Origin of the sequence: Buttiauxella sp. B2 (assembly GCF_006376615.1) — a bacterium.
GTDB lineage: Bacteria > Pseudomonadota > Gammaproteobacteria > Enterobacterales > Enterobacteriaceae > Buttiauxella.
This window is the reverse complement of sequence record NZ_VEXQ01000004.1, coordinates 173,015-230,685: the sequence shown is the minus strand read 5'-3', so window position 1 is coordinate 230,685 and position 57,671 is coordinate 173,015. Positions and strand designations below refer to the sequence as shown.

The window sequence follows — 57,671 nt, the reverse complement described above, 5'->3', positions numbered from 1 at the left end:
TAATCCACGCATCAGGAAATGACTGTCGTTCGTCAAACGCTGCTCAAACTCAAGTCGCTGCTCTTCGGTGACATCGCCATACGGCAGCACAAACATATTGCTACCGGCGGTCAAAACCGACTGGCTCCAGTCCGCGGATTCAATGGCTTTTGCCACATAACCGCGACCATCAGACAACGGAACGCCAAAATGCAGACGCAGCGCATTTTGCACATCAAAATCGATCGCCAGCACTTTGCTGCCAGCACGAGCCAACGCATACGCCAGATTGGCGGTAACCGTGGTTTTCCCAACTCCGCCTTTTGGCGAGCAAACACACACTAACGGCATGATGCAATCATCTCCAGCAACGGTTGCAGCGGCAAGTCTTTGGCGGGATGACTCCGCACCGTATTCCCTTTGGCTGCGAACAGTTTGTCAAAACGCACGGGCTCAGCAGTTACCGGTGCAGGTGCCTGCGGCGCTGCAATTGCAGCAGGTTTCACGACTTCTTTAATGGGTTCTGCCGCCGCAGTTAGCGGTGCAAGTTGCTCAAACAACGTCGCTGCTGTGGATTTATTTTGCTCGGGCTGGAAAACCTCGGTTCTGGCTTGCGGCATTGCGCTGCTAAGGCTATCCAGAATGGAACCTTGTGACACAGCGTTATTAATCGGCTGTGCGACCAGCGGCTTGAAGTGGCTGGTATCAAACTCATCAGCTTTAGCGGCCTGTGGCGCTGGCACTGAAATACTTCCAGCCTGAGAAAACACAGATTCCTCGCCATCAGTATTCATTAACTGTTTGATGATCGCCCAGTTACTCGCATTTGACTGCTGATTTTGCGCCGACATATCCTTGAATTCGATAGCGCCTGTGCGCGTCTTATCCTTGAAGCGCTGCAAATCATCATAGTTTTTCATTACAATACTCATGATTTATAAGACATTTAAATTGAATGCATGAATACACTTAAAACATATACCAATACTATTAGAAAGGTTTAGCTGATCATTATTTTGGATTATTGACATCATGGAACGTTATTAATTGCGATGAGTAATTATCCCGTGTTTTATTATTTTTTTCGGGAAAATGTGCTGGATTTCAAGCCAATATATAGGCACCAGAGGTTCTACCTCCATCTTTTTTTCTTATTTATGCCTATCTAAGCATGAAGACGATTTGGTTTGTGATTAAGCGCTATTTAATACTAATTCATTAAAGGTAGCAGACTTTTTTTGTGATGACACACTCATAATAAGTATTTATTGGCTCTTGATATTTCGCCTGAGAAATTAACAATTAAACCAAGGAGTGAATATCACAATGGACAGTACGGGGAAATAAGTAACGTCGATTTAATAAAGGTATCCTTGATATATATACAGGTATTGTATGTGGGTAATTTAAGTGTGAATTATAGTGACAGGTAGACGTGCGCGAAATGACAAGATAAACATGGATAGCCCTTATCTCCTCCCCTGGAAGAAGATAAGGGCGCTTTGAACTACCGAATTTCTACGTTCTCATCCTGGTCAACAGCGAAACACGCCACCAGTTGACCACCGTACTCTTTCAGCTGCGGTTGCAACTGGGTACATGGCCCGAAACGGCGGCGGCAACGCGCGTTAAACGCACAGCCCGGAGGCGGATTGAGTGGACTTGGCAGTTCGCCTGTCAGCTTAATACGCTCGCGGCGCTCATCCGGGTTCAGACGAGGTGTTGCTGAAAGCAACGCCTGAGTATACGGGTGGCGCGGGTTAGAGAAGATCTGGTCTTTCGTGCCCTTCTCAACACAGCGGCCCAAATACATCACCATCACTTCGTCGGCAATGTGTTCTACCACGGATAAATCATGGGAAATGAACACGTACGATAGCCCCATTTCCTGCTGCAAATCCATCATCAGGTTCAGTACTTGCGCACGTACAGAAACGTCGAGTGCCGAAACCGGCTCATCGGCGATCACCACATCTGGGTCTAGCATCAGACCACGAGCGATAGCAATACGCTGACGCTGGCCGCCAGAAAACATGTGCGGATAGCGGTCATAATGTTCGGTTTTCAGGCCAACTTTCGCCATCATCGCCAGAGATTTTTCACGACGTTCAGCTTTGCTTAGGTTGGTATTGATTTGCAGTGGCTCTTCAAGAATTTGCCCCACTTTCTTACGTGGATTTAAGGAGCCGTACGGGTTCTGGAAGACTATTTGGATTTTCTGGCGACGCAGTTTTTCCGATGTTTCATCAGGCTTGAGCAGATCCTGTCCCTGGTAGTAAAGCTCCCCACCCGTTGGGATTTCGATCATCGTCAGCAAACGGCCCAGTGTGGATTTACCACAACCGGATTCGCCTACCACCGCCAACGTTTTACCGCGCTCAAGGTCAAATGAAACCCCATCCAGTGCTTTCACCAGGCGTTCCTGGCCGAAAAAGCCTTTCTTCACCGGGTAGTGTTTTTTCAGGTCGATGGCCTGCAACAGAGGTTGCGCAGTGGCCTTATCGGTACTCATAGCGTTGGCCTCCCGGCATCATCGAGCGGGAAGTGGCATTTGGACTGACGTCCGTTATCCACCATGTTCAGTTCTGGTTCTTCGCTGCGGCATTTGTCTGTCGCATACGGGCAGCGCGGGTTGAGTAAGCAGCCGGTCGGGCGGTCGTACTTACCCGGCACCACACCAGGCAATGAGGCCAGTCGCGCTTTATCCTGCGCAAACTCAGGCAATGCACGTAGCAGTGCCTGGGTGTATGGGTGGCGCGGAGCACGGAAAATGTCGTGCGAGTTACCCGTTTCTACCACTTGCCCTGCGTACATCACGATGATTTTGTGTGCCGCTTCGGCAACCAATGCAAGGTCATGGGTGATAAGAATCAGCGCCATGTTCTCTTTTTGCTGAAGTTCCAGTAACAGCTCAATGATTTGCGCCTGGATGGTCACATCCAGTGCGGTGGTCGGTTCATCGGCAATCAGTAGCTTAGGACGACAGGCAATCGCCATTGCGATCATCACACGCTGGCTCATACCGCCGGAAAGCTGATGCGGATAAACGTCCAGACGCGAAGCTGCATCGGGAATGCCCACCAGGTTCAGCAGGTCGATTGCACGCTGGACACGAGTTTTCTTGTTGCCGCCCTGATGCACCTTGATGGCTTCCATAATCTGGAAACCCACGGTGTAGCATGGGTTGAGGCTGGTCATCGGGTCCTGGAAGATCATTGCCACTTCAGCACCAACCAGGTTACGACGTTCTTTCTCAGAAATTTTCTGGAGATCCTGGCCGTTAAACTCGAGTTTTTCTGCCATTACGCGGCCTGGGTAATCAATCAGTCCCATTATTGCCAGCGAGCTAACCGATTTACCGGAACCTGATTCCCCTACGATACCAACAACTTCACCTTGATTTACGCTGTAACTAATACGGTCTACGGCACGGAATGATGCCTTTTCGTCGCCGAAATGCACCGATAATTTATCTACATTCAATAACGCCATCTCGTGCCTCTCTACTGCTTGAGTTTAGGATCGAGCGCGTCACGCAGCCCGTCACCCATCAGGTTAAATGCCAGCACCGTCAGCAGGATTGCGACACCCGGGAAGGTGACAACCCACCAGGCACTTTGTGCGAACTGCAACACGTCGGCGAGCATAGTGCCCCACTCTGGTGTTGGCGGTTGCGCACCCATGCCGAGGAAGCCGAGGGCGGCCATATCGAGAATGGCGTTAGAGAAGCCAAGAGAAGCCTGCACGATAAGCGGTGCCAGGCAATTTGGTAAAATGTTGATGAACATCTGGCGCATCGAACTCGCACCCGCAACGCGCGAGGCGGTTACATAGTCGCGGTTCACTTCCACCAGCACCGCACCGCGCGTCAGTCGCACATAATGCGGCAGCGCAACGAAGGTCAAAGCGAGCGAGGCGTTAACTATCGACGGGCCGAATACCGCCACCAGCACTAAAGCCAACAACAGGCTTGGTAGCGCTAGCATGATGTCAACGATTCGCATGATGATATTGTCGATAAGGCCACCGAAGTAGCCCGCGACCAGGCCGAGTACCACGCCCATAATCAGCGACAATACAACTACCAGGCAGCCAACCAGCAGCGACAGGCGCGCACCGTACATCAGGCGAGCCATAATATCGCGGCCTACGTCATCAGTACCGAGCAGGAACTGCCAGCTACCGCCTTCCTGCCAGACCGGTGGGTTCAGCAACGAGTCGCGGAACTGTTCTGCCGGGCCGTGAGGAGCCAGTACGTTGGCAAATATTGCGATAAGAACCATGGCGGTGACATACACCAGGCCAACTACCGCCCCTTTATTACGTTTGAAGTAGTGCCAGAATTCCTGGAACGGCGTCATTGGAACTGGCGCCATCACTACTTTATTTTCAGTTACTTGCGTCATGATAAGCCCTTATTTCTTATGGCGTATACGCGGGTTCACCACGCCGTACAGTAAGTCGACTATCAGGTTAACGAGGATAATCATCGTCGCCACCAACAATACGCCGCCCTGTACTACCGGGTAGTCACGACGTTGCAATGCATCAATCAACCAGCGGCCAAGACCCGGCCAGGAGAAGATAGTTTCTGTCAGGATGGCACCTGCCAGTAAAGTACCGACCTGCAAACCGATAACGGTGACAACCGGCAGCATAGCGTTACGCAAGGCGTGAACCACGATAACGCGCATACGGGTCAGGCCCTTGGCGCGAGCGGTACGGATATAATCTTCACCGAGCACTTCAAGCATTGCTGAGCGGGTCATACGCACGATGACCGCCAACGGAATGGTGCCGAGCACCACGGCTGGCAACACCATATGCGCCACGGCATCAATGAAGTCGCCCGGCTCGCCCCAAATAGCAGTGTCTATCAGCATGAAGCCGGTGAGCGGTAAGGTGTCATCGAGGAATACTGTATCGCTGATGCGCCCCGAAACAGGGGTGAGGTTCCAGTAGACGGAAACCAGCATGATTAGCATCATACCCCACCAGAAAATAGGCATTGAATAGCCTGTCAGCGCGATGCCCACAGCGGTATGGTCAAATATAGAACCGCGTTTAACAGCGGCCAAAACGCCAACCGGAATACCCACGGCAACGGCAAACATCATTGCGCAGACACCGAGTTCCATGGTCGCTTTAAAGCGCGGTACGAACTCGTCCCACACAGGGAGACGGCTTTTTAACGAAATGCCCAGGTCGCCATGCATCACACCCCATACATAATGGACGTATTGCTGCCATAACGGTTTGTCGAGGCCAAGCTCAGCCAACAACTGAGCATGACGTTCAGGAGAGATACCCCGCTCGCCAACCATAATCATCACCGGGTCACCGGGGATCATATGGACGAAAGCGAAGGTAAGAAGGGTAATACCGATAAACGTGGGGATAACTAATCCCAGACGTCGGAGGATGAACTGCAACATAACCCGGATTCTCTGTAGTGACTGAAAGCCTCGCAGCCTTCAGTCTGTATTGCTCACAAATCTTTCACCCTCTCCTCATTGAGGAGAGGGAATAAAGCACGCTACTTTTATTATTCGACAGACACGTTCTCAAAGTGGTGTTTACCCAATGGGTCAACCACGTAACCTTTCACTTCTTTGCGCACTGGCTCATAAACGGTGGAGTGAGCAACGATCAGCGCCGGAGCCTGGTCATGCATCACTACCTGAGCTTGTTTGTACAGTTCGATACGTTTGTTGTGATCGTCTGTAGCGCGCGCAGGTTGGATCAAGTCTTCAAACGGTTTGTAACACCAGCGAGAGTAGTTGGAACCGTCTTTTGCTGCCGCACAACTAAACAGGGTAGCGAAGAAGTTATCCGGGTCCCCATTGTCGCCAGTCCAGCCCATCATCACAGCCTGGTGTTCGCCTGCTTTGGCGCGCTTCAGATACTCGCCCCACTCATAGGTTACGATTTTGGCGGTCACACCGACTTTCGCCCAGTCAGCCTGAATCATCTCAGCCATGCGGCGAGCATTCGGGTTGTACGGACGTTGTACTGGCATTGCCCACAGATCAACGGTGAAGCCGTCTGCGTGGCCTGATTCTTTCAGCAGCGCTTTCGCTTTCTCAGGATCGTAGGTGTAATCCTTCACGTCATCGTTGTAGCCCCACATGGTTGGTGGGATCAGGTTTTTAGCCGCAGTGCCAGCACCCTGATAAACCGCTTTGATGATCGCTTCTTTGTTCACCGCATAAGTCAGCGCCTGACGCACTTTCACGTCATCAAACGGTTTCTTCTCGGTGTTGAAGGACAGGTAACCCACGTTCAGGCCAGCCTGTTCCATCAGGTTGATGCTCTTATCTTGCTTCATACGAGCGATGTCAGCCGGATTTGGATACGGCATAACCTGGCACTCGTTTTTCTGCAATTTGGCGTAACGCACAGAGGCATCAGGCGTGATGGAGAAGACCAGGCGGTCGATCTGTGGCTTGGTGCCCCAGTAGCCCGGGAACGCTTTGTACAGAATGCGTGAGTCTTTCTGGTATTGCAGCAGCTGGAACGGACCGGTACCGATTGGGTTCAGGTCAGTTTTTTCCGGCGTACCGGCTTTCATCATGTTGTCTGCGTATTCTTTCGACAGAATGGAAGCGAAGTCCATCGCAAGGTCAGCAAGGAATGGAGATTCCGGGCGAGCCAACACGAATTGAACGGTGTTGTCGTCCACTTTCTTAATGTCAGTGATCAGATCAGACAAGCCCATTCCTTCAAAGTATTCGTAGCTGCCGCCAGAAACTTTGTGGTACGGGTTATCTTTGTTTTTTTGACGATCGAATGAGAACACTACGTCATCAGCGTTGAGGTCGCGTGTTGGTTTGAAATCTTTATTGTCCTGCCACTTCACACCTGAACGAAGGTGGAAGGTATAGGTTTTACCGTCAGCGCTGACTTCCCACTTCTCAGCCAAACCAGGGATGATTTCAGTGGTACCGGTTTTGAACTCGACAAGGCGGTTATAAATTGGCACTGAGCTGGCGTCGTACGTTGTACCAGAGGTGAACAGCTGAGGGTTAAAACCTTCTGGGGAACCTTCTGAACAATAAACCAAGGTTTTTGCCTGAACGCTCGCTGCTACGGTCAAAGCCACCAGGCTCAGACCAAATTTCAGCATCCCTGACTTCTTCAAGGAAATACTCATTCTTCTGCTCCATTGTGAGATGTGTTGTTTTGTTCCGTTAGACCTTTGTTATATGAATGCGGTCTGTTCGGTATGCCCGGAGGCGATGGTGAGGCCAGGGATTCCATTCGTCAGGCTGGCTGTGTGGTAGTGCGGACTGTCCATAAATTGCCCCTCACGCCCTACAATCTGTCAACAGATGAGTAAAACGTCAATATAGGTAAGGGGGATTTACAACCGAGGTGAGAATCAGTGAACAAAGTGAAAAAAAAGCCTGCCGAGTCATTCCCAGCAGGGAAATTTATGCTATGGCCTTGTTGGTAGAATATTTCACTGCTTAAAAGACAACCTATAGCCGTAATCGGTTGTGCAAATTTTGTAAAATTTATTGCTGAATGATGATTATCTGAACGATAAGTTTTGTGATCTATATCTCTTACAGCGAATCATGCTGGTATGAAACATAAGCAACCGCGCATTAATCCACGATTTTCCATAACAAAATACGATGGAAAATATCACAAAATCGGCAACATAAGGTCGATACAGCGTGCAACGTCCCTGGAGTAAGAGTTTTGATTACCCCACCCAAAATAACTTGTTGTTAATAAATGAGTTAAAATAGAAAAGTTAAATAAAAAACTTATATTACCCATCCACAGAAGATATCGTGGAGTCCAGACGCTAGAAAGCCCGCTAAAAAGCAGGCTTTCTCTAAATTGGTCGGCGAGAGAGGATAACTCGTCACTGCGTGACGTCGCCCTGCGGGTCGTTGCTAAAACAACGCTGTCTCGCTGCGCTCGGCTCGAACCTCCTGCCCCGGAGTTTCTTCATCCTCTACAAACTCTGGACGCAAAAAAGCCCGCTAAAAAGCGGGCTTTCTCTAAATTGGTCGGCGAGAGAGGATTCGAACCTCCGACCCACTGGTCCCAAACCAGTTGCGCTACCAAGCTGCGCTACTCGCCGAATGCGGAGCGCATATTACTGCGCACCGTTTTAGTCGTCAATCCCTGATCCTAAAAATCGCGTTCGTTTGATTCAATTTCAAGCATATGTGGCAAAAAAGTTACTTTCCATCCTGCTGCGGCACGTGGCACCAGTTGTTATTCTGGTTAATACCGCCGTCTGGTGACGTGTAACCCAGGCAACCCATGATGGTGTCATACAGCTCAACATGGCGATGCGGCACCTTCATTTTGGCTTGTTCCTGCATATGCGCGAACTCACGAGCACGATCCGGGTTTTCCAGATACTTGTCTGATGCCCAAACCAGCAATGGCACACGGAACTGCTCTGGCGGAGCCATGTTACGTGGTGTTCCGTGCAAATGCTTTTTCTCGTCGATAGATTCGCCGTGGTCAGAGGCATAGAAAATAATTGCCCGCTTGTCACGCAACTGGGAAATCACATCTTCAAGCACCGTATCGGTATAGAGCACTGAGTTATCAAAGGCGTTTATCAACTGATCTTTACTGCACTCTTTATCAATGCTGACGCACTCTGGTGTCCATTTTGCGAAGCTACGCGGATAACGCTGCACATAGGAGAAGTGCGAACCTTTGGTATGCAGAATAATCAGATGTTTACCCTTCGGATGTTCATCCACAGAACGTTTCATCTCTTCAACCAACAACATATCGTCGACTTGCTTGCCACTGTTACGTGGCTCGGCAGCGATTTGCTCACGATAAGAGAAGTTATCGGCCATGGTATTACCGTAGAACCATACTTCACTTTGCATCGCAAAAAGTTCAGAGCTAAAGCCAAGCTGCTTGAGCACTGCAAAAACGTTCTGCTCTTTTAGAGTACGCTGCGGGTTTTCGGCCGCTCCGCCTTCACGCACAAACATACAGCGTAGCGAAAGCTTGGTGGCGGTATCACAAGACTCCCCACGGAACGCGACCAGGTTTTTCTCTTTGGCAAGCTTTGGTGTGGTATCACGGCCATAGCCCAAAATACCCATGTGATCCCAACGTGTGGTTTCGCCAATCACGAACACCACATAGGTATCATCCAGCTCTTTAGGTGCAATATAAGTAAACTTCTTCGCCGGGTTCATCAGCGAGTTGTTATCGGTGGATTCATCCGCCTGCGCCCAGGCAAAAAGGCCTAACGCCGAAACCCAGTTAGATGGCAGGTAGGAGTTAGCCACCACGCCGCCATAGCTTGGCATATCAATAGTGGAGCGTTTCTCGGTGCGATTTTGCTCTTTATCAAGTAAACGCAACGGCGCCCAAACAATCAGCCCCGCTAACAACACAATCGCCACATTTTTGATGCGTTGGCCAGGCGTTTTCAACTGGTTAAGCAACGTATCGCGGGTGTTGCTTCCCCAGATAAGTACCAGCGGAATTGCGCTGACCAGCACCATCCACATTACGAATTGATAGCCAACAATTTCTTTAGAAAGGTCGATATCGGTAGTCATTACCGAGGCAATAATTCCATAGCCAATCACGACATTGAGCAATGTCATGTAGTAACTTGCACCGACGGAACACAACACAATTAATGTCGCGAGAATTCGCCACGCTGTTCGACCCAAAAGCGACAACAAGCGCAATAAAAAGAAAGTGACCAGCACACAAGCCACAACTTCAACAACCATCGAGATAGCTTTCAGGCCGCTAAAGTCCTGAAGAAATCCTTCAAAACGATGATAAAAAACCGAAAGATTTAAAAACAGGCCGATGTATACCGCTAACAGGAAACAAAGTTTCTGTTGGGTCATCGATTTAACGTAATTCATTCAGGATGTCCGAAAAAATAAAGCAAAAAAGAAATGTCATAAGCATCACTCAGACTCTACAAAACATAGAAAATTCTGGGCAATAAAAAAATTGAGTTTGAATCAGGATGATTCTGAGCCATTTTTTGGCGCGGATTAGTAAAGCATAGGGGCAGTAAAAAGTATCGACAAAAAACATGATCTGGCCTGAGGTTTACATAACTCAGACCAGACCGTAACGCTTACACGATAACGTTAAGCGTCACATCAATATTCCCGCGCGTGGCGTTGGAATACGGACATACAACGTGGGCTTTTTGCACCAGCGCTTCGGCTTCGGCTTTATCCATACCAGGTAGATGGATATCGAGTTGTGCTTCAATGCCAAAGCCTGTCGGCAGCGTGCCAATCCCGACCTGGCCTTCAATAAAAGCATCCTGAGGGATTTTCTTTTTCTCGGTTGAAGCGACGTGTTTGAGCGCGCCGAGGAAGCAGGCAGAATAGCCGGCAGCAAACAGTTGTTCTGGGTTAGTGACTTCACCACCTGCACCGCCCATCTCTTTTGGCACACCCAGTTTTACATCCAGCACACCATCAGAGGAGGTTGCACGACCATCACGGCCACCGGTCGCTTTGGCTTTCGCACGGTACAGCACTTTTTCTAAGGACATTGCATTTTCCTTTTGTTGGGGTAGATAACAAAGGATAGACGCCACGACTTGGTTGTGGGAAATATTGGTGATGCGGAGGAGAAATTATGCAGTCTTTAGAAGAACGCGCGCGCCGATATGCAACAAAAGCCCATGCGGCTTGCGATCAACGCCGCAAATATACCTTTGAGCCTTATATCGTCCATCCTGCGGCAGTCGTCGAGCTAGTCAGAAGCGTCTCCCCTATTGAGGAGCTACTCGCGGCGGCATGGCTGCACGATACGGTAGAAGACACTGGCAGTACCTTAATCGATATCCAGGAGCATTTTGGCTCGGAGGTGGCGACACTTGTGGCAATGGTCACCAACCCCGAACAGCCTCCTGGCACCAATCGCATAAGTCGTAAGCGTGCGCATTTTCTGCATACAGCCAATGCAAGCTGTGAAGCACAAACCATAAAACTGGCTGATATCATTGATAACACGCGTGGAATCTTGCACTACGACCCACATTTTGCTCGCGTTTATCTCATTGAAAAACGCATTCAGCTGACAGGCTTACAACGGGGAAATGAAACGTTAAGGACTCAAGCGGAAGGCATTATAGAACGAGGGATTTCACAACTAATGATGCCGCCGTATAACGTCCCGGCGGCATGGTTTGCGGCATTAATGGCTCATTATCAAGCGTGAGCTTCTTGAAGAACTTCTCGTGCTGGCTGGCGAATGGTGGTGGAAATCGCCAGAGACACTATCAACAGCGCGAAGATGACGCAGAAGGTGACGTAAAAACCGCCGAAGATAGAAGCGATAATCGAACCACAGATGCTACCGATACCGAAGCCCAGATAAATCACACCGTAGTTTTTAGTCAGGTTATTCAGACCAAAGAACTCGCTGACCAGTGATGGATAAACGGTGATGGTGCCGCCGAAGTTAAATGCCACACAAGCAATTGCCGCGAAGAAAGTCGCTTCGTTGAGCGGAGCGAACAACAGTGCTGCCATACCAACTAAAGAAATAACCTGACCGATGGTAATGACGCGGATACGAGAAATTTTATCGGACGCAATGCCCAGCACCAGACGGCCGCTGAGGTTAGCAATAGCGATAACAGTGACTGCGTTAGCTGCAGATTCAGCGGTCAAATGTACCAGACCTTGCGCAATATCTTTTGCAACACCAATAACATACAAACCACTCATGCAGGCAGTCAGGAACATGATAGCCAGCATCCAGTACTGCGGTTGGCGCATAGATTCTGCAAGGGAGTAATCTTTTTCCGCCACGCCGTTAACCGTTTTAACTTCCTGCAATGGCGCATCTTTCATTAGCATGGAACCCAGCAGAATCATCACCATCGCCAGGCCACCCCAAATCATAAAGGTGCTTTCAAGGCCGTAAGTTGCCAGTAAATGTGTATCGATGTATTTGAAACCCAGGCTGCCGAGGCCGTATGAACCGATGGCAAACGCGGAAATCAGGCCTTTACGCTCCGGGAACCACTTCACGCAGTTGGACAGAGTCAGCAAGTAACCCGCGCCATCAGCCAGACCCACCAGCACGCCTGCGCTCAGCCATAGCATCAGCAAGCTATTGGAGTGAGCGGTAAGGAAGAAACCAACACCCAACAGCACACCGGCTGCCATCGTGACTTTACGAACACCGAAACGTTCCTGCAATTTACCCGCAACTGAGGAAGATATCGCAAGACCCAGGCTCAATAAACCAAAGGAGAATGCCACCTGGCTGATTGGCTCATCCAGCTTTTGTGACAGTGCACTATTGAACAGACTCCAGGTATAAACAGAACCCAAGGCAAACTGGGTAATGATGGTGCCGATCAGAGTTAACCAGCGAGTACGGTTGTAGGAAGCAGTATTCATGGCAGAGTGTCCGCAAAATTTAAGAGAAATCTTCTGCCATCAAGAGTAACGAAGTGCATTTTATTCCAGGAGAAAACGGCATGAGTTGCACCCATGCCGGCATGAAATGCATCTGAGAGGGAATGAATGACCTGGACAGTGTTTGAATTAACGTGTTTGTTAGTAGTTACTATCAACACGAAGTGCGTAAATACTGGTTATAAAATGTTAAATATATCCATGCAAAGTTAAGGTAATGATCAGAAATTCGCACTAACCCCAACGTTGTAAATATACGCCTCACCCGTCGTTAACCCTTCGGCCTGCGACATAGAAGCAAACGCCGCCATATTTTTACCAAGTGGCATATCAGCGCCAACGGTCACATCCATCCAGCTTGCATCCTGGCCGTTCGCGATATTCGTTCTCAGTCCCGATTGCGCTTTCCAGACGTTTTCACCGTATTGGTGGTTGTAGCTAACCTGCGCCCAAGGCCGTAGATAGCCAATCGATGAATCCAGTCGCCAGCCCACGGTAGAAACGCTGGCATGCCAAAGTTGATCGGTGAAGTGTGTGGAGACGGCGGAATCGCCGTATTCGTTATAAATCCCGGTAGACGAACTATCCCAACTGTACTTTGCCGTCGGCCCGGTAGTGATATTTCCAGGCAAAGAGATATTCCAACCGATACCCAATTGAGAGCTATCAGCACTAACGCTATCGTTACCAGAAACGAGCATCAGCCCCTCCTGGTTTTGGGAGGTAAACGAAGAATTAATCCTTTCAGCGAGAATATCGTTATAACTTGGTTGGTGATTACTGTCCCAGGTATAACGATTCTGAGCTTCGCCCGGTGTTTCTCCGGCGACATACTCTTGTTGCCAGGCAAATACACTCGTAGCATAGGATAGAAAACACAAAGCCAACACCGTGGAGAGAGTGACACGGTGACCACTGCGTATATTTATAATCATCAAAGCGACTCCAGGAAAGAGCCAAATCCGGCGATATTATTAGTCTTTTTGTCGGGCTTGCGGATAACCCCTAAATAACTCATGGTGTATCAAGATGGCCCTGAATTAACTATTGTCGCTTTATTTCGCACGTCAAGCTGGCACGAGAAATTTCATCAAAGGAGAACTGCATGTTGCGTTGTGGATGGGTATCCCAGGATCCGCTCTATATTGAATATCACGATAAAGAATGGGGCGTTCCGGTGACCGATGGCCAACACCTTTTCGAGATGATCTGCCTTGAAGGACAACAGGCGGGATTGTCGTGGATTACCGTGCTGAAAAAACGCGAAAACTACCGCCGCTGCTTTAAAAATTTCGACCCGCAAGCTGTGGCTTTACTGCAACCGACAGATGTCGATGTGCTAGTGCAAGATGCCGGTATTATCCGCCATCGTGGAAAAATAGAAGCCATTATCAATAACGCAAAAGCGTACCTGGCGATGGAAGCCAACGGCGAGAAATTCCCGGAATTTGTCTGGTCGTTTGTCGATAACCAGTCGCAAGTGACGCAGGCTGCAGCGCTGGCTGAAATCCCGGCAATGACCCCCGCTTCTGACGCGTTATCCAAAGCGCTCAAAAAACGTGGCTTCAAGTTTGTCGGCTCAACTATTTGCTACTCGTTTATGCAGGCTTGTGGATTGGTCAACGACCATGTGACCGGCTGTTTCTGCCACCCTGATAACCAGAAATGATTCGCCGTTTACTGCCAGATGAAATGGATAAGCTGATTGAGATTTGGCTTGCCAGCACGATTCAGGCTCATCCGTTTATCAGCGAAAGCTACTGGCACGAAAGTGAGTCTATCGTGCGCAATGTTTATATCCCGCAATCTGCAACCTGGGTTTATCTGCACCAAGACAAACAGCAGGATGAAATGGTGGGATTTATTAGCGTGCTGGATTCACGATTTATTGGCGCACTGTTTGTTAGCGAACCCTTTATTGGCCAGGGAATTGGGCAGGCGTTGATGGCACACGTCAAAACGCTCTACCCGTCACTGAGCCTTGAGGTTTACCAAAAGAACCATCGGGCAGTGCATTTTTATCATCGCCAGGACTTTCGCATTGAAGAAAGCGCCTGGCAAAACGAAACGCACCACCCGACCTGGATTATGAGTTGGCAGGCGGAGAAAACGCTGTAACAGCGGGTACTGGACCGAGATATTTTTCGGCCCATACCAGCGATGAATTCGCCGCACAGCCGTTTGCCAGCCTTGATGTGGGAATATCCAGCGTCAGCACATTCACAGCACCGTTTTTACACAGCTTCTGGTCATTCAAATCGGGCCACGCCCCTTCATGAATACAAACCACGCCAGGTTTGATACCGTCAGTCACCAACGCGCCAACCAATACCTGCCCACGCGCATTCCAGACGCGCACTAAATCACCATCTGCAATACCACGTTCTGCGGCGTCTTTTGGATGCAGCGTTAATGGCTCGCGCCCGGCAATGGCATATTTGTCGCGTAATGCCGCATAGTTCAGTTGGCTGTGCAGACGGTGTGCAGGATGGGATGAAAGCAACTGAAGCTGACCTGCTTTCGCGTTGCCTTGCCACTCATTCGGTGCAAGCCAGGTCGGATGTGCAGGGCAATCGGCATAACCAAAGCTTGCGATGCGCTCAGAATAAATTTCGATTTTCCCACTTGGTGTTTTCAAGGGATTTCCCTGCGGGCAGCGGCGGAAATCAGCGAAGCGGATAAAATCAGTACTCTTTTCATTTTCCGGCATTTCTATCAGTTGGTTACTTTCCCAGAACTGATTAAAATCGGGCAGCTCAACTTGCAGCGCCACGCCACGCTTACGGGCAATTTCATAGAATTCCTCCAGCCATTGCAGCTCGGTTTTTCCTTCCGTAAAACGTGCTTCGCCACCCTCTTCCCACAACGCGCCGAGCTGCGCAAAAACATCGAAATCATTACGCGCTTCACCCTGCGGTGAAACCACCTGTTTCATCGGCACCAGATGCTGATTGCTGTAGTCACCGGTCATCGTCAAATCATTGCGTTCAAATGACGTGGTAATCGGCAGGACGATATCGGCATGTTTGGCAGCTGCGGTCCAAAAACATTCGGAAATCACCACCAACTCTGGCTTCTGCCAGGCTTTAATCAGGCGATTAGTGTCCTGGTGATGGGTAAAATTACCGCCACCCGCCCACCACAACATGCGAATATCCGGGAAGGTTTTTTCCTGCCCGTTATGCTGATATTCACCACCGGGGTTTTCCAACGCTTCAACAATACGCGCGACCGGGATTTTTTCCACCGCATCAGTACCGTTCGCCACCGAACCCTGCATTGACCCCAATACAGCCGCACGCCGTGTAGGATTGCCACCATTTGCATAGTGATAAGACAGACCAAAGCCGCCGCCAGGCGTGCCAATCTGCCCAAGCATGGCCGCAAGAGTGACCAGCATCCAGTGTTTTTGCTCGCCGTACTGCTGGCGTTGCATCCCCCAACCAGACATCAGCATGGTGCGCTTTTCGCTAAACAACCGTGCCAGATATTCGATAGTTTCTGCGGACACGCCGCAAATCTGCGCAGCCCACTCAGCAGTTTTTGGCAAACCATCTGAATCGCCCATCAGATAAGCGGCAAACTTGTCATAGCCATAAGTGCAGCGCGCCAGGAATTGCGTGTCATGCCAGCCGCTTTTCACCAACGTATGAGCAATACCCAGCATCAGTGCCACGTCGGTACCCATATTTGGCGCTATCCACTGTGCAGCTTCACCAAAGAAACCCACCGTTTCTGATCGCATAGGATCAATAGCGATCACCGTCTTGCCGCTGTTTTTCAGTTGCTCAAAATACTTCACGCCCTGCTCGTCGCTGGCATTCCAGGCAATTTTCAACGTGTTCAGTGGGTTAGCACTCCACAGCACCACCACATCGCTATGCTCCAGCACTAAAGGCCAGCTGGTTTGCTGCTGATAAACTTCATTTGAGCCAACTACATACGGCATGATGACCTGCGCAGCTCCGGTAGAATAATCACCCAGATGCCCGGTATATCCGCCCGCCAGACTCATATAGCGCTGCAATAATGTCGCGGCTTTGTGCAGCACGCCATTAGAGCGCCAACCGTAGGAACCGGCAAAAATAGACGCTGCACCGTAAGCCGAGCGAATGCGTTGATGCTGCAGGTGAATGAGTTGTAACGCTTCATCCCAACTCACTCGCACATACTCATCCTCGCCACGCACACCGACCGGCGCATCTGGCGATTCAAGAAATCCTTTGCGAACCATAGGAAATTGCACACGGGCTTTGCTGTGTACCTGATCCGGAACAGCGCTTTGCAATGAGTTCTCATGCCCGGAATCCAACGCACCCGCTGACGCGAATACACGTACTCCGTCAGTTTCAACTAACATCGGCCCCCAGTGTGCAGCCGTTAAAACTTTCTTACTTGATGAGACTGCATTAGCCAATTCGGGCTCCCCTATTTTTTGCAGGTAGTGGGCAGGTGGCGGTCTGGAGACCGCTCAATATTGTTTACAAATTCAGACGACTCTATAGAAACTTCTGCGCATTCACACGGCATAATCAACCGCCGCTGAATATGCGGTTGAGTTATCAAATTCACAAAGGAAATGAGATGAAAAAACGCGTCATGATGATTGCCGCTATCGTTTGCGGCACGTTAGCAGCTTCTGGTTGTACTACCAACCCTTACACTGGCGAACGTGAAGCAGGAAAATCGGGGATCGGAGCAGGTATTGGCTCTCTGGTAGGTGCTGGCGTTGGCGTGCTCTCCTCTTCGAAAAAAGATCGCGGCAAAGGCGCTCTAATTGGTGCAGCAGCAGGTGCTGCATTAGGTGGTGGTGTTGGTTACTACATGGATGTGCAGGAAGCTAAACTTCGTGAAAAAATGCAGGGAACGGGTGTGAGTGTGACGCGAAATGGCGACAACATCGTGCTTAACATGCCAAATAATGTCACCTTCGACAGCAGCAGCGCGACACTTAAACCTGCTGGCGCGAACACCCTGACCGGTGTGGCGATGGTATTAAAAGAATATCCAAAAACTGCGGTTAACGTCGTGGGTTATACCGACAGCACCGGTAGCAATGAGCTAAACATGAAGCTTTCCCAGCAACGTGCAGACGGCGTGGGCAGCGCACTTATCACCCAGGGCGTGGCAGCAAACCGCGTACGCACCACAGGTATGGGGCCCGCTAATCCAATCGCCAGCAACAGCACTGCTGAAGGTAAAGCGCAGAACCGTCGCGTAGAGATTACGCTGAGTCCGCTGTCTTAAGTTTTTTATTCCCTCTCTTCCTGGAGAGGGAATCTCACCGCCCACTTGGGCACAAAATTTATGTTACTCTCCCGAAAGTTACCCTCGGAGATAATCATGAACAACAAGGCTGCACGCCCAACGATAAGCGACGTCGCGAAAGCGGCAAAAACCGGAAAAACCAGTGTTTCACGCTATCTTAACGGCGAGCAAAACGTGCTGTCGGACTCTCTACGGCTGCGCATCGAAATCGCGATTGCTGAACTCGATTACCGCCCAAGCCAGATGGCTCGCGGCCTTAAACGCGGGCGCACCCGTTTAATTGGCCTAATTATCGCTGATATTACCAATCCCTATTCTGTTGATGTGCTGAGCGGCATTGAAGCAGCATGCCGTGAAAAAGGCTTTACGCCGCTGGTCTGTAACACCAATAACGAAGTGGATCAGGAGCTGCATTATCTGGATTTGCTGCACAGTTATCAGGTGGAAGGCATTGTGGTAAATGCGGTTGGTATGCGCGAGGAAGGTCTTAATCGCCTGCAACAATCCGCGTTACCGATGGTGCTAATTGATCGAAAAATTCCTGATTTTGCCTGTGATGTGGTGGGTCTGGATAACACTCAAGCCGCAACAACCGCAACCGAACACCTTGTCGAACAAGGCTTTGAAGCGATTCTTTTTCTAAGCGAACCGCTCGGCACAGTAAACACGCGCCGGGAACGCCTGAATGCTTTTTACGCCACTCTCGAACGCTATCCTGGAATTGTCGCCGTAAACGCAGAAGTCCCGTTGCACGAAGCCGATTTAATGGATAACACGCTGCGTCAGTTTCACACTCACCACCGTGGAATGCGTAAGGCGGTTATTTCCGCGAACGGCGCACTCACACTTCAAGTTGCGCGATCCTTACGTCGCATCGGCCTGCATTGGGGCAGCGATATTGGCCTGTTGGGATTCGATGAACTCGAGTGGGCAGAGCTTGCCGGTGTGGGGATAACCACCCTCAAACAGCCAACCTGGCAGATTGGTTACGCCGCTCTCCAACAAGTCGTGAAGCGCATCGAAGGCGGTAACGACTCCGTCTGCGAGCAGGTTTTTTCCGGCGAGTTAATCATCCGCGGCTCGACCGCCCGATAATCTTTGTTCGTGATAGCGATCATAAATTAAGCATGCCTGGCTTTTCTTTGGAACCGGTTCCATTTAGCGTAATAGATACGTTATTAAGATGTAACCACTCCGGAGAAGTTAATGCCGAGAACCATTATTGTCGTCACTGCCGCGTATGGCCATGACCGCATCGCCGCATTAGGTGGCCAACAAGCCTTGTTACCGATTATCGCGAATGCTGGCGCTGACGGCGTAGAAATTCGCCGCGAATTATTTAGCCCAGCCCAGCTTGATGCCCTGCCAGACCTGGCGCAGCAAATCGGTAAACATAATCTCAAGGCCTGTTATTCCGCACCAGAGCCACTGTTTGTTGAAGACGGCAATCTCAATCCGCTCATTCCGTCGTTGCTGCTCGAAGCCCACCAGCTCAACGCCATATGGCTGAAACTCTCTCTCGGTAATTTTCGCAGCAGCCAACAGTTTTCCCTTTTGCAGCAGTGGCTTGAAAAAAGCGATGTGCCACTGGTGGTGGAAAATGATCAGACAAACTTCGGCAAGCTTGCGCCCATGCAGCGCTTCCAGGCCGCCTGTAATGTATTAAACCTTCCTGTGACACTAACGTTTGATATGGCGAACTGGCTGTGGGTGGACGAGTCGCCAGAAGCGGCGGCACGTGTTCTTGCGCCTTCAGTCAGCTATATCCACGTCAAAGCGGCTGTCGCGCACCATTACCATTATCGGGCCATTGCGTTGGATGATGCCGAACCACGCTGGCTGGAATTACTGAACAATCTGCCCGCCGATGCACCGCGCGGTATCGAATTTCCGCTGGAAGGCCGCGATCTGACGGCTGTAACCCGTCATTACGTCAACTTATTACGCGAGGAGTAAGCCATGCCAACGCAACTTGATGTCATCACAATTGGCGAAGCGATGGCGATGTTTGTCGCCAGCGAAACGGGATCATTGGCAACTGCTGAGCACTTTGTTAAACGTGTGGCGGGGGCTGAGCTGAATGTTGCCACAGGGCTTGCACGTCTTGGCCTGAAGGTCGGTTGGGTCAGCCGTGTGGGCGACGACTCTTTTGGCCGTTACGTATTACAGCAACTAGCAAAGGAGCATATCGACAGCCGTGGCGTGGCCATCGACAAACGCTACGCCACAGGTTTCCAGCTTAAATCCAGGGCCGAAAATGGAACCGATCCCATTGTGGAATACTTCCGCAAAGGATCGGCTGCAAGCCATCTGTCTAAAGCTGACTTTAATGAAGAGTATTTTTGTTCTGCACGTCATTTGCACCTGAGCGGCGTGGCAGCAGCACTCTCTGAAAGTTCGTTAGAACTGCTCAACCACGCCGCAAGCGTGATGAAACAGAAAGGGAAAACTATCTCCTTTGATCCCAATTTGCGTCCTGTGCTGTGGAAAAGTGAAGCAGAAATGGTGAAGCAGTTGAATAATCTCGCTTTTCAGGCCGATTGGGTGCTGCCAGGCCTGAGTGAAGGCGCTCTGCTTACTGGGCAAAAAACACCAGAGGCGATTGCCGATTTCTATCTCGACCACGGCGTGAAAGCGGTGGTCCTGAAAACTGGCGCTGACGGCGCGTGGTTCAAAAGTGCATCCGGCGAGAAAGGTGCGGTGAGCGCCGTAAAAGTCGACAACGTGGTCGATACCGTTGGTGCGGGCGATGGGTTTGCCGTTGGGGTGATAAGCGCTCTGCTTGAGGGTAAATCCTTACAACATGCCGTTAGCCGCGGTAATAAAATCGGCTCACTGGCGATACAAGTCATCGGCGATAGCGAAGGGTTACCGACCCGAAGCGCGCTTGGCGAATAAACGAAAATCGCATCGGCTGTACCCTACATCCGGCATGATGCGACTCACCTCAACATAGAGGCTAGCCTATGAAAACCAATACAATCGCACCAAAACGTTGGTGGTATATCATGCCTATCGTGTTCATCACGTACAGCCTGGCGTACCTCGATCGTGCCAACTTTAGTTTTGCTTCCGCTGCGGGTATTAACGAAGATCTTGGTATCACCAAAGGGATTTCGTCGTTACTCGGGGCACTGTTTTTCCTCGGTTATTTCTTCTTCCAGATCCCCGGGGCTATGTACGCCGAACGCCGCAGCGTGCGCAAACTTATCTTCGTCTGCCTGATTTTATGGGGCGGCTGTGCATCATTGACCGGTGTCGTCAGCAACATTCCCGCGCTGGCGGCGATTCGCTTCGTACTCGGTATTGTTGAAGCCGCGGTAATGCCCGCGATGTTGATTTACATCAGCAACTGGTTTACCAAGTCCGAGCGCTCACGCGCCAATACCTTCTTGATCCTTGGCAACCCGGTCACCGTACTGTGGATGTCGGTGGTTTCAGGTTACCTGATTCAGGCTCTCGGCTGGCGTGAAATGTTCATCATTGAAGGTATTCCGGCCGTTCTCTGGGCGTTCGCCTGGTGGGTGCTGGTAAAAGACAAACCTTCGCAGGTGGGTTGGCTGTCTGATACGGAAAAAGCCGCATTGCAGGCACAACTGGAGAAAGAACAAGAAGGCATCAAAGCCGTGCGTAACTACAGCGAAGCATTCCGTTCGCGCAATGTCGTGCTGCTGTGTATGCAATATTTTTGCTGGAGTATCGGCGTGTACGGCTTCGTGCTGTGGTTGCCGTCTATTATTCGTGGCGCAGGTGCTACGGGCATGGGAATGGTGGAAGTGGGTTGGCTTTCGTCAGTGCCTTATCTCGCGGCAACAGTTGCGATGATTGTGGTTTCCTGGGCCTCGGACAAAATGCAGAACCGCAAACTGTTTGTCTGGCCACTGCTGCTGATTGGCGCACTGGCATTCCTCGGCTCCTGGCTGGTCGGTGCTAATCACTTCTGGGTTTCCTACACCTTGCTGGTGATTGCTGGTGCCGCGATGTACGCCCCCTACGGCCCATTCTTTGCGATTATCCCAGAAATGCTGCCAAGAAACGTCGCCGGTGGTGCGATGGCATTAATTAACAGCATGGGTGCGCTGGGCTCGTTTGTCGGGTCCTGGTTTGTTGGCTACCTTAACGGTGCAACAGGCAGCCCATCCGCTTCCTACATTTTTATGGGGGTAGCATTGCTCGCTTCAGTGTGGCTAACTCTGATAGTGAAACCTGCGAGAAACCAACAAGTTCCGGTGGCAGCACACCACGCCTAATCCCAAGCCAGGCGGTCGCTATACCGCCTGGTCTGTATTTAACTGTTTAACGGAGAACGTCATGAAGCCGCCCGTCATCCTCTATAAAACGTTACCTGACGACCTGCTTGCCCGCCTTGAAAGTCATTTCACCGTCACTCAACTGAGCGATTTAAGCCCTGAGACAATCAAGCAAAACGCACAGGCTTTTGCCAATACGGAAGGTATTCTGGGTTCCAGCGAAAAAGTAGATAAAACGTTTTTAGAGCACACACCTAAGCTACGCGCCGCCTCAACTGTCTCGGTTGGATACGACAATTTTGATGTGGATGCGCTGAGCGCTCGCCGTATCGCCCTGATGCACACGCCAACGGTACTGACAGAAACCGTGGCCGACACCATGATGACACTGGTACTGGCCACTGCACGCCGTGCGGTGGAAGTGGCTGAACGAGTCAAAGCGGGCGAATGGAAAGGCAGCATCGGCCCTGACTGGTTTGGCATCGATGTACATCACAAAACACTAGGAATTCTGGGCATGGGCCGCATTGGCCTGGCGCTGGCGCAGCGTGCTCACTTCGGTTTCAACATGCCGATTCTGTATAATGCTCGCCGCCACCATCAGGAAGCAGAAGACCGTTTTAACGCTCGCTATTGCGACCTGGATACACTGCTGGCGGAATCAGATTTCGTCTGTATTTCCTTGCCGCTGACGGATGAAACTTATCATCTGATTGGTGCAGAACAACTGGCGAAAATGAAGCCCTCGGCTATTTTGATTAACGCCGGGCGCGGCCCTGTTGTCGATGAGAAAGCGTTAATTCAGGCGCTGGTAGACGGAAAAATTCACGCCGCAGGTCTGGATGTCTTTGAGCAAGAACCGCTGCCTGTTGACTCCCCGCTGCTCAGCTTACCGAATGTCGTGGCTTTGCCGCATATCGGTTCTGCAACACATGAAACGCGCTACAACATGGCGGCTTGCGCGGTGGATAATTTAATTGCAGCCCTGAGCGGCAATGTGAAAGAAAACTGCGTGAACCCGCAGGTATTGAAGTAAACATTGAGGCCAGCGGGGAAACCTGCTGGCTTTATTACACAGCGGCAAGTTTGCGCAAACGAGAAACATCGACCATTTTCTCAGCCTCTGCAAGGCTGTACGCACTTTGTAACTTCAACCATACATCAGCTGAACTTCCGATAACGACCGCTAACTTAATCGCCATTTCAGGTGTAAGCGCTGCTTTTTCAGTTAACAAACGACTTGCTGTTGATGGTGCAATATCCATCGCTTTGGCAAACTCGCGCAAGCTAACGTTAAGTTCATCCAGCGCTTCCTGAATAATCGCCCCTGGGTGTGGGGGATTTTTCATTTTCATTAGTGGTAGTCCTCATAATTCAGAATGTACGCATCACCGTCGATAAACTCAAAAGTGATACGCCAGTTACCTGAAACTGTCACAGACCAAAGCTTTTCTCGATCCCCATTTAGCGCATGCAGTCGATAACCAGGCATATCGATATCAGTTATCTTTTCAGCCGCATCGATGATGGCTAGACGGTTACGCAGACGCGGCACATGTTCCCATGGAAGTCCTTGAGACTGCTTCTTTAGAAACAGGTTTTTAAGTCCTTTGTGTTTAAAACTTCTGATCATCCAAAATCCCTGTTCCCTTAAGCGGAACAATACCATCAATGTTCCGCCATGCGCAACAAAGACTGTTAGAAGATGTTCGGAGAATATCCTGGATGAAAAAGCCACCAAATAAGAAGAAGTGTGTATCTCGAGAAGTGTCGCAAATGATGATGAAAACAGAGATTTTTCCAAAAAAAAAGGGATGAGGCAAACGCCACATCCCTTTATAAAATAAGAGTTTAAATTAAAAATCAGTCTTAGAAAAACCAGTCATTTCTTCGAGATCCATTTCGCGGCCTAAGGCTGTCATTGGATGCACGATAACCAAGCCGCGCACCGCTTTTTTCAGCTTGCCCATGTCTGCCTGTTCTTTCTTAGTAATTGGGCGTTTGTACGGCAGAGCCATCAGTTTCTGTGCTTCTTTGCTCAGTTTCTGGTTACGCACCGCTTGCAGACGCACGATCTCAATTTCCAGCTTCGCTTTCTCTTTTTCCATCTCAGCGTACTTTTCAGCGTCATTGATAAGATGCAACTCAGGCATCTCGTGACGGATTGTGTCGAGACGATCGCTAAGACGTTTGATTTCTGCTTTTTCGATTTCTTTCATTTTTGATTAACCGTGAATAACTTTCATTGCTGGCAAGGATACACCATTCGGCGTAAGAGGGCGAAAAGGGACTTTGTATACCCGTCATCTTTCAAGTTGCAGGGGTGTTGGCTGCACTCACAAACCCCAGTCACTTACCTTAGTAAGCTCCTTGGGATTTGCTCCCTGGCCGCCTACCTGCAACTCGAAATCTAAAGGGTATATGAGATTACTTCTGGAAGGCTTTTTTTAAGCTGATCCGTGAGATCAGCTCAGTCAAAGAGAGCACCATCGTTGAACGGACAATTTGTTGGTAGCGTTGTTTTTGCATGGCAAACAGCTCAGGATCGCTGCCATCAACAAACTTTGGCGCTAGTGGCAGCGCCGAAACACAATGTAATTCACCAAATGGGCCAAGCATTTCATCGTCGGTAAAATTATATTCATTACCGTCGTGATTTAACTCTTCGCGCAGAGCCATCAACAGCTCGCAATCTTCATACTCCACACGGTTGAGCACGCCAAGCCCGTAGATAAGTTTGAGACGCACGGAAAGATCCCCTAACGGGCCATCGCCATCCAGCAACGGTTCAACCGCATATTTCACCGCATAATCGTCTTTACGGAAAACTTGAAGCACCAGGATATTAACCGCTTCGGTGAGAAGCTCGACCGCGGTAATCAGCAGGCTACGTACAGTTTTTCCGGCATTAAGACGCTCAAGCACACGGTTTTCAAAGGCCTGGGTTTCTTCCATCTTTGCCTACATCACTAAAAGTATTTATTGGGTGCAGCGTCCACTGCACCCGTTTTCCGTTACGACCGAGCGTTATACGCGTTAACCGCTTCTGCTACGACTTCGCTGTTAATATCCAGGCCGGAAATTTCTGCAAGCGTGGCTTGTGGGCCTTTTGCTGCCAGAAGTTGTTCCAGTTCCTGCGCCTGCGGATCTTGCTCGCTGCGATAATGCATCGCCGCCGCAATACCTTCGACCAGGTTCACGTGTGGCAAGCCATACTCGATAGTGCCCAACAGCGGCTTAATCAGACGGTCACCCGCACTTAATTTACGCAGCGGCTGGCGGCCTACGCGTTCCACATCATCTTTCAGATACGGATTTTCAAAACGACCAAGGATTTTCTGGATATAGGCCGCGTGCTTGTCTGCATCAAAGCCGTAGCGTTTGATAAGCACCGCGCCACTTTCGTCCATCGCACCTTTCACTACGGCACGGATTTTCTCGTCCAGAATCGCATCGCGAATGGTTTGATGACCGGCCAGTTGACCAAGGTACGCGGTTATAGCATGCCCGGTATTGAGCGTGAAGAGTTTGCGCTCAACAAACGCCATCAGATTGTCAGTAAGTTCCATACCAGGAATGTTCGGCAAGTCACCTTTGAACTGGGTTTTATCAACAATCCACTCGCTGAAGGTTTCAACGGTCACTTCGAGCGGGTCATTGGTTGCGGATTCTGACGGTGGAACGATACGGTCAACGGCGGAATCAACAAAGCCAACGTGCTGCTCAACCCAAGCCTGGTCGTCTCCAGAAAGCGCCTTCATGACGTGGCCTTTAAGCTGGCTGGTGCCACGCACCATATTCTCGCAAGCGATGATGTTCAACGGTTTTTCATTGCCGTTTGCGCGACGCAGAACCAAACCTTTAGCCACTGCTGGTGCAATACGCTCAAGCACCACTGGGCCTACCGCAGTAGTAACCAAGTCTACATCGGCAATCAGGCCGATAACTTCATCACCAATACTGCTGACAGCATTCACATTAGAAACAGTATCGATTTGCTTTTGCTCACCAACGACATGGACCTGGTAACTATGACGTGCATTCAGCGCGTCCAACACGGTCTGGTTCACGTCGGCAAACGTCAGTTGAATACCCGCATCTGCCAGCAGTTTCCCGATAAAGCCACGTCCGATATTACCTGCACCAAAATGTAATGCTTTCATGTCGTTCACCTTCTTAAATTTGAATTACCCGAGAGGGTTCGGGTGAGGAGGCTTATGATGTTGACCACCCTCACCAGAACCCTCTCCCAACGGGAGAGGGAAAAGGAGAGTTACTTCTTACCCGCCAGCAGGTCGAGAACTTCCTGAACACTGGTGGTATTCGCCAGGCGATCGATGACGGAATCATCATCCAGCGCATTGGTCAGGCTGGTGATAACCTGGATGTGTTCGTTATTGCGAGCCGCAATACCGATGACCAGGCGGGCAATATCATCACTTTCTTCACCGAAGTGAACACCGTGTGGATACTGGCAGAACACCACGCCGGTTTTCAGTACACGGTCTTTCGCTTCAACTGTACCGTGTGGAACCGCGATACCTTCACCCAGATATGTTGGGGTCAGTTTTTCACGTTCAAACATCGCATCAACATACTCAGGCTGAACGTAACCGCCATTCACTAACTGCTCACCCGCAAAGCGAATCGCTTCTTCTTTATTAGCTGCAGTCAGGCCGAGGAACACGTTGCCAGCCCCCAGACGGAACAGCGTTTCTTCGTCAGCTACAAAGCTGTCTTCCAGGCTGCTCATCACCTTCACTTCTTTCTCGCTCAGGTTATGGGAAGCCACCAGACGTTCGGTCAGGTTGGAGTACAGGCTGCTATCAAGGAAGTTGGTCAGGGAAATATGCTGTGCCTGTGGAACCTGGCGCATCGCACGCTCGGTCAAGTCACGGTGCGTAATAACCAGGTCTACATCGTCCGGCAAGCTATTGATTGCACAGTTCGTTACAGAGATATTTTTCAGGCCGGCATCGTTCACTTTCTTACGCAGTACGCCTGCCCCCATGGCACTTGAACCCATGCCAGCATCACAAGCTACGATGATTTTGCGTACGTGGCTCAAATCGTTAGACAGACCCGCACCTACCGCCAATGGTGCAGAACCACCTTTGGATTCAGCTTTCATTTCAGCCATACGGCGAGCCGCAGCTTCAATGTCGTCCTCTTCTTTGACTTTGCTGGTTTTCAGCAGGATGGCTGATACCACGAAGGAGACTGCTGTTGCCGCAACGATTGCCGCGATGTTAGCGAAGTAAGCACCTTTTGGCGTCATCGCCAGAACCGCCAGGATGGAACCCGGTGATGCTGGAGAAACCAGGCCGCCATTCAGGATGGTCAGGGTGAACACACCAGTCATACCGCCGAGGATAACGGCCAGAATCAGACGTGGGTTCATCAGCACATATGGGAAGTAAATTTCGTGGATACCGCCCAGGAAGTGGATGATTGCTGCGCCGCCCGCAGACTGCTTAGCATTACCACGACCGAAGAACATGTACGCCATCAGCACGCCCATACCAGGGCCTGGGTTGGCTTCAATCAGGAAGAAGATTGATTTGCCCAGTTCGTGGGACTGCTGAATACCCAGCGGTGAGAAGATACCGTGGTTGATTGCGTTGTTCAGGAACAGGATTTTCGCCGGTTCTACAAAGATAGATGCCAGCGGCAGCATGTCATGGACAACCATGAAGTTAACGCCCGCAGCCAATACTTTGGACAGGACTTCAACCGCAGGGCCGATACCCATGAACGCCAGAATCGCCAGAATCATACCGATGATGCCAGCGGAGAAGTTGTTCACCAGCATTTCGAAGCCGGATTTGATTTTGCCATCAACCCATGCGTCGAAATGTTTAATAGCCCAGCCACCCAGAGGACCTGCAATCATTGCACCGAGGAACATCGGCATATCAGCACCGACGATAACACCCATTGTTGTGATTGCACCGACCACACCACCACGGTCACCACCGATTAAGCGACCACCGGTAAAACCGATAAGCAGCGGCAGCAGGAAGGTGATCATTGGACCGACCAGTTTCGCCAACGTCTCGTTTGGCAACCAACCAGTCGGAATAAATAAGGCCGTGATAATACCCCAGGCGATAAATGCGCCAATGTTTGGCATTACCATGTTACTCAGGAAACGACCAAAGCTTTGCACTCTGATCTTGATATCGGATGACATACGCACACCCCTTATTGTGTTCACGTGCTGAAAAAGCAGCCCGAGGTTTATTGTTAATGTGGTGGCAAGCAGTGCTGCCAGATGCTCTAAGTGAGGCAAATTTGGCACGTGAAAGTTAAGCTGTCCAGCGAGCGGATTTTTATGTGACGCAGATCACCTGCAGAGGGGTGTAGCCAACCTAATTCCAGTGATCCTAATCACATAATTGGTGTGTAAAAAAAACACAGTGATGTATTTTTGTCCTTGATTGACCCTTAAATGTGATTAAAATCACATTTTATCATTATCACTTTGTTATTTTTATGTGATTTAAATCACAAAATATATTGCTCGAATTTTTCCAGATGTGATCTAAGGCAACCCAGCCGGACTACTTCATTTTTTTTTGTTAGAAAATTACAGCGCAGCGGCAGACTAACAATTCAAACGTTGCCGACAATCTGTTCCATACTTAGCTTTTGTCGGTTAAAAATGGACGATGTAATGAAACTTATCGGTAATTACACCAGCCCTTATGTGCGCAAGATATCTGTGATATTGCTGGAAAAGGGCATCACTTTTGAGTTTGTAAACGACAACCCGTGGACATCAGAAAGCACCACACAGCATTACAACCCGCTGGGCAAAGTTCCGGCTTTAATTACCGACGACGGCCAATACTGGTTCGACTCCCCGGTTATTGCGGAATATCTCGAGCTTCTCGATATTGCTCCTGCGCTTATCCCGCGCGACCCGTTAGCCGCTTTGCAAATGCGCCAAATTGAAGCACTGGCCGACGGCATTATGGACGCCGCGCTGGTATCGGTACGTGAACGCTTGCGCCCGATAGAGCAGCAATCCGAAGTGGAATTGCTCCGCCAGCGGGAAAAAATCAGCCGGGGCCTGACAATGCTCGAACAATACGCTGCGGATAAAACACTGAACGCAGAAAACCTAAGTGTCGCGACCATTGCTGTGGCTTGCGCCGTGGGCTATCTCAATTTTCGCCGAGTCTCCCCAGGCTGGTGTGTCGACCGCCCTCACCTGGTGAAATTGATTGAGAAACTTTTCGAACGCGAAAGTTTTGCACGCACCGAACCGCCAACAGCATGATCTCCCGCCATGACAGGGGGATAACTCCCCCTGTAAACTACCGTTAAATTTCACGACTCTGCGGCTTGCCATGACTACCCATCGCACCTTGTACAGCCAACTTCCAGCAATCGACAGACTGCTACGCGACGCCTCATTCAGTGCTTTGCTAAGCAACTTCGGCCACACTCAGGTGGTTAACACGTTACGGGAAATGCTGGAGGCCGCACGAGAATACGTCCGCTTGCAGGATAAGCTCCCGCCGTGGAATGAAGATTGGGCAGCACAGGTGCGGGCAAAACTGGAAGCGAGTAAGCGTTGCACACTCCAGCCGGTGTATAACCTGACTGGCACTGTGCTGCATACCAACCTTGGCCGGGCTTTGCAGGCGGAAGTGGCTATTGAAGCCGTAACGCACACTATGCGTTATCCGGTTACACTGGAATACGATCTGCACGGCGCAGAACGCGGGCATCGTGATCGGGCGTTGGCAGATTTGCTCTGCGAGATTACCGGCGCGGAAGACGCCTGCATCGTCAATAACAATGCAGCGGCGGTGTTGCTGATGCTCGCTGCATGTGCCAGCGGGGCAGCAGTGGTTGTTTCACGCGGCGAACTGGTGGAAATCGGCGGTGCATTTCGTATTCCGGATGTGATGCGTCAGGCAGGTTGCCAGTTGGTGGAAGTCGGCACCACGAACCGCACGCATTTGAAAGACTATCGCCAGGCCGTAAATGAAAACACCGCACTCCTGATGAAAGTCCACACCAGTAATTATCAAGTTGCAGGCTTCACCAAAGCCGTTGATGAAGCTGAACTGGTTGCCCTTGGCAATGAGCTAAATATTCCTGTGGTGACCGATTTGGGTAGCGGATCGCTGGTCGACTTAAGCCAGTGGGGATTACCAGAAGAGCCAATGCCGCAACAACTGATTGCCGCAGGGGTAAGTCTGGTCAGCTTCTCGGGTGATAAACTGCTCGGCGGGCCGCAGGCTGGCATTATCGTCGGCAAAAAAGAGCTTATCGCCCGCATCCAAAGCCATCCGCTCAAACGTGCATTACGCGCTGATAAAATGACTTTGGCAGCACTTGAAGCCACTCTGCGTTTGTATCAACACCCTGAAACGCTGGTCGAAAGATTGCCAACATTGCGCTTATTAACCCGTGATGTCAGTGAAATCACAGAGCTGGCACAACGCCTGTGCCCTGCGCTCCAGGACAAATTTGGCGAGCATTTTATTGTTCTTGTCGAACCGTGTTTATCGCAAATTGGCAGCGGCTCGCTGCCGGTAGACAGATTGCCCAGCACCGCGCTGACGTTCACGCCAAAAGATGGCCGTGGCACCACGCTTAGCACGCTCACACAGAGTTTGCGCGTGCTATCAAAACCTATAATAGGCCGCATCAGCGATGGGCGTTTATGGCTGGATTTACGCTGCCTTGAAGATGAATCTGGATTCATGGAGAACCTGAACCCATGATTATTGCTACCGCCGGGCACGTTGACCACGGCAAAACCACCCTGCTGCAAGCCTTAACGGGCGTGAATGCTGACCGTCTGCCGGAAGAGAAAAAACGCGGCATGACTATCGACCTTGGCTATGCGTACTGGCCGCAACCCGATGGTCGCATTCCTGGTTTTATTGATGTGCCGGGGCATGAAAAATTTCTCGCCAATATGCTGGCTGGCGTCGGTGGCATTGACCACGCGCTGCTTGTGGTCGCCTGTGACGATGGCGTAATGGCGCAAACTCGCGAACACCTCGCCATTTTGCAATTAACCGGAAAACCTTCGCTCACTGTCGCCTTAACCAAAGCCGACCGGGTGAGTGAAGCGCGCATTAATGAAGTCCGGGAAGCGGTGCTCGGTGCACTCAAAGAGTTTGGCTGGCAGGATGCGGTTTTGTTTGTCACCGCAGCGACCAACGGCACAGGCATCGATGAACTACGTGAGCACTTACTCGCACTGTCAGAACGCGCACACCCACGCCAGCATCGTTTCCGCCTCGCCATTGACCGTGCTTTCACAGTGAAAGGCGCGGGCCTGGTCGTGACAGGAACCGCACTGAGCGGTGAAGTGAAAATTGGCGATATGCTTTGGTTAACCGGTGCTGATAAGCCGATGCGCGTGCGTGGTTTGCACGCTCAGGATAGCAAAACAGACACCGCATTTGCCGGGCAGCGCATTGCGCTCAATATCAGCGGTGATGCCGAAAAAATGGATATTAAACGCGGTGACTGGTTACTGGCAGCGCAGCCACTTCAGCCTGTAGAGCGCGTGATTGTTCAGTTACAAAGCCACGCACCGCTGCAACAATGGCAGCCACTGCATATTCACCACGCCGCCAGCCACGTCACCGGGCGTATTTCGCTTCTGGAAGACGACCTCGCCGAACTGGTTTTAGATGTACCGCTGTGGCTTGCAGACAACGACCGTCTGGTACTTCGCGATATCAGCGCTCGCGTTACTCTGGCAGGTGCGCGGGCCATCCTGCTACATGCACCGCGCCGCGGTAAACGTCAGCCAGCATTTCTTGCCTGGTTGCAGCAGCTTAAACTCGCTGAAAACAACCAACAGGCACTCGATATCCATCTGCAGCGCAGCGCCGTTACGTTGAACGACTTCGCGTGGGCGCGGCAGCTCACGGCTCAAGGTTTACAAGAGCTGCTGTCTCATAACGATTATCTTCGCGCTGGCAATAGTTTGCTCAGCGATGAAATGGCCGCACGCTGGAAACAGAAACTGCTCGATATCATGGAACGTTATCATCAACAACATGACGACCAACCAGGTCCTGGGCGTGAGCGCCTGCGTCGCATGGCATTGCCGGGTGAAGATGAGCCTCTGGTTCTGGCGCTTATAGAAAAAATGCGCCAGGAGGGGCTACTGGCAAGCCGTCAGGGCTGGCTGCATTTGCCGGACCACAAACCAGGGTTCTGCGCCGAGCAACTGGCGATATGGCAAAAAATGGATGCATTATTTGGCGATGAGCCATGGTGGGTGCGCGACCTTGCGCGCGAAACGCAGCAAGATGAGCAAGCTATACGCCAGCTGTTGCGCTTTGCCGCACAGCTTGGGTTGGTGACGGCAATCTTAAAAGATCGTTACTATCGAAACGATCGGATTCAAACGTTCGCCAATATGATCCGCGAGCTGGATCAAACCCAGGGCGCCACCAGCGCCGCCGACTTCCGCGACCGTCTGGGCGTGGGCCGTAAACTCGCAGTACAAATTCTCGAGTACTTTGACCGCATTGGTTTTACCCGACGTCGTGGTAACGACCACTTGTTACGCGACAAAGCCCTATTTTTGGCAGAAAAGTAATTTTTAATACATCACTGGCACGAATAACTAAACATCCGGTGATGTATTTATCATTATGATTAATAAACAATAAATAACAAAAAAACCTGTCGATATATTCGTTTTGCGGCATGGATTCCATTTTCTCCAAACCCGCCTTTAATTCTCAATTTATAGGGATATGTTGTCAGCCATCATCATTAACTAAGGATAGTGACTATGGCCGCAACAACGTTTTATATCCCTTCCATCAATATTATGGGTACGAACTGCCTCAACGATGCGCTTAACAACCTCCGCGAATATGGTTTGCAACGGGCGTTAATCGTCACCGATTCCATGCTTGCGAAGCTTGGGATGGCAGCCCAACTGCAAAGTGCATTAGAAAGCCGGGATATCCAAAGTTTCGTGTTTGATGGCACCCATCCGAACCCAACCACCGGCAATGTTCAAGCCGGGCTGGCACTGCTGCGCCAACACAATTGCGACTGCGTGATTTCGCTTGGCGGTGGCTCACCGCATGACTGTGCCAAAGGTATTGCGTTAGTTGCCACTAACGGTGGGAAAATCAATGATTACGAAGGTGTAGATCGCTCAAAACACCCTCAACTGCCGATGATAGCTATTAATACTACGGCTGGTACTGCATCAGAAATGACGCGTTTTTGCATCATTACCGACGAAGAACGCCACATCAAAATGGCCATTGTTGATAAACACGTTACGCCGATCATGTCAGTAAACGACTCTGCACTGATGGCGGGAATGCCGAAATCATTAACCGCGGCCACCGGTATGGACGCTCTGACCCACGCCGTGGAAGCTTATGTTTCTACTGCGGCAACGCCAATCACCGACGCCTGCGCCTTAAAAGCCGTGACTATGATCTGCAAAGCGCTCCCCGTCGCGGTTGAACAGGGTGGCAACGAGCAAGCTCGCGAAGATATGGCCTACGCACAATTCCTCGCCGGGATGGCCTTTAATAACGCCTCGCTCGGATATGTTCATGCAATGGCGCATCAGCTTGGTGGTTTCTATGACCTGCCACACGGCGTCTGCAACGCAGTGTTGCTGCCACATGTACAGAAATTCAATAGTACGGCTGCTGCGGGTCGCTTGCGTGATGTCGCTGAGGCAATGGGCGTGGAAGTTAAAAACATGTCCGAACAGGAAGGAGCTCAAGCTTGCATCAAAGAGATTCAGAAGCTGGCAAGCAAGGTCAACATCCCAACAGGCTTACGCCACTTGAATGTAAAAAAAGAAGATATTCATGAGCTTGCAGCGAACGCGTTAAAAGATGCCTGCGGATTTACCAACCCGATTCAAGCCACTCACGCAGAAATTATGGCGATTTATTTGGCTGCGATGTAACGTCCAGGCAAACTTGTTTCGTAGGTCGGATTAGCGTAAGCGCCATCCGACAATTCTCTCCCTTTTCAGGGAGAGAATTTCCAGCCCCGTCAGAACAACCCTAACGGCTTATCAGAGTAACTCACCAATAGACACTTGGTTTGCTGGTAGTGATCCAGCATCATTTTGTGGGTTTCACGCCCGATACCGGATTGTTTATAGCCCCCAAACGCGGCATGTGCTGGATAAGCATGATAGCAATTGGTCCACACGCGCCCAGCTTGAATGCCTCGGCCCATTTTGTATGCCAGATTGCCGTTGCGGCTCCAGACACCTGCACCCAAGCCGTATTCGGTATCATTCGCCAGTTCCAGCGCTTCTTCTACGGTTTTAAAGGTCGTCACGGCGAGCACCGGTCCGAAGATCTCTTCCTGGAAAACGCGCATATTATTTTTGCCAAACAGGATAGTTGGCTCGAGGTAATAGCCGGCTTTCAAGTCACCTTCCAACGATTTACGACGCCCGCCCGTCAACACATCTGCACCTTCTTTCTTACCGATGTCGATGTAGTTAAGTATGGTTTCCATCTGCCCTTGCGAAACCTGCGCACCCATTTGCGTGTGTAAGTCTAGCGGGTTGCCGCTGCGTATGGATTCCACGCGGCGAATTGCGCGTTCCATAAAGCGTTCGTAGATAGATTCCTGCACCAGTGCGCGACTCGGGCAGGTACAGACTTCGCCCTGATTGAAGGCAAACAGCGCGAAACCTTCCAGTGCTTTGTCGAAGAATGCGTCTTCTTCGTCCATCACGTCGGCAAAGAAGATGTTCGGAGATTTACCGCCCAGCTCCAGCGTAACGGGGATTATATTCTGGGTCGCATACTGCATGATCTGCTGGCCCACTTCAGTGGAGCCCGTGAACGCAACTTTGGCGATACGCTTTGAAGTCGCCAAATATTCGCCGATTTCACCACCCGCACCGTTCACCACGTTGATGACGCCCGGCGGCAATAAATCACCCACCAGCTCCATCAACAACAGAACCGACAACGGCGTAAGACGCGCCGGTTTCAACACTATGCAGTTGCCTGCGGCAAGTGCTGGGGCCATTTTCCAGCTCGCCATCAACAGCGGGAAGTTCCACGGAATAATTTGTGCCACCACGCCAAGCGGTTCGTGGAAGTGATAGGCCACAGTATCGCCATCAACTTCACTGATCCCGCCCTCTTGCGCACGAATACACGAAGCAAAATAACGGAAATGGTCAATGGCCAGCGGCACATCTGCGCCACTGGTTTCACGAATAGGTTTGCCGTTGTCCCAGGTTTCCGCCGCAGCCAGCAGCTCGATATTCTGTTCCATACGGTCAGCAATTTTCAGCAGGATATTGGCGCGTTCCTGAACGGACATTCCGCCCCAACCTGCTTTGGCTTCATGCGCTGCATCCAGCGCTAAATCAATATCGCCTTTGCTGGAACTGGCTATCTCGCACAACGGCTGGCCTGTTACTGGAGTCAGGTTTTCGTAGTATTTGCCGTCGACAGGTGGAACCCATTGGCCACCAATAAAATTGTCGTAACGCGGTTTAAGTTTGAGCGGGAAACCATACTCGCCGGGGATAATTCGGGTATCGGGAGGATTATTTGTCATGTGTGTCTCCTTGTCGTTTGCACTCTCAAGCGTAGTTGGCAGTGGTGGTTTCTTCGCCAATGTTTGAAGGCTTTACGACACAGGTCACGGATTAATAATTGAATGATTCAGAGTAATCAGCCAGCAGGCAGTAGGTTTTGATACATACTTAAAGATTACCTTTTCCCGTTTCGCTACAAGGATTGCTCATGCGCCTGTTTATAAGTTTCGATGTAGGCGGTACCCATGTTAAGCATGGTTTGTTCACTGAAGAGGGGGAGGTGCTGATAGCCGAAGAATATGACACGCATTACGACAGACAGCAGTTTCTGGATGCCTGGCAAAGCGTGGTGGCAGGTTATAGGCAGCATAATGAAATTGCCGGTATTGCTATTAGTTTCCCCGGTTACATTAATCCGCATACCGGAAATGTCCCCAAGGCGGGCGCGCTTACGTTTCTTGATGGCAGCAATTTACTCGAAATTTTTGGCGGCCTGACTGACCTTCCCATTACCGTTGAAAACGATGCCAACTGTGCGGCACTCGGCGAGATGTGGCTGGGTGCTGGCAATGAATATGATTCGCTGGTCTGCGTCACCATTGGGACGGGCATCGGCGGCGGTATTATTGTGAACCGTGAGCTGATGCGCGGTTCACATTTCCGCGCTGGCGAATTTGGTGTGTTGCCGGTGGGTAAATATGGTGAAGATATGCACCAACTGGCCTCTGCCAAAGGGCTGATGGACGCGTGTCGCCGCGAGATGAATATTCCCGCTGAAGAGAAAATTCATGGCAAAGACATTTTCGCTCGCGCCGAAACAGACCTGCATATTCAGGGCGTTATCGACAATTGGGTGAAATATCTGGCGCGTGGGATTTATAGCGTAGTGTCACTGTTTGATCCGCAAGCCATTTTGCTGGGTGGCGGTGTCAGCACGCAGCCGATGCTGTACCCGATGCTCGAGCGCCATCTGGAAGGATTTAAGTTTTGGGATGTGCTGAAAGTGCCGATTCGCCCATGCAAACTGGGGAACAAAGCGGGAATGCTCGGTGCAGTTTGGTTGGCCAGGCAGAAATAGAAAGCATGAACATGGAAATTAAACGATCGTCGGGATCTTAAATCGTACAGATCCCGGCGATCGAAACTTATTCGCCGTTAACCCAAATCCGCATTTCCCCTTCACCACGGTTTGCCCAACTAAACCATGGAATAAAGGTCAATTTCTTCGGTTCGGCTTTCACCGGCGATTTATCGTAGTGGTACAACGCTTGTTGGTCGGCGTTCTCACTTGCCATCCGCAGGCCGTCGGCCTGAATCAGCACTTTATGAGCGAAGATACCTTTGCCTTCAATCAGGCTAAATGCACTCTCTTTTGGTAACCATAAATTATGCAGCTCTGCGCTGTTATCCGCTTCTTCCAGGCAATACACCAGCGGCCCGCGCTGCACCGCGACTTTCCCGGCAATGTGGCGCAATAACGGGTTACCGTACACACGGCGAACCGGCATTGGCAGCGTTAAAGTGATTCGGTCGCCCTCTTGCCATTCACGATTAAGATGCAGATAGCCTTTGCGAATTTCGCCTTTGCAGCTTTCGCCATTGAGCAGCACTTGTGGGTTTTCACACCAGTCTGGCAAGCGTAGTGCGACTGTATGTTTTACCGGCCGCGCAGACGTAACGGCAATTTCGACCTGTTCATGCCACGGATAATCACCGCTAATTTTCAGACGTAATTCTTTATCACCCACCGGTACTTCCATTTCGTTACCGACATACAGATGCACATACAGCGCGTCCGGCTGCGGCGTGTAAATGTAATGGCCGAGTGAAGTCAGCACGCGAGCAATATTGGGTGGGCAGCAGGCGCAGCCAAACCAGCGCTGGCGAACCGGTTTTACATGATCATAAATATGGTTAAACGCCAGGGTTTTCGGATGCACTTCCAGCGGATTAACGTAGAAGAAGTGCTTGCCATCCAGCGCCATTCCGCCAAGAACCGTGTTGTATAACGCTCGCTCCATGACGTCAGCAAAGCGGCTGTCGGCTTCCATTTGCAGCATGCGGCGGGCATACATCATCAAGCCAATGGACGCGCAACTTTCGGCATAAACCGTGTCGTTTGGCAGGTCGTAATCCGAGCTGAACGCTTCACCACTGCTTTGCGAGCCAATACCGCCAGTAATGTACATCTGGCGCTGCACCATGTTGTCCCACAGACGCAGGCAAGTCTGGCGTTTGTCTTCGTCTTTATGCAGACGCGCAAGGTGCGCCACGCCCGCCATCAGATAAACAAAACGCACCGCATGGCCAATCGCGGTTTGCTGCAATGCCAACGGTTCATGCGCCTGGCTATAGGCTTTATCTTTCACCATCCACGCCGGGCCGTGAATGTTCCAGTGCGAGGTACGCCCACGTTTTTCATATTCAATATCGTAGTAATGCGGCGTAGTTCCCCGTTCCTCAACGAAATAATTCACCAGTTCCAAATAGCGGCGGTTGTCTGTCACTTCATATAAACGCATCAGTGCCAGTTCGATTTCCGGGTGTCCTGGGTAGCCATGGAGCTGGTTTTCGCCCCGGCCAAACACGCTGTCGATATGGTCGGCCAGACGGCAAACAACATCCAGCAAGCGACGTTTTCCTGTCGCCTGAAAGAACGCGACACCCGCTTCAATCATGTGTCCGGCACAGTAAAGCTCGTGGCATTCAGCAAGATTCGTCCAACGCTCAGATGGGGCTTTCACGGTGAAATAGGTATTGAGATAACCATCTTCACACTGTGCCGCCTCGACCAGTTCGATTACGTCGTCGGCGGTTTTTTCAAGCTCCGCATCCGGTTTTTGGCACAGTGACCACGCCACCGCTTCCAGCCATTTCGCCACGTCACTGTCCTGGAAAACCATGCCGTAGAACTCGCCTTCTTTGCGTCCTGCTGCTATTTCAAAGTTTTCGATGGCATGGCTCGGGTCGGCCTCGGTAATGCGGTCATTTAAGGCATCCCATTGATAAGGAATCACCACGTCGCGCACCAGTCGTTGATACTGGCCTAAAAACGCATCGGTCACTTTAAGTTTGTGCAGGTCAACTTCCTGTAAAACATCTGGCTGATTCATAACAACTCCTCAGGCGGTCTGGACATGGCGCTGACGTAAGTCAGTAGAGATCTGCGCCATCATTGGATTATTTAAGCGGCAACGGCGAATCGCCAGAGCCAGCAACAAGTGGAATACGGCAGGTAGTAATGTTTCCAGCGCAGTAATGCCGGACAACGACGCAGCCGTTTGATGTTCAGGGCCGGGTTGATACGCCACGAAGATAAATACCAGGCTGATGATCCCGGCACTGGCGGCCCAGGCGAGTTTGATAAAGAACAGGTTAAAGGCGAAGTTCATGCCGGATGAACGCACACCGGTTTTCCACTCGCCGTAGTCATCGGCAAACGCCATGATGGAAAAGTGCAGCGGCAGGGTAAAGCCAAGAATGATGCCGTTAGCCAGAATGACCAGCAGCCACAAAGTCTGGAACGCAGCACCTGTAGGCAGAAGCCACATACCCACTGCCAACGCTGCCAACACCAGGTTGGTGTAGTAGTAGAGTTTTACGGTATCGAAACGCTTAGCCAGTGGGTTCACAATCACCGCGCCAAGAATCGAGGCGAAGGTCACCATGGTAAAGAACAGCGAGGCAAACCCAGTGCTGCCTTGCAACACATAGGTGATGAAATACATGTAGCCGCCGCCGCGCAGGTTAAACACGTTGATCAGTAGGAACGACATCACCAGGCTAAGTAATAACTGGTCATTTTTTCGCAAGCCTGCCAGGTGTTCGCGCAGGGTAAATTTGCCCATCAGCGCCAACGGCACACGTTCGCGAACCCAGAAGAAGCAGCATAAGAACATGACCACCGCTACCGCGCACAGCACGCCGACGCCCATTTGGTAACCTTTTGCTGCGTTACCCTGGCCGATAATGTCCACCAACCATGGCAGGCCAACCGACACCAAAAAACCCGCCACACCGCACAACACAAAACGCCAGGACTGGCAGGAAATCACCTCGTCGTGACGCGTAGTCATGGTGTTAATCAATGCGCAGTACGGCACATTGATGGCGGTATAACTTATAGAAAGTAAAAGGTAAGTGCCAAATGCCCAGAGGATTTTCATGTTGGCGCTAAGGTCGGGTACGGTAAACGTCAGCACACCGATAACGCCAATCGGCACAGCTACCCACAGCTGCCACGGACGAAAACGGCCGAACCGGCTTTGCGTGCGGTCAGCAAGAATACCCATCAGTGGGTCGGAAACGGCATCAAAGACACGCAGAGCGATAAACAGTGTGCCAACTATGGCAGGAGTTAATCCAAATACATCGGTGTAGAAAAAGGTCAGGAAGTTCATGATAAGACAGGTAATTACGGTACCGCCTGCATCACCTAATCCGTAACCTATTTTTTCGCGTACAGAGAGCCTGTCATTTAAAGCCGACGTAACAACATCAGTATTATTTATAGGGGTAGAGGTCATGATTTACGCCTCGCATCATCTTCGGGTTAGACACCTGGAATTGTTATTTTTGTATTTGCAAAGTACCCGAATAATTTTGCACTCAACCTACGTCCTCACAAGGCGAGAGAAAAGTATAAAAAGATGACAATTCCGACCTGAAGATAAAACTGTGAAGGAGATCGCCAAACACGATTAGCAATCCCACCACTCGGTTCACTTTCTCTACACTACAAAGAAGAATTGAATTAAGAGAAAACTTAATTGCTTGATTTAAAAATATCTTTACCGATAACGGTGCAAAATGGTGGCTTATTCATTTCGCGTGGCGTGGGCAGCCATCCGCAGCGAGAACTGGATTCATGGGAATTGATTTTCGTTGAAAAAGGGACACTTACGATCCGTGAAGATGACACGCTATTCAGCGTTAAAGAGGGTGAAAGTTTATTGCTGTGGCCACACCGGAAACACATTGGGGTTGGAACATTCCCGGCGGATTTAAAATTCTATTGGCTACACTTTGAGCTCAATGAACAACGCGAAAAACTATCCGATTATTCTGTTTCGCTAATATCGTTACCACAACACGGAAAGGTCCTTAATCCTCAGTACGTTATTTCTTTATTCCGCCAGTTTTTAAGTGAACAAGAAGCTATTACCCGCAGTAATTCTCTGGAATTAATTTTATTGCTGATCATGCAACAACTTTCAGTCGCGGCGAACGACAGTTCGCAGGCAGATAACAGCGGTATAGCGCTGGCATACAAAGCGCAGCAGTTAATTCGCACGCAATTTCATTTCCCGGTTTCCACCTCAACGCTTGCCAACCAATTGCACTGCAATGCGGATTATCTCGGCCGTGTTTATCGCCAGACATTTCAGCTCACTATTACCGAGGCGATTCACCGCCAGCGCGTATTGAGTGCGGAAAAGATGTTGATCACCGACTCCTGCTCCTTGAGTGAAGTAGCAGAACGTTGCGGATTTCAGGATGTGGGGTATTTCAGGAAGGTATTTCGTAAAGCGATGGGATTAACGCCCGCCGCATGGAAGCGGCGCTATTGTAAGGTGCATATTAATTCGGATTAGGACGGGGATAAGCCAAAAGACTGGAATCATTCCGGCCTTATGGCTTATTGACAGGGCAACTACGTTTACTGCGCGCCTCGCGCATCCGTGAAGTCATACAACGAGTAACGTTTCTGCAGCGGCTGGCCACCGTCGCGCGTCAACGGAACCCAATTGAAACCTGCGTGCGTATTGGTTGGACGGGTGCTCAGCAAATCCAGTGGAATCGAAATATAGAATCCTTTGGTGAAACTGCCTTCGCCGTAATCGTGTGACGAAACGTCAGTCAGCGTGGCATAAGCCCCGGCAGTGATCCCACTTGCGAAACGGCGAGACACATCGAACGTGCCGCCTGTATCACCCGCCAGATAACGGCCAACGCTCACTTTTACCAGGAACTCATCTGCAAACCACGGTTGCCAGTAACCCGTCACATGCCCGGTCGTGACGCTGTAATCCGCCATTTTCATCGGATCATTCCAGTCACGCTGTTTCACCCAGTTAAGATCAGCACCCACAGCCCATTGTTTGTCTAGCGGACGGTACAGTACTTCGCTACCCACACCGGCAAACATCATTTCCAGGTAACCGCCGTAGTTCTGCATATACCAACCCTCAGCCACTGCGCCAATGCGCGTGAGCTGCAAGTTGTTCAGATACAGATCGCTACTATCAACGTAGGAACGAATATGCGTACGCACCTGCGGGATATGGCTGTCTGGTGGTGGTGCGGTGAAATTGAACTTATCGTAGTTGTTGTACAGATTGAGCCATGCCACACCGCCAACAGTCCAGTTATCGGTAAGCTGATAATCAACGCTACCACTCAATGCAAACTGGTACATGTAGAACGATTCTGGCCCGCCAAACGACTGGTTTAACAACGGCGACCAGTTGAAACTCCATGGCGATTTTTTATCAGCAAACTGTGCCTGAACATTCTGCGGCTGTTGTGGCTCTTGCCGAACATCAATGTTTTCTGGCGGCAGGGCACCCACCGGCACACCGCTTAATGCGTAATCCAACGAAGCAACGTCACTGTGATGGCTAACCAGAGGCAGACGGTTGTTATTTTCAGTAACCACAATCTGACGCGTGCCTTCCGGCAGGCTATTCATCATGATGCGATTAGCACGTTCAACCCCTTCGGCACGGTCACGGTAATCCGTTTGTTCACCCGTGATGTAAACCGTATCCCCTGCCCGCTGAATTGCCGGCGAAGAAAAACCAGCGTTATCACGCAATGCGCTGAGCTGTGCACTAGCAACTTGCGGGTCAAGATCAGCAGGCTGAGTAGCAGGATTAAAGACCGGTTTCGATGGTTTTTGTGCCGGGCTACGCATGGATTCAAAGTTGGTGTTTAACGTCACGCCGAAGGTCAGCGTATTGCCGCGCTCATAACCAAGGTTCAGGTCACCCCAGTCACTCAAGCGATACAACATCCCTACGTTAATCGGCGAGTCTTGCGCCAGTCGGCCTGCGCGATCATCACGGTAATTATTGCCGTCGTATTCCACTTTAAAGCGCAATGGCTGCCATGGTGTTTGGTATTCCACACCACCGAAAATTGCCGCAGGGCCGTGGAAGAAACGGTCTGCATCAATCTTGCCACCACTGCCGCTATAGCCTTCATCACGCTGGCAAAAACGGTCACTCGCTTTGCACAATGGGTTGGTGATATTGCCGCTATTGGCAACATAACCCCAGCCCATGCCGAGAGATAAATCAAACGGCCCAACCGCTTTGGTGGCAACCAGATATTCGCTGTCAAACAGCCCGGTACCGCCAATATCTCTGAATCCGAGCGATATATCTGGTGTCCAGCGCGTTTCTTCCCACAGGCGGGCTTTGAGATCAATGGCTTTATCTTTATAGGTTTGGTCGCCACTAAAATCTTCTGCCCCGTAACGGCGAGTACGCACATCGCTGTAACGAATAGTCGTTTCCAGCCAGGGCATTAACTGCAGCGATAACGACCAGAAACGATACTGATCGTTATCGCGATAGTTCACGCTGAAATCCCCAGAAGGTGCCATGCGCGCGGTAGGTGTTTGCAGCAACCCGACACCGCCAAAGTCTGACTGAGAAGGTGTGACATAAGGGGTGTACAACGGTGTGCCCCAGTTGGCGTTGGCAGCAGTACTAAAGCCGCCAAGAGACAGCGCAATCATAGAACCGAGAGTAGTGAGCTTCATGGTGCGACAGTCCGTTGTATAAGCAAGTGGATGATGTCCTGGTTCAGGGTTTGATAACCCTGCGGTAATGCGGAGGTTTGCAGGTTCAACCAAATCTGGCTGCCGGGCTGTGGCTCATGGTAGCGACGATTCCAGTAACCCGTGGCAACCGTCTCCGTTGTGCCGTCTGGCGCGATTACCGTGACGGTATCTGCATCGATACCCGGCTGCTGTTGGTCAACGTCCACATAGGCGGAAGTCTGCTGGCCTGCAACCCAGGCCACCGTAGTGCGCGAACTGTTCCACAAATTCAGATCGCGCTGGGGAACAGTGCTGATGTACAGACGATAATCACCAGCAAGCTTTGGCGAAAACTCAGGCTTTAGACGTACTACGTCCGGGTCCAGCGACAACGGATACGCACCAACTACTTTTAGCCCTGCAATACGCTGGTGTAATACATTAATGCGTTGCGCCTGGAGGTAATCACCCTGCGCGCGCAACTGATCGGCAAGCGTTGCAAGTTTTGCGACCAGCTGCTGCTGACGCTGTTGCTGGTGTGCATCGCTTAACGGTGTGGAAAGCTGTGCTGCGCGCCAGTCGATACCGGCAGGCAGCACTGGGTTAGTGACCAACTCGCTCAAGTCGTTAGCGTTAACGGTTGCTGTGGAACAAGCGGGCTGACAAATAAGGGTGACTTGCCCCTGGCTGTAACTCAACGGGGCGACCGCCAGCAGAGTGGCGGCGAGCAATAGAGGTTTCATCATCAAGACCAGGGTTTGAGTAGAGTGAGTGACCACACCTGGCCGTGAGGATGCAGGGTTTGTTCGCTGTGAACTATCTGGCCGGTTTGTGCATCAACCCAGTAACGCTGGGTATAACTGGCACCGTCTATTTCAGCTGTAACGTGCTCTTCGAGCAGGCGGTAATTGCGGGTGGCGCCAAGCACTGTGAACTCTTCCGTGCCTGCCCAGTGGAAACGTGAAGTGACTGATGCGGCATGGAAGGACTCTTTCTGCCATTGCGTTTGTGATTTCCACTTCAGCCCTTCCTGAATCGTTAACGGGTTTGTTAACGGATCGGGTGAAGCGTTTTCAAGGGTCAGCAAATTATCCGGGAAACCGATGGTTTTAATAATGCGCCCATGACGGGTGGCAACCATTTTAGAATCGGCCGTAAGCCATTTCTGAATATTGTTTTCATTCCACGCCAGTATGATAAATGCCAGTGGGCCGTCATCCACTTTAAGTGACATAGAAGCATAGGGGACGCGAGCGACTTTATTGCTATCGATATCCGCATCCTGCGAAGTTAAAGACTGTGTAATAGTCTGATAAACAAAACCAGGGCGATATTGGCTACAAGCGCTGAGCAAAATAACCGCGCAGGCCAGGCATATTTTTTTATACATATTAGACGCCGTAAGCTGGCAAAAAAATGGGGCTCGAAAAGAACCCCATGTATAAGGAAAGGAATTAGCGCGTGGAGGTAGTAGTGCTGGTGCTGGTGCCACCGTTGCTGCCACCACGGTTATTGCTTACTACTGCAGCAGTAATAGCAATTGCACCAACAGTACCAACACCGATAGCAACACCAGTGCCTGTTGCCATACCAGCGGCAACGGTAGAAGTACCCGCTGCAGTACCAGTTGTGCCTGTAGTTCCCGCTGCTGCAGTTTCAGTCGCAGCCATGGAAGCCATAGGTGCTGCCAGAGCACACAGCATCAGCGCACATAATTTACTCATTTTCATTTAAAGTCCTCGGTTATTGTTTCATTGGTGTATTTCCCTAGTGAAATAAATTCCACGCAGGGAAGGGTATTAAGTACAGATAAATACTAAGTACAAAGAGTGCCATGTGGGTAATACATGATATGGCTACTTAAAAACCGTAAATAGATTGAAAAAGCCACCATATTAAATGGAGGAGGGGTTACAACGGAAAACAAATCAGTATATTACTCATAAATAATATTAGAGGCGAACTATCTTCTAACTACTGCTCGCCAAGCATAAGACGTGAAACAATTCAGAGAGTTAAAAAATGAAAGTTTTTCTATGTTTCTATAAACCTGCCATTGTTTTTTTGATTTTTTAAATTTATTCCTAGATAAAGAGCCAGGAAGAATTCTATACTGCGCAAGGACATCACTTAATAGATAAGCTTTATTATCAGTTTTTAATAATTTTAACCATAAAGCGTAATCTTCGCCAGCAACAATAATAGGCATCAATAAATCCTTGAAGACATTATTTCTAAGCATTACCGTCGAACAGCCCAGGGTTGCTTTCTTTTTAAGCATATCTTCATAAGAGAAACTATAACCGTCACCTTGCAGATCAATAATCTTACCTAATTTTTTATCTTTAGAATCAATTAGTTCAAAAGCAGTAAAGCAAAAATTTATCTTCAAATCTAGATTCATAAAAGCAATCTGCTTTTGTAATTTTTGCGGCATCCATTTATCATCACTATCGATGAAAGCAATAAAATCGCCCTGCACATGCTGAAGTGCATAGTTTCGTGACGCCGCGGCCCCTAGATTTTTTTCATTATAAAAAACTTTAACTCTATCTCGTTCATTTAGGTATATTTCAGTTAGAATTTCTCGAGTAGAATCGGTTGAGAAATCATCAACAATTATCCATTCCCAGTTTTTATGCGTCTGCGCCAAAATAGACTGATAGGTATTTAAAAGGGTTTTTTTGGAGTTAAAACTTGGTGTAATTATACTAACCTTTATTTCTTCATATAAACAAGTGTTATTATCCATTCATCACTCATTCTGAGCTAGAGTTTATTCTCCCATAGAAAATAAACTCTAATTAATATTAAATGAAAATTTAAATTTCCATATCGTATTTTGTATAATTAAAAATGAAATTAATTGTTATTTGGCTTTTTATTAAAAAAAACATAATCCCTAACAATTTTGCTACAATTTCCTTTTGACTTTCCCCAAAAATATTTTTTAATCTCACTAGAGTCTCTATATATGATGTTATTTTCTTGTTTAAGGGCTTCTAAGAGTTGCTCACTATTATAAATTTTCAAACCTGAAGTATACTCATCAAAGTCGAATGCCAAATCTCTCTCATGAGCCTTATAGAATTCAAAATCATATAAGAAAAAAATTACTTTTTTATTATTCATCAAAATAAAATCATAGTATATTGAGGAATAGTCCGTTATTAACACATCACACTTTGGCAGAAAAGGATAAATATCAACCCCTTTATCAAGCAAAATTATATTGCTAAATACTCCAGCATGAATAGCCTTAGAAACAACTGTATTAGGATGCAGCTTTAATAAAAAAATTTGCCCTTTAGCTTTCAAAATGGAATTAACTTCATTTAAATCCAATCCAGACTCTAAAAATATATCCTTCCCAGAGTCTCGCCAAGTAGGCATATATATATATACCTTAGAATATTTACCCAGTTGTTCGAAAGTACTTAAGTGCTCTGGCATAAATAATTTTATATGATCTTTTAAAGAAATCTCATCTTTATCGAAGATCGAACATCTAGGGTAAATGGCATTCATTATCCTTTCTTTATTTATATCAAATGAATCACAAAAATGATTATCCATCATCTCAGATGTAGATAAAAACAAATCAGGTTTAATAAAATTTTGTGGTAGTAAGACTCTAAAAATCCAATTTTTTTTCTCAAAAAATTTAGCACTTCTACCAGTTTTTATAGCATGCTGAATTTTTTTAATTCCAACCCCATGCCATAGATTTATTTTCACACTCCGGCCAGAAGTCCATAAATTAATATCTAGCAAACTATAATCATATACATACACTTTAGATGTTAAGCAAACAAAGACCCCTTTAAAGCTATTTTTCCTTACAACGCAGAGGGATTTGCTCTTCAAAAAATCAAATATTTCACTATCATTTGCAACCCAGTAACACTTAATATCTTTGTATTTAAGAGAGTCTATGTAAAAATATTTTGCATTATCACGAAAGCCATGACTGCTTCCTATTACCCAACTTTTTTTATTTCTAGGAACAAAATGGCTTAAGAAAAAAAGAGGGTAACCTATAAAGAAAATAAATATTACACGAATAAAATTTTTATAATATCTTTTCATTAAAATAGTCTCAAAAATTAACTTAATTTCTCTTCAGCGTCTAACTTATGCAGTTTAAAGATCATCCCTAAGAGCAAATAAAATATAAACCCAGATCGAACCTGATCGGTAACAGCTGATGAAGCATAGGAAAAAGGCAAGCTTAATAAAAACATTTGCAAGGCAATGAAGAAGCAATGAAGATATTTATCATGTGCAAATCTAATGGCTAATTTTTTACATTTCCTAAATGCGATATATAAAAGAGTTAGGTGAATAGCTATCCCGATAATGCCTACTCTGTATAAATACAAAGCATAAAATGATTCAGGCATTAAAAATGCTTTCCCAATACCAGCACCAATAAGAGGTATTACATCCGTGTTTTCCAACACAAATACCATTTGCTCATATCTATGAGATATAGAGGGTGAAGAATAAATGAATGTCTCAAAATGAAAATCTAAAATGTTTGTTATTACCACATTTAATCCAGAATATAAATATTCAAGTTTGTTCTGCATGAAAATTATAATTGCTGGAATGGAAACAATAAATGCAATAGCACAAAATGAAATAAATAATAAATATTTTCGTCTAAAGATAAAATGCGATGTACAAAAAATATATAACGTAAATAAAACCACAGTCGCAATCAATGATAAAAATACTGTCCGACTTTGAGTCAAAAGTAAACCTGTTAAGAAGAATGCGAAAATGCAAATGGATAAAATACTAGCATTGCAGAACAATCTTATAAAATAGATAAATAATGGTATTAAAAGAATTGAAGCAAAAACGTAGGGGCTTATAAAAGAAGCGACGGCTTTATACTGCACACCTTCCCTTAAATCTTTATATAAAAAGTGGCCAATCTCATTTCCTAAGGTTGTCGTACTTTCGAATATTCCAAAAATACATAAGACCCCAAGACCCAAGCAAATTTGCTTGATTAATACATGAACCTCATTACTACCCCATTTAACAGAATATGAAAGGATAAAAAAACCGCCGAGATAAATGGGTTTAGATAATTCAAAAAAATCATTAAAAATTATAGTTGAGAATGAGTTTCTAATTAGTGAAATAGTCAGCAATACTATAAAGATAGATATAATTAAAAAATGAAATATATTTAACCTGATATTAAATGAAATAGTAGAAAATATACAGCATGAGATGAGAAAAAATGTTAACGCCTGTTCAAGTATTAAATCATATCTAAATTGTAGCTGTGGGAATAAAATAGCCAACCAATACATGAAAAAGATCATATATAACGTATTTGTTTGATTGAATGCTCTGCCTTCATTCATGGCTTTCATCTGCTTTAATAATTAAAAAAGAATTTCTTTATTTTTAAAGAAATTTATTTAAACGCTCTCTCAAGGTTTGGATTATGTTTTTTATTAAAAATGATGAATCTTATTAAAAACATTACCCAGTCACATATCAAGTAAGATATAGACATATTTATTGCATCTATCAGATGTCGATTAAAGTAAAAATATACCCATATTAGAATCTGAATTAACCCAGATATATACACACTTATATTTGCAAAGCGTTCTAGATTTAGCGGCATTAATGCGGGGTAGCCAAACAACATACCTAATACGCTGGCAACAATAACAACCATAAAAATATTCAGCACCCCCTTTGCCTCGACATAGTTAGCGCCAAAAATAACTTTTATAATCACATCTCCCCATACAAACCCTATCAATGAACCGGTGGTTACAATAATAAGAAACAGAAGTGTAACTTTCTTGAAAAAGGTGTAATCTTTTGTTCTAACCATATATGGCGTAAGGGCAGTAACTACTGGCATAAATACTTGAACACCTGCTTTATATAGCTGCTCTGCTACACCATACAAAGCAACCTGATGGAGGCCGGTGCCATACATCCCTAAAAATACACTACAACCAGAAGAATACAAAGACACACAAAGTCTTGAAATAAAAAAATCAGTGCTGTGTTTAAACTCATTCCATATCTCTATTTTTTTACATTTTATTAACCTCACCCCCCATTTATTAACAATGAAAAATGGAACTATTGTAATCACAGTTGATTGAACTAATAAAATTAGAGGGTAATTAATTAAGTCATTATTTGTGCTAATAAAAATGTATACCAAGACAAAAGAAAAGCCTTTTGAAATTATAACTATAATGCTGAATATATATATTTTTTCTAGCCCGTAAAATAACCACCTTAAATTAAATGCATTAACTACTACTACCGCAAAGACTATAGAAAAATATTGTATGCTATTAAAATAAAATGATTTATATGAAACCGTCACAATAAATACAATTGCAAAAACCAATAATATACAACACCTGATTAATGTTGTTTGGTACAGAAAAGTCCCAAGATGATTTTTATTACTTTGACCATTTGCAATATATTTGCCAATTGAAATATCAAAACCAAAATCAGTAACAATCATTGCCATTTGGGTTAATGATAATGTAAATATTATTAAACCAAAGTTTTGCTGGTCAAGTGTTCTACTTAAATATGGCAACTGAAGTAATGGGATTAAATAAGTGAAAACTTGTGCAACTGCCAATACTTTAATATTTTTCTTTATACTCATTCAATTATCCATTTCAGTTTACTTTCTTATTGTTATAATTTGACCTGTGCATAATGAGGCCATTACTGAAAGAGTTGTATTCGCCACCTCCTCTGCAGTTAATAATGATTCTGTTGGTTCGATGCCAAAGTTTTTACGTCTCATTGGTGTATCAGTCCTTTCGGGATTAATACAGTTAACATTAACACTCAACCATTCTTCAGATAAGGCTTGGGTAAAATTAACTATTGCAGCTTTGCTTGATGAATAAAGACTATAATTAGACCGCCCTCTTGTATATGAACTAGAGGAAAAATTAATAAGCATACCTTTACTTTCTTTCAAATATTTGTATGACAACTTAGCAACTTGAATAGCACCAATGTAATTGACATTACAGCTTAATATAACTTCCTCATCAGACATAAATTCAAGTGGTTTTTTAATTAATACACCGGCTGTATTAATTATGAAATCTATCCTTTGTTCAATATTATAAACCTTCTCTAAGGCATGCTTTATATTATCATTATTGGTGATATCACAGTCATTCTCACGACTAAATGAGTACACATTCGCACCATATATTCTAGCTTGTGAAAAAATTGACTCACCGATCCCACTACTTCCTCCAAAAATGACTACGACTTTATCACTAATATTTCTTTCTATTTCATTTTCATCCCCTGCCGATTGGTTGACATAACCATCTTTAATTATATTGTCTGCTAAATAGATATCCTGCTGATGTGTTATTTTAAAGTTTGATTCATCACCTTTAACAACGTAAATAGGCTCTGAAGGAGAGTATTTCAATAATATACCACAATCATCTGAAGCAACTTTTTCCTGCTGACTTAAAAACTTTTTGTATGCATTTTCAATAACAGACTTTTTAAATGCTTGTGGTGTCTGCCCTCTTCCTAAAAAGCGCCTATCAGGGATAGACATGATCTTGTTATCTTTAATTCTGACTATCGTATCTACCGCATCAACGACAACATCAACTGCATTCCACTGTTCCAATGCCTTGACACAATCATGTATTATTCTTTGTGAAATAAATGGTCTTACCGCATCGTGAAAAATAACATTACATTCTTCCAATTCAATTGCTTGTATCGCGGACCAAGAGGAATGATATCTTTCCTTTCCACCACAAATTACTTTCTCAACCTTATGAATACCATTTTCTATTGTTAAATTATTTACAAAATCAATATACTCTTCATTCGTTACAACTATGATACCATCGATTAAATATGATTTTTGAAATGCTTCCAACGTATATTGGATAACTGGTTTGCCTGCTAGTTTAACAAATTGCTTAGGGATTTTTGCACCAAAGCGAGCGCCAATGCCACAAGCTAAAATAACTGCTATATTTTTCATTCTTAAATGTCCTTTATGATAAAAATGAAACACTACCAATATAAAAAACCATTGACACTTTTCACATACTTATAAAAAGTATCATTGAATTTTTCATTCTTACTATCATTCAGAACCTCTCTAATACCTGACATACAAAGGTTAATATCTTTAGTTTTCATGATGCAAAAAACCCCTCTAACAATAAGACAAGATATGAAATATCTATTCTTTAAATATCGCTTAGCCATCTTACTTCTGTTTATAAAGGCAAGCTGATTTGTTGTTTTATTTGAAAATCTACCATCGGGAGACTTTTTATGATAAACAATACATTCTGGAATATATTTTATTTTATAACCTGCATTTATCAACCTAAATGATAAATCAATTTCTTCAAAGCCATATAAACCAAAGTCTTTCGGGTAATTGCCTACACTCCTAGACTTCCCTACATCTATTGCGTTCCCTGCCCCAATTACATAATAAGTATAAAACTCTTCATCCATATTTATTTTTTTATTTTTATGAGGGATTTCAAATATGTTATTTATGCAAGTATCATATTCCTTTATGTTAAATGCTATGCTAGCTAACGACTCATCCGCAATGAAGGAATCAAGACACAAATCAAATATAGTATCTATATTTTCTATGTGGATGTCATCATCAAATACAAAAAGTATATCCCCTGAGCATTCATCGACAATTTTTCTTCGGCCAATAGCCACCCCATAATTTACATTATCCCATATATATTTAAGCGTTATTTTTTTGTTTTGAGAAATGATACTTGTTATTTCTTGATATATGCAAACATCTTCATTGTTATTAAGCAATACTAGTTCAATTTCATTCTGTGTTTTCACAATATCTAATAGTGTCAACAACAGTAAATCTGTTCTTTTATATGAAAGAATGCCTACTGAAATCACTTCTCAACCCTTCTTATTTTCGGGAGCATTACATGCATGCAACATTACAAAGACATTAACTATTGACATCCGTGAGTTTTCACTTATATGCGTAACTTCCGTATTCATAATAATTACTGGCTCTCTTTTCCATGCCATTAAATATAACGCCACTTATAGTTAAATTGTTTTGCTCAAAGCGCTTAGCAGATGTTTCAATTTCTTTCAGAGTATTTTTCTGGAAACGCGCCACCAACATTGTGGTACCTGCATATTTAGCAGCAATACATGCATCACTAACAGCTAACACTGGTGGAGTGTCCACAATAACCAAGTCGTAATTACTGGCTGCCCAGTCAATCAATTTCTTAAAATTAGAGTTCATTAACAATTCTGAGGGGTTTGGTGGGATTTGTCCGCGAGAAATAAATTCTAGATTTGTAACTTCGGTCTTTTGAATAACCTCACTGAACATTTTGCTACCAACTAAAACATCTGAAAGACCATTTCCTTCACGACAACCAAGTACATGATGAACTTGACCTTTACGTAAATCTGCATCTATAAGTAGGGTTTTTTTGCCCGACTGAGCAATAACAGCAGCAAGGTTGCAGCTAACAAAAGTTTTCCCCGCTTCTGGTGTTGCACCAGAAATTAATAAAATATTATTTTCTGCTTGCATCATTGCAAAATGCAAACTGGTGCGCAGGCTACGGATAGCTTCAACAGATAAATCCGTTGGGTTATCTTTCGCTAGCAAGTTAACCGAACGTACATTTTTACGTTTGTCTTTTGTCAGCTTAAGATTTTTATCTTTGAGCCATTTTGATACAGGGATAACAGCATACACATTCAATCCTAAATTCTCAATCTGTTCACTACTTTCAATTCCACTATGTAACAAACGACGCAACAAACAAAATCCTATTGACGTAAATAACCCCAAAATGATGCTTAGTGCGACTATTATAACCTTCTTTGGCTCAACTGGTTTTCTCTCTGCTACTGCGCTATCAATAATACGCACATTCCCGACAGTACTAGCTTTATTAATATTCAGCTCCTGTTGCTTATTTAACAAAAGCATATATACCTCCTGTCCGGACTGAACATCACGCGTCAGGCTTAAAATCTCCTGTTGCGTTTTTGGCATATTCCCAATACGCGTATTAAGCTTGTCGCGCTCTTTCATTAATAGCGCTTTCTTTTCGAGAAGGGTACGGTATGCCGGGTGATCGCGAGTATATAGTTTGGAAATCTCAGCCTCTTTAAAGGTCAGTTCATTAATCTGTGTTTCCAGAGCAACCGTATTATCCAGGACAGATTTTGCCTCTAACGTTAAATCAACTGATTCATTCTTTTGGCGGAATTGGTTTAAACGGCTTTCAGCTTCATCCAGTTTGCTACGTACCAGTGGTAATTGTTCTTTCAGAAACTCAAGGCTTTTTGCTGCTTCTTCAGATTTGCGGCCCACATTCTGTTGCAGGTAATTATTGCTGATACTGTTTAAAACTTGTGTGGCCTTTTTGGCGCTCTCACCTTTATAAGTTAGCTGCAACATACCGCTGTCTTTGCTTAAATCTGCTACAGAAAAATTATCCAGCAGTTGGTTAATCGCCGTTAGCTTCTCCTGCTTAGTGACCACAAAAGTAGTTCCCTCAGGCGCTGCAATTTCACTAACAAGTAGGTTAATATCATCCTTAGACAATAGGACACCGGTCTCGCCCTGTAAGGTTGCATCATCAATAGTGACACTATAGCGAGTTGGTGAAAGTACTGTCAGTGTAAATGGCATATCTTGTAATTCATCTGGCACTGCCAGACGGGAAATAGCTATCTTACCATCGTGGTGACCTAATAAACGTGCTAAGCCTTTACCGAGCAGTGGAAAATGTTTCTCTTCAACTACTGTATCAAGTGCCAACTCATCAACCGTCTGTCCCAGTACCATACGGGATTTTATTAGGCCAATTTCAGTCTGCGACTCTGGCTTGCTGTCCGGCATAATATCTGAAAGCTTGCTCAGTACACTGCTACCCGCACTTTGCTCCACCTGTACCAGAGCACTGGCACTATAAATCGGTGTTGCCAGTAATGCATAAGCAATGCTTGCCAGAGTAAACAGCACTGTAATTGTAACTATCTTCCATTTATTATCTTGTAGCACGCCAACAAATTCATTCAGGTCTAGCTGATCGCTACTTTTATTATTGCTTTTATTCATCGTTGAAATTTGTTCTGACATTTAATCGAATCTCTTATCTGTTCTATTTCTTTAACGCCAGGACCCAACGCGCGGTGCTTTGGGCAAGTTGGGTATAAACCAGTTGGTACATCTCGCGGCTTTTCTTATAGGGGTCGCCTATTTCCAGCTGATTTTGCCAGTGCCCAAATAACATGGTTTTGCCGCTCACTTCTGGGTAGCTTTTTTTAATGCGTTCGAGGTGGGAGTTTTCCATCACCAGAATCAGGTCGTATTGCATGGCAAGACTTGATGAAAATGCCTGCGCACAATGCCCGTCCAGACAAACCCCGTGTTCAGCGGCAACTTCTGCCGCCATCGGGTTCGCCCCTTCACCCACCAATGCACCTAACCCTGCGGAATCAATTTTTTTACCCGGTAGGCTGGCACGCATTAAACGCTCCCCTGTTGGGGAGCGGCAGATATTGCCGATACAAACAATTAAAATAGAATCAAACATAGTTACCACTGCTTAATCATACGAACGGAATCAGTAATGTCGTTAACCCCAGAAATGGTTGGGACTAACTGGCTCAGCACACGGTTCCAACGGGTAATTGGCGCAGTGGTAACGTAAACAACGTCATACGGCTGCAGTTTGAATTCGGTACCCATGATTAGAGCGGTGGCATCAGAAACATTCAGTTGGTAGACGTTCGCTATCTTGCCGCTGGTGTCTTTACCGCGCGTTGAGCGGATAACGAAAATGCCGGTCGCATCTGCACTCATCTGGTCGATACCTTCCGCATTGCCCAGCGCTTCGGTCAGCGTCATACCGCTGCGGTCCATTTTTAGAGTGGTTTGTTTTTTCACTTCACCCATCACGAACACTTTCAGGTCATCGTTGCGCGGCACAAACAGAATGTCGCCGTTGTACAGCAGGCGGTTTTGTTTCAGGTCGCCATTCTTCATCAACGCCTGAAGGGAGATGCGCTCGTCTTTGCCGTTGTGGGTCAGAACCGCGTTATTCCAGTCTGCGTTTTCGGCAAGGCCGCCCGCCTGGTTTATCGCATCCATAATGGTCAACGGCACGTTGGTAATCGCCATCTGACCAGAACGGACAACTTCGCCAGTTACGTAAGCTTTTTGGGAACGGAAAGCCGCAACGCTGATATCGATTTGTGGGGATTCAATATAAGCCGCCAGTTTAGTGGTCAACTCTTCGCGCAGTTGGGCGAGCGTACGGCCAACCACTTTCACCTTGCCCGCGTACGGGTAGAAAATAGTGCCGTCAGACTGAACCCAGTTACCGGTGTCGGAAGCGCTACGGTATTGGCCCGCTGGCGTGGTTAATTCCGGGTGATCCCAAACGGTAACCATCAATACATCACCCACACCAATGCGGTATTGGTAGTTTTGTACTTCTTCTTCCAGTTGCGGATTCGTGCGGGCGACTACAGGTGCAGGGTTTAGCGACTCAATCAGTTTCGGTGTCACGGTATAGACGTTGACTTTGTCGTTGATGTTAGCGCTGGTGTCGTCTTTATTGACGATGGTCTTACCGGAGGTGGTGAGGTTACTGCCAGGAACAATGGTACAGCCGCTCAGTAAAGCAGCTGAAATCAATAATGGAACAGCTGCTAGTTTTGCAATCATCATGTTGGTCACTTGGTTCATTAAAATGTGTAAAACCCAGCAGAGCTGGGTTTTTATGCAAAGAGAAATCGGGGGGGAGTTAACGATTACCGGCAGGTATGTCGACACCAGCACTAATGTTATGCGGCTGTTTTTTTTGTGGTCTTATATCCGGGTTACGTTTTTGGAGCTTATTGTTCACCAGCAAGTAGCTGGTAAACAGGCCAAGGAACACGGCCAATGAGAGCCAATCCGCAGCGCCAAACTGGGAAAGGATAATCCCAACGCCGGCAAATGTTGCAGTAAGTAGAGTCATGACCAGCACCGTCTGGCGGCTAGTTAACCCACTACGTATTAAAATATGGTGTAAGTGGTCACGATCAGGGCGGAATGGGCTATGTCCGCGGCGCAAACGGCGCACCATGATGGTTACCATGTCCATCAGCGGCAGCGCTATCACCCACAGCGCGGTAACAGGTGCCATAACAGCTTCGTCACCCTGGCTTCCCAGAATCACAAGCCATAGCATCGTAAAGCCAATGACCATGCTACCCGCATCACCCATAAACACTTTCAAGCGTTTATTGCCAATCAAACCCATGTTGAACATTAGGTAAGGGATCAGGGCAACAATCATCAACAGGCACCACATGGCACGCAAATGTGCGCCCGCCAACAGGAAAACCACCATCAGCGCCGCGAATGTCGCGCCAGAAACCGAACCGAGTAAACCATCTACACCATCAACCATATTAAAAGCATTGATTGCAGCCCAGGTGGCGAGCAACGTCACCAGATAACCGACTGAGCCGAGCACCAGCTCGTTTTCTCCCAGCACATGGCCAAATGTATGAATGTATAAACCATTTACCATGATAACGGCGGCAGACAATGCCTGGATGAAAACGCGCGGTATCACTGGTAGGTCAAAACGGTCATCTGCAATACCGACAAGCAGCAGTAATGAAATGCTCAGCAAATAGGGAAGAAAATTTTCTTTGGTGTGTGGCAGAACTTCTGGCCAGAAGAGGTAAAAAATCACTATTGCACAGTAGAAGGAAATCCCGCCGACCAAAGGAATTTCTCCTTTGTGCTGCTTACGCCCACCGGGCTTATCGACCAGGCCACATTTCAAGGCCACCAGACGAGCGATAAGGAGGACTGTCATCGCTGTTAAAAACATGATGATAATTTCTTTACTCATGGGAATACCTTATTTCTTTTTTGCAAAGCTACCGCCCATGGCGAATGCAGAAATATCCGCATACCATTAGAGAAATTCATTAGTTGCACACTTGCGGTACCGCACTTATACATCTTACAAAGGTAAGACAAATCCGATGCAGCAGCATTCTATTACGTATGATTTTTCAGGTCAAAATTACATAGCTTTACCACAATCACCTATAAATATGTTTAGCACCGTTATTATCTCTTTGCGAATTGAATTATTTTATATAAAAAACAACATGTTGCAAACAAACCGCCTTTATTTTAATTATGATTAATAATTTATCATTTATCTGGAACAATATTATTTAATAATGACTTGAATTAATCAAATTCATGTATTACATGTATACACTCTCATGTACAGTTTAATTTATGGAATATTTATAAATTAGATTCATCATCCACAATAAATATCAAAATTATCATTTTAATATTTTATAGTCGTTTTTTATAAAAA

General features: G+C 47.5%; 49 protein-coding genes, 1 tRNA gene, 1 other RNA gene and 1 pseudogene (1 of these 52 cut by a window edge). 15 read left to right on the top strand and 37 right to left on the bottom strand.

Annotated features, from left to right (window positions below):
- The 11 genes from bcsQ to FH968_RS07585 all read right to left on the bottom strand — a co-directional run.
- Window positions 1-330, bottom strand: partial view of a cellulose biosynthesis protein BcsQ gene (bcsQ, locus tag FH968_RS07635; protein ID WP_139878543.1) — the 5' portion only. Its footprint begins 474 nt before the window's first position; 330 of the gene's 804 nt are visible here — the first part of the coding sequence; it begins with the start codon at window positions 328-330; the stop codon falls past the left edge of the window.
- Complete coding sequence (bcsO, locus tag FH968_RS07630) at window positions 321-899, bottom strand: cellulose biosynthesis protein BcsO (RefSeq protein ID WP_139878542.1); 579 nt, start codon at window positions 897-899, stop codon at window positions 321-323. Before bcsO ends, bcsQ begins: the two co-directional genes overlap by 10 nt.
- A 587-nt stretch (window positions 900-1,486) precedes the next feature.
- Complete coding sequence (gene dppF, locus FH968_RS07625; protein WP_139878541.1) at window positions 1,487-2,491, bottom strand: dipeptide ABC transporter ATP-binding subunit DppF; 1,005 nt, start codon at window positions 2,489-2,491, stop codon at window positions 1,487-1,489.
- Window positions 2,488-3,471, bottom strand: coding sequence for a dipeptide ABC transporter ATP-binding protein (dppD, locus tag FH968_RS07620; RefSeq protein ID WP_139878540.1), 984 nt, complete (start codon window positions 3,469-3,471; stop codon window positions 2,488-2,490). The genes dppF and dppD overlap by 4 nt, the downstream gene beginning before the upstream one ends.
- 11 nt (window positions 3,472-3,482) lie before the next feature.
- Window positions 3,483-4,385: a dipeptide ABC transporter permease DppC gene (gene dppC / locus FH968_RS07615; RefSeq protein WP_139878539.1), complete on the bottom strand. Its 903-nt coding sequence runs from the start codon at window positions 4,383-4,385 to the stop codon at window positions 3,483-3,485.
- A 9-nt stretch (window positions 4,386-4,394) separates the two neighbouring features.
- Window positions 4,395-5,414, bottom strand: a complete 1,020-nt coding sequence (gene dppB / locus FH968_RS07610) for a dipeptide ABC transporter permease DppB (RefSeq protein ID WP_139878538.1) — start codon at window positions 5,412-5,414, stop codon at window positions 4,395-4,397.
- A gap of 110 nt (window positions 5,415-5,524) precedes the next feature.
- The gene (gene dppA / locus FH968_RS07605) at window positions 5,525-7,132 is read right to left on the bottom strand and encodes a dipeptide ABC transporter periplasmic-binding protein DppA (protein ID WP_139878537.1); all 1,608 of its coding nucleotides are present in this window, start codon (window positions 7,130-7,132) and stop codon (window positions 5,525-5,527) included.
- Window positions 7,133-7,831: 699 nt separating this feature from the next.
- A non-coding RNA gene (locus FH968_RS07600) (RtT sRNA) lies at window positions 7,832-7,966 on the bottom strand.
- Between the two features lie 34 nt (window positions 7,967-8,000).
- Window positions 8,001-8,077 (bottom strand) — tRNA-Pro (locus FH968_RS07595).
- A 100-nt stretch (window positions 8,078-8,177) separates the two neighbouring features.
- Window positions 8,178-9,860 carry a kdo(2)-lipid A phosphoethanolamine 7''-transferase gene (eptB, locus tag FH968_RS07590; protein ID WP_139878536.1) on the bottom strand — a complete coding sequence of 561 codons (1,683 nt, stop codon included), beginning with the start codon at window positions 9,858-9,860 and terminating at the stop codon, window positions 8,178-8,180.
- 221 nt (window positions 9,861-10,081) lie between these two features.
- Window positions 10,082-10,510 (bottom strand): organic hydroperoxide resistance protein, encoded by a 429-nt coding sequence (locus FH968_RS07585; RefSeq protein ID WP_139878534.1) that lies wholly within the window; start codon window positions 10,508-10,510, stop codon window positions 10,082-10,084.
- Window positions 10,511-10,596: 86 nt separating this feature from the next.
- On the opposite strand from FH968_RS07585, the gene FH968_RS07580 reads away from it, so the two are divergent.
- Window positions 10,597-11,181 carry an HD domain-containing protein gene (locus tag FH968_RS07580; RefSeq protein WP_139878532.1) on the top strand — a complete coding sequence of 195 codons (585 nt, stop codon included), beginning with the start codon at window positions 10,597-10,599 and terminating at the stop codon, window positions 11,179-11,181.
- Here FH968_RS07580 and FH968_RS07575 read toward each other — a convergent pair.
- Together FH968_RS07575 and FH968_RS07570 are read right to left on the bottom strand one after the other, a co-directional pair.
- Window positions 11,172-12,374 (bottom strand): MFS transporter, encoded by a 1,203-nt coding sequence (locus tag FH968_RS07575; RefSeq protein WP_139878530.1) that lies wholly within the window; start codon window positions 12,372-12,374, stop codon window positions 11,172-11,174. The genes FH968_RS07580 and FH968_RS07575 overlap by 10 nt on opposite strands.
- A 239-nt stretch (window positions 12,375-12,613) precedes the next feature.
- Window positions 12,614-13,327 carry an autotransporter domain-containing protein gene (locus FH968_RS07570; protein ID WP_139878528.1) on the bottom strand — a complete coding sequence of 238 codons (714 nt, stop codon included), beginning with the start codon at window positions 13,325-13,327 and terminating at the stop codon, window positions 12,614-12,616.
- Between the two features lie 170 nt (window positions 13,328-13,497).
- Between FH968_RS07570 and tag the strand changes: the two genes are divergently transcribed.
- Window positions 13,498-14,061 (top strand): DNA-3-methyladenine glycosylase I, encoded by a 564-nt coding sequence (gene tag / locus FH968_RS07565; protein WP_139878527.1) that lies wholly within the window; start codon window positions 13,498-13,500, stop codon window positions 14,059-14,061.
- Window positions 14,058-14,510, top strand: a complete 453-nt coding sequence (locus FH968_RS07560; protein ID WP_139878526.1) for an N-acetyltransferase — start codon at window positions 14,058-14,060, stop codon at window positions 14,508-14,510. The genes tag and FH968_RS07560 overlap by 4 nt, the downstream gene beginning before the upstream one ends.
- On the opposite strand, the gene FH968_RS07555 is transcribed toward FH968_RS07560, so the two are convergent.
- Window positions 14,479-16,809 (bottom strand): molybdopterin guanine dinucleotide-containing S/N-oxide reductase, encoded by a 2,331-nt coding sequence (locus tag FH968_RS07555; protein ID WP_139878525.1) that lies wholly within the window; start codon window positions 16,807-16,809, stop codon window positions 14,479-14,481. The genes FH968_RS07560 and FH968_RS07555 overlap by 32 nt on opposite strands.
- 167 nt (window positions 16,810-16,976) lie before the next feature.
- Here FH968_RS07555 and FH968_RS07550 point away from each other — a divergent pair, with 167 nt between their 5' ends.
- From FH968_RS07550 to ghrB, 6 genes are all read left to right on the top strand, one after another.
- Complete coding sequence (locus FH968_RS07550) at window positions 16,977-17,639, top strand: OmpA family lipoprotein (protein WP_139878524.1); 663 nt, start codon at window positions 16,977-16,979, stop codon at window positions 17,637-17,639.
- 96 nt (window positions 17,640-17,735) lie between these two features.
- Window positions 17,736-18,755, top strand: a complete 1,020-nt coding sequence (locus FH968_RS07545) for a LacI family DNA-binding transcriptional regulator (RefSeq protein WP_139878523.1) — start codon at window positions 17,736-17,738, stop codon at window positions 18,753-18,755.
- Between the two features lie 111 nt (window positions 18,756-18,866).
- Window positions 18,867-19,616 carry a sugar phosphate isomerase/epimerase gene (locus FH968_RS07540; RefSeq protein WP_139878522.1) on the top strand — a complete coding sequence of 250 codons (750 nt, stop codon included), beginning with the start codon at window positions 18,867-18,869 and terminating at the stop codon, window positions 19,614-19,616.
- 3 nt (window positions 19,617-19,619) lie between these two features.
- On the top strand, window positions 19,620-20,558 hold the full coding sequence (locus tag FH968_RS07535) for a sugar kinase (protein ID WP_139878521.1): 939 nt from the start codon (window positions 19,620-19,622) through the stop codon (window positions 20,556-20,558).
- A 68-nt stretch (window positions 20,559-20,626) separates the two neighbouring features.
- A complete protein-coding gene (locus FH968_RS07530; protein ID WP_139878520.1) occupies window positions 20,627-21,910 on the top strand; it encodes an MFS transporter in 1,284 nt (427 codons plus the stop codon).
- Between the two features lie 61 nt (window positions 21,911-21,971).
- The gene (ghrB, locus tag FH968_RS07525) at window positions 21,972-22,946 is read left to right on the top strand and encodes a glyoxylate/hydroxypyruvate reductase GhrB (protein ID WP_139878519.1); all 975 of its coding nucleotides are present in this window, start codon (window positions 21,972-21,974) and stop codon (window positions 22,944-22,946) included.
- A 34-nt stretch (window positions 22,947-22,980) separates the two neighbouring features.
- Here the strand turns inward: ghrB and FH968_RS07520 are convergent, their stop codons facing one another.
- The 6 genes and pseudogenes from FH968_RS07520 to FH968_RS07495 all read right to left on the bottom strand — a co-directional run bounded on the left by FH968_RS07520 (window position 22,981) and on the right by FH968_RS07495 (window position 28,103).
- Entirely contained in the window at window positions 22,981-23,265 is a 285-nt protein-coding gene (locus FH968_RS07520) for a HigA family addiction module antitoxin (RefSeq protein ID WP_139878518.1), read from the bottom strand.
- Window positions 23,265-23,543: a type II toxin-antitoxin system RelE/ParE family toxin gene (locus FH968_RS07515; protein ID WP_139878517.1), complete on the bottom strand. Its 279-nt coding sequence runs from the start codon at window positions 23,541-23,543 to the stop codon at window positions 23,265-23,267. The genes FH968_RS07520 and FH968_RS07515 overlap by 1 nt, the downstream gene beginning before the upstream one ends.
- 223 nt (window positions 23,544-23,766) lie before the next feature.
- On the bottom strand, window positions 23,767-24,129 hold the full coding sequence (locus tag FH968_RS07510; protein ID WP_139878516.1) for a YibL family ribosome-associated protein: 363 nt from the start codon (window positions 24,127-24,129) through the stop codon (window positions 23,767-23,769).
- Between the two features lie 208 nt (window positions 24,130-24,337).
- Window positions 24,338-24,914, bottom strand: a pseudogene (mtlR, locus tag FH968_RS07505) (mannitol operon repressor MtlR).
- A 10-nt stretch (window positions 24,915-24,924) separates the two neighbouring features.
- Window positions 24,925-26,073: a mannitol-1-phosphate 5-dehydrogenase gene (mtlD, locus tag FH968_RS07500; protein WP_139878514.1), complete on the bottom strand. Its 1,149-nt coding sequence runs from the start codon at window positions 26,071-26,073 to the stop codon at window positions 24,925-24,927.
- Between the two features lie 110 nt (window positions 26,074-26,183).
- A complete protein-coding gene (locus FH968_RS07495) occupies window positions 26,184-28,103 on the bottom strand; it encodes a PTS mannitol transporter subunit IICBA (protein WP_139878513.1) in 1,920 nt (639 codons plus the stop codon).
- A gap of 483 nt (window positions 28,104-28,586) precedes the next feature.
- Between FH968_RS07495 and FH968_RS07490 the strand changes: the two genes are divergently transcribed.
- The 4 genes from FH968_RS07490 to yiaY all read left to right on the top strand — a co-directional run bounded on the left by FH968_RS07490 (window position 28,587) and on the right by yiaY (window position 33,848).
- The gene (locus FH968_RS07490; RefSeq protein ID WP_139878512.1) at window positions 28,587-29,195 is read left to right on the top strand and encodes a glutathione S-transferase; all 609 of its coding nucleotides are present in this window, start codon (window positions 28,587-28,589) and stop codon (window positions 29,193-29,195) included.
- Window positions 29,196-29,265: 70 nt separating this feature from the next.
- Window positions 29,266-30,654 carry an L-seryl-tRNA(Sec) selenium transferase gene (selA, locus tag FH968_RS07485; protein WP_139878511.1) on the top strand — a complete coding sequence of 463 codons (1,389 nt, stop codon included), beginning with the start codon at window positions 29,266-29,268 and terminating at the stop codon, window positions 30,652-30,654.
- Window positions 30,651-32,498 (top strand): selenocysteine-specific translation elongation factor, encoded by a 1,848-nt coding sequence (gene selB, locus FH968_RS07480; protein ID WP_139878510.1) that lies wholly within the window; start codon window positions 30,651-30,653, stop codon window positions 32,496-32,498. The genes selA and selB overlap by 4 nt, the downstream gene beginning before the upstream one ends.
- A gap of 198 nt (window positions 32,499-32,696) precedes the next feature.
- Window positions 32,697-33,848, top strand: a complete 1,152-nt coding sequence (yiaY, locus tag FH968_RS07475) for an L-threonine dehydrogenase (protein WP_139878509.1) — start codon at window positions 32,697-32,699, stop codon at window positions 33,846-33,848.
- 89 nt (window positions 33,849-33,937) lie between these two features.
- Here yiaY and FH968_RS07470 read toward each other — a convergent pair whose 3' ends face one another.
- The gene (locus FH968_RS07470; RefSeq protein ID WP_139878508.1) at window positions 33,938-35,476 is read right to left on the bottom strand and encodes an aldehyde dehydrogenase family protein; all 1,539 of its coding nucleotides are present in this window, start codon (window positions 35,474-35,476) and stop codon (window positions 33,938-33,940) included.
- A 188-nt stretch (window positions 35,477-35,664) separates the two neighbouring features.
- Here FH968_RS07470 and FH968_RS07465 point away from each other — a divergent pair, with 188 nt between their 5' ends.
- The gene (locus FH968_RS07465; RefSeq protein WP_139878507.1) at window positions 35,665-36,534 is read left to right on the top strand and encodes an ROK family protein; all 870 of its coding nucleotides are present in this window, start codon (window positions 35,665-35,667) and stop codon (window positions 36,532-36,534) included.
- A gap of 67 nt (window positions 36,535-36,601) precedes the next feature.
- On the opposite strand, the gene FH968_RS07460 is transcribed toward FH968_RS07465, so the two are convergent.
- Both FH968_RS07460 and FH968_RS07455 read right to left on the bottom strand, forming a co-directional pair.
- On the bottom strand, window positions 36,602-38,569 hold the full coding sequence (locus FH968_RS07460) for a glycoside hydrolase family 127 protein (RefSeq protein WP_139878506.1): 1,968 nt from the start codon (window positions 38,567-38,569) through the stop codon (window positions 36,602-36,604).
- 9 nt (window positions 38,570-38,578) lie between these two features.
- The gene (locus tag FH968_RS07455; RefSeq protein WP_139878505.1) at window positions 38,579-39,982 is read right to left on the bottom strand and encodes an MFS transporter; all 1,404 of its coding nucleotides are present in this window, start codon (window positions 39,980-39,982) and stop codon (window positions 38,579-38,581) included.
- 243 nt (window positions 39,983-40,225) lie between these two features.
- On the opposite strand from FH968_RS07455, the gene FH968_RS07450 reads away from it, so the two are divergent.
- Window positions 40,226-41,050: an AraC family transcriptional regulator gene (locus FH968_RS07450; protein WP_139878504.1), complete on the top strand. Its 825-nt coding sequence runs from the start codon at window positions 40,226-40,228 to the stop codon at window positions 41,048-41,050.
- Between the two features lie 65 nt (window positions 41,051-41,115).
- Here the strand turns inward: FH968_RS07450 and FH968_RS07445 are convergent, their stop codons facing one another.
- The 14 genes from FH968_RS07445 to wecA form a co-directional block, all read right to left on the bottom strand.
- Window positions 41,116-43,224, bottom strand: coding sequence for a YjbH domain-containing protein (locus FH968_RS07445; RefSeq protein ID WP_139878503.1), 2,109 nt, complete (start codon window positions 43,222-43,224; stop codon window positions 41,116-41,118).
- Complete coding sequence (locus FH968_RS07440; RefSeq protein WP_139878502.1) at window positions 43,221-43,970, bottom strand: capsule biosynthesis GfcC D2 domain-containing protein; 750 nt, start codon at window positions 43,968-43,970, stop codon at window positions 43,221-43,223. The genes FH968_RS07445 and FH968_RS07440 overlap by 4 nt, the downstream gene beginning before the upstream one ends.
- Window positions 43,970-44,614 (bottom strand): YjbF family lipoprotein, encoded by a 645-nt coding sequence (locus tag FH968_RS07435; RefSeq protein ID WP_139878501.1) that lies wholly within the window; start codon window positions 44,612-44,614, stop codon window positions 43,970-43,972. Before FH968_RS07435 ends, FH968_RS07440 begins: the two co-directional genes overlap by 1 nt.
- A gap of 64 nt (window positions 44,615-44,678) precedes the next feature.
- Window positions 44,679-44,954 (bottom strand): hypothetical protein, encoded by a 276-nt coding sequence (locus FH968_RS07430; RefSeq protein WP_139878500.1) that lies wholly within the window; start codon window positions 44,952-44,954, stop codon window positions 44,679-44,681.
- Between the two features lie 233 nt (window positions 44,955-45,187).
- Window positions 45,188-45,976, bottom strand: coding sequence for a glycosyltransferase (locus tag FH968_RS07425; RefSeq protein ID WP_139878499.1), 789 nt, complete (start codon window positions 45,974-45,976; stop codon window positions 45,188-45,190).
- 110 nt (window positions 45,977-46,086) lie between these two features.
- A complete protein-coding gene (locus tag FH968_RS07420) occupies window positions 46,087-47,313 on the bottom strand; it encodes a CDP-glycerol glycerophosphotransferase family protein (RefSeq protein ID WP_139878498.1) in 1,227 nt (408 codons plus the stop codon).
- 17 nt (window positions 47,314-47,330) lie between these two features.
- Complete coding sequence (locus FH968_RS07415; protein WP_139878497.1) at window positions 47,331-48,608, bottom strand: hypothetical protein; 1,278 nt, start codon at window positions 48,606-48,608, stop codon at window positions 47,331-47,333.
- Between the two features lie 53 nt (window positions 48,609-48,661).
- Window positions 48,662-49,900 carry an oligosaccharide flippase family protein gene (locus FH968_RS07410; protein WP_139878496.1) on the bottom strand — a complete coding sequence of 413 codons (1,239 nt, stop codon included), beginning with the start codon at window positions 49,898-49,900 and terminating at the stop codon, window positions 48,662-48,664.
- Window positions 49,901-49,918: 18 nt separating this feature from the next.
- Complete coding sequence (locus FH968_RS07405) at window positions 49,919-51,271, bottom strand: bifunctional cytidylyltransferase/SDR family oxidoreductase (protein WP_139878495.1); 1,353 nt, start codon at window positions 51,269-51,271, stop codon at window positions 49,919-49,921.
- A 32-nt stretch (window positions 51,272-51,303) separates the two neighbouring features.
- The gene (locus FH968_RS07400) at window positions 51,304-52,185 is read right to left on the bottom strand and encodes a glycosyltransferase family 2 protein (protein ID WP_139878494.1); all 882 of its coding nucleotides are present in this window, start codon (window positions 52,183-52,185) and stop codon (window positions 51,304-51,306) included.
- A gap of 79 nt (window positions 52,186-52,264) precedes the next feature.
- Window positions 52,265-54,409 carry a polysaccharide biosynthesis tyrosine autokinase gene (locus FH968_RS07395; RefSeq protein WP_139878493.1) on the bottom strand — a complete coding sequence of 715 codons (2,145 nt, stop codon included), beginning with the start codon at window positions 54,407-54,409 and terminating at the stop codon, window positions 52,265-52,267.
- A gap of 22 nt (window positions 54,410-54,431) precedes the next feature.
- On the bottom strand, window positions 54,432-54,866 hold the full coding sequence (locus FH968_RS07390) for a protein tyrosine phosphatase (protein WP_139878492.1): 435 nt from the start codon (window positions 54,864-54,866) through the stop codon (window positions 54,432-54,434).
- A gap of 2 nt (window positions 54,867-54,868) precedes the next feature.
- Window positions 54,869-56,005 (bottom strand): polysaccharide export protein, encoded by a 1,137-nt coding sequence (locus FH968_RS07385; protein WP_139878491.1) that lies wholly within the window; start codon window positions 56,003-56,005, stop codon window positions 54,869-54,871.
- Window positions 56,006-56,081: 76 nt separating this feature from the next.
- Window positions 56,082-57,185 (bottom strand): UDP-N-acetylglucosamine--undecaprenyl-phosphate N-acetylglucosaminephosphotransferase, encoded by a 1,104-nt coding sequence (gene wecA, locus FH968_RS07380; protein ID WP_139878490.1) that lies wholly within the window; start codon window positions 57,183-57,185, stop codon window positions 56,082-56,084.
- Window positions 57,186-57,671 lie beyond the last annotated feature (486 nt).

What these genes read in the sequence shown, in the direction of transcription:
- bcsO (WP_139878542.1), bottom strand. Translation starts at nt 899, where the DNA reads ATGAAAAACTATGATGATTTGCAGCGCTTCAAGGATAAGACGCGCACA.
- dppF (WP_139878541.1), bottom strand. Translation starts at nt 2,491, where the DNA reads ATGAGTACCGATAAGGCCACTGCGCAACCTCTGTTGCAGGCCATCGAC.
- dppD (WP_139878540.1), bottom strand. Translation starts at nt 3,471, where the DNA reads ATGGCGTTATTGAATGTAGATAAATTATCGGTGCATTTCGGCGACGAA.
- dppC (WP_139878539.1), bottom strand. Translation starts at nt 4,385, where the DNA reads ATGACGCAAGTAACTGAAAATAAAGTAGTGATGGCGCCAGTTCCAATG.
- dppB (WP_139878538.1), bottom strand. Translation starts at nt 5,414, where the DNA reads ATGTTGCAGTTCATCCTCCGACGTCTGGGATTAGTTATCCCCACGTTT.
- dppA (WP_139878537.1), bottom strand. Translation starts at nt 7,132, where the DNA reads ATGAGTATTTCCTTGAAGAAGTCAGGGATGCTGAAATTTGGTCTGAGC.
- eptB (WP_139878536.1), bottom strand. Translation starts at nt 9,860, where the DNA reads ATGAATTACGTTAAATCGATGACCCAACAGAAACTTTGTTTCCTGTTA.
- FH968_RS07585 (WP_139878534.1), bottom strand. Translation starts at nt 10,510, where the DNA reads ATGTCCTTAGAAAAAGTGCTGTACCGTGCGAAAGCCAAAGCGACCGGT.
- FH968_RS07580 (WP_139878532.1), top strand. Translation starts at nt 10,597, where the DNA reads ATGCAGTCTTTAGAAGAACGCGCGCGCCGATATGCAACAAAAGCCCAT.
- FH968_RS07575 (WP_139878530.1), bottom strand. Translation starts at nt 12,374, where the DNA reads ATGAATACTGCTTCCTACAACCGTACTCGCTGGTTAACTCTGATCGGC.
- FH968_RS07570 (WP_139878528.1), bottom strand. Translation starts at nt 13,327, where the DNA reads ATGATTATAAATATACGCAGTGGTCACCGTGTCACTCTCTCCACGGTG.
- tag (WP_139878527.1), top strand. Translation starts at nt 13,498, where the DNA reads ATGTTGCGTTGTGGATGGGTATCCCAGGATCCGCTCTATATTGAATAT.
- FH968_RS07560 (WP_139878526.1), top strand. Translation starts at nt 14,058, where the DNA reads ATGATTCGCCGTTTACTGCCAGATGAAATGGATAAGCTGATTGAGATT.
- FH968_RS07550 (WP_139878524.1), top strand. Translation starts at nt 16,977, where the DNA reads ATGAAAAAACGCGTCATGATGATTGCCGCTATCGTTTGCGGCACGTTA.
- FH968_RS07545 (WP_139878523.1), top strand. Translation starts at nt 17,736, where the DNA reads ATGAACAACAAGGCTGCACGCCCAACGATAAGCGACGTCGCGAAAGCG.
- FH968_RS07540 (WP_139878522.1), top strand. Translation starts at nt 18,867, where the DNA reads ATGCCGAGAACCATTATTGTCGTCACTGCCGCGTATGGCCATGACCGC.
- FH968_RS07535 (WP_139878521.1), top strand. Translation starts at nt 19,620, where the DNA reads ATGCCAACGCAACTTGATGTCATCACAATTGGCGAAGCGATGGCGATG.
- FH968_RS07530 (WP_139878520.1), top strand. Translation starts at nt 20,627, where the DNA reads ATGAAAACCAATACAATCGCACCAAAACGTTGGTGGTATATCATGCCT.
- ghrB (WP_139878519.1), top strand. Translation starts at nt 21,972, where the DNA reads ATGAAGCCGCCCGTCATCCTCTATAAAACGTTACCTGACGACCTGCTT.
- FH968_RS07520 (WP_139878518.1), bottom strand. Translation starts at nt 23,265, where the DNA reads ATGAAAATGAAAAATCCCCCACACCCAGGGGCGATTATTCAGGAAGCG.
- FH968_RS07515 (WP_139878517.1), bottom strand. Translation starts at nt 23,543, where the DNA reads ATGATCAGAAGTTTTAAACACAAAGGACTTAAAAACCTGTTTCTAAAG.
- FH968_RS07510 (WP_139878516.1), bottom strand. Translation starts at nt 24,129, where the DNA reads ATGAAAGAAATCGAAAAAGCAGAAATCAAACGTCTTAGCGATCGTCTC.
- mtlD (WP_139878514.1), bottom strand. Translation starts at nt 26,073, where the DNA reads ATGAAAGCATTACATTTTGGTGCAGGTAATATCGGACGTGGCTTTATC.
- FH968_RS07495 (WP_139878513.1), bottom strand. Translation starts at nt 28,103, where the DNA reads ATGTCATCCGATATCAAGATCAGAGTGCAAAGCTTTGGTCGTTTCCTG.
- FH968_RS07490 (WP_139878512.1), top strand. Translation starts at nt 28,587, where the DNA reads ATGAAACTTATCGGTAATTACACCAGCCCTTATGTGCGCAAGATATCT.
- selA (WP_139878511.1), top strand. Translation starts at nt 29,266, where the DNA reads ATGACTACCCATCGCACCTTGTACAGCCAACTTCCAGCAATCGACAGA.
- selB (WP_139878510.1), top strand. Translation starts at nt 30,651, where the DNA reads ATGATTATTGCTACCGCCGGGCACGTTGACCACGGCAAAACCACCCTG.
- yiaY (WP_139878509.1), top strand. Translation starts at nt 32,697, where the DNA reads ATGGCCGCAACAACGTTTTATATCCCTTCCATCAATATTATGGGTACG.
- FH968_RS07470 (WP_139878508.1), bottom strand. Translation starts at nt 35,476, where the DNA reads ATGACAAATAATCCTCCCGATACCCGAATTATCCCCGGCGAGTATGGT.
- FH968_RS07465 (WP_139878507.1), top strand. Translation starts at nt 35,665, where the DNA reads ATGCGCCTGTTTATAAGTTTCGATGTAGGCGGTACCCATGTTAAGCAT.
- FH968_RS07460 (WP_139878506.1), bottom strand. Translation starts at nt 38,569, where the DNA reads ATGAATCAGCCAGATGTTTTACAGGAAGTTGACCTGCACAAACTTAAA.
- FH968_RS07455 (WP_139878505.1), bottom strand. Translation starts at nt 39,982, where the DNA reads ATGACCTCTACCCCTATAAATAATACTGATGTTGTTACGTCGGCTTTA.
- FH968_RS07445 (WP_139878503.1), bottom strand. Translation starts at nt 43,224, where the DNA reads ATGAAGCTCACTACTCTCGGTTCTATGATTGCGCTGTCTCTTGGCGGC.
- FH968_RS07440 (WP_139878502.1), bottom strand. Translation starts at nt 43,970, where the DNA reads ATGATGAAACCTCTATTGCTCGCCGCCACTCTGCTGGCGGTCGCCCCG.
- FH968_RS07435 (WP_139878501.1), bottom strand. Translation starts at nt 44,614, where the DNA reads ATGTATAAAAAAATATGCCTGGCCTGCGCGGTTATTTTGCTCAGCGCT.
- FH968_RS07430 (WP_139878500.1), bottom strand. Translation starts at nt 44,954, where the DNA reads ATGAAAATGAGTAAATTATGTGCGCTGATGCTGTGTGCTCTGGCAGCA.
- FH968_RS07425 (WP_139878499.1), bottom strand. Translation starts at nt 45,976, where the DNA reads ATGGATAATAACACTTGTTTATATGAAGAAATAAAGGTTAGTATAATT.
- FH968_RS07420 (WP_139878498.1), bottom strand. Translation starts at nt 47,313, where the DNA reads ATGAAAAGATATTATAAAAATTTTATTCGTGTAATATTTATTTTCTTT.
- FH968_RS07415 (WP_139878497.1), bottom strand. Translation starts at nt 48,608, where the DNA reads ATGAATGAAGGCAGAGCATTCAATCAAACAAATACGTTATATATGATC.
- FH968_RS07410 (WP_139878496.1), bottom strand. Translation starts at nt 49,900, where the DNA reads ATGAGTATAAAGAAAAATATTAAAGTATTGGCAGTTGCACAAGTTTTC.
- FH968_RS07405 (WP_139878495.1), bottom strand. Translation starts at nt 51,271, where the DNA reads ATGAAAAATATAGCAGTTATTTTAGCTTGTGGCATTGGCGCTCGCTTT.
- FH968_RS07395 (WP_139878493.1), bottom strand. Translation starts at nt 54,409, where the DNA reads ATGTCAGAACAAATTTCAACGATGAATAAAAGCAATAATAAAAGTAGC.
- FH968_RS07390 (WP_139878492.1), bottom strand. Translation starts at nt 54,866, where the DNA reads ATGTTTGATTCTATTTTAATTGTTTGTATCGGCAATATCTGCCGCTCC.
- FH968_RS07385 (WP_139878491.1), bottom strand. Translation starts at nt 56,005, where the DNA reads ATGATGATTGCAAAACTAGCAGCTGTTCCATTATTGATTTCAGCTGCT.
- wecA (WP_139878490.1), bottom strand. Translation starts at nt 57,185, where the DNA reads ATGAGTAAAGAAATTATCATCATGTTTTTAACAGCGATGACAGTCCTC.